The organism is Streptomyces sp. NPDC050161, assembly GCF_044460025.1.
In the GTDB taxonomy this organism is placed as follows: Bacteria; Actinomycetota; Actinomycetes; order Streptomycetales; family Streptomycetaceae; genus Streptomyces.
Genome location: NZ_JBITJM010000001.1, coordinates 397,707 through 452,795, shown reverse-complemented (window position 1 = coordinate 452,795; position 55,089 = coordinate 397,707). Strand labels below are relative to the sequence as shown.

General features: G+C 71.5%; 56 protein-coding genes (1 of these 56 cut by a window edge). 20 read left to right on the top strand and 36 right to left on the bottom strand.

Features of this window, described 5'->3' with window-relative positions:
• Nucleotides 1–33: 33 nt before the first annotated feature.
• The gene (locus ACIBK8_RS02035) at nt 34–825 is read left to right on the top strand and encodes a response regulator transcription factor (protein WP_399039550.1); all 792 of its coding nucleotides are present in this window, start codon (nt 34–36) and stop codon (nt 823–825) included.
• Nucleotides 822–2,219, top strand: coding sequence for a sensor histidine kinase (locus ACIBK8_RS02030; RefSeq protein ID WP_399039549.1), 1,398 nt, complete (start codon nt 822–824; stop codon nt 2,217–2,219). Before ACIBK8_RS02035 ends, ACIBK8_RS02030 begins: the two co-directional genes overlap by 4 nt.
• A gap of 25 nt (nt 2,220–2,244) precedes the next feature.
• Here ACIBK8_RS02030 and ACIBK8_RS02025 read toward each other — a convergent pair whose 3' ends face one another.
• The 4 genes from ACIBK8_RS02025 to ACIBK8_RS02010 form a co-directional block, all read right to left on the bottom strand.
• A complete protein-coding gene (locus tag ACIBK8_RS02025; RefSeq protein WP_399039548.1) occupies nt 2,245–3,336 on the bottom strand; it encodes an alpha/beta fold hydrolase in 1,092 nt (363 codons plus the stop codon).
• Between the two features lie 143 nt (nt 3,337–3,479).
• Nucleotides 3,480–3,854 (bottom strand): hypothetical protein, encoded by a 375-nt coding sequence (locus ACIBK8_RS02020; RefSeq protein ID WP_399039547.1) that lies wholly within the window; start codon nt 3,852–3,854, stop codon nt 3,480–3,482.
• Between the two features lie 46 nt (nt 3,855–3,900).
• Nucleotides 3,901–5,073: a hypothetical protein gene (locus tag ACIBK8_RS02015; protein WP_399039546.1), complete on the bottom strand. Its 1,173-nt coding sequence runs from the start codon at nt 5,071–5,073 to the stop codon at nt 3,901–3,903.
• Between the two features lie 78 nt (nt 5,074–5,151).
• Nucleotides 5,152–5,490 carry a hypothetical protein gene (locus tag ACIBK8_RS02010; protein WP_399039545.1) on the bottom strand — a complete coding sequence of 113 codons (339 nt, stop codon included), beginning with the start codon at nt 5,488–5,490 and terminating at the stop codon, nt 5,152–5,154.
• Between the two features lie 257 nt (nt 5,491–5,747).
• Between ACIBK8_RS02010 and ACIBK8_RS02005 the strand changes: the two genes are divergently transcribed.
• Nucleotides 5,748–6,287: a hypothetical protein gene (locus ACIBK8_RS02005; protein WP_399039544.1), complete on the top strand. Its 540-nt coding sequence runs from the start codon at nt 5,748–5,750 to the stop codon at nt 6,285–6,287.
• 96 nt (nt 6,288–6,383) lie between these two features.
• On the opposite strand, the gene ACIBK8_RS02000 is transcribed toward ACIBK8_RS02005, so the two are convergent.
• From ACIBK8_RS02000 to ACIBK8_RS01980, 5 genes are all read right to left on the bottom strand, one after another.
• On the bottom strand, nt 6,384–8,084 hold the full coding sequence (locus ACIBK8_RS02000; protein WP_399039543.1) for a methylmalonyl-CoA mutase: 1,701 nt from the start codon (nt 8,082–8,084) through the stop codon (nt 6,384–6,386).
• 165 nt (nt 8,085–8,249) lie between these two features.
• Nucleotides 8,250–8,582, bottom strand: a complete 333-nt coding sequence (locus ACIBK8_RS01995) for a DUF3817 domain-containing protein (RefSeq protein WP_393682405.1) — start codon at nt 8,580–8,582, stop codon at nt 8,250–8,252.
• 67 nt (nt 8,583–8,649) lie between these two features.
• Entirely contained in the window at nt 8,650–9,159 is a 510-nt protein-coding gene (locus ACIBK8_RS01990) for a MarR family winged helix-turn-helix transcriptional regulator (RefSeq protein WP_399039542.1), read from the bottom strand.
• A gap of 102 nt (nt 9,160–9,261) precedes the next feature.
• Nucleotides 9,262–9,582, bottom strand: a complete 321-nt coding sequence (locus ACIBK8_RS01985; RefSeq protein WP_399039541.1) for an MTH1187 family thiamine-binding protein — start codon at nt 9,580–9,582, stop codon at nt 9,262–9,264.
• A complete protein-coding gene (locus ACIBK8_RS01980) occupies nt 9,579–9,923 on the bottom strand; it encodes a DUF3817 domain-containing protein (RefSeq protein WP_227050474.1) in 345 nt (114 codons plus the stop codon). Before ACIBK8_RS01980 ends, ACIBK8_RS01985 begins: the two co-directional genes overlap by 4 nt.
• Before the next feature lie 183 nt (nt 9,924–10,106).
• Here ACIBK8_RS01980 and ACIBK8_RS01975 point away from each other — a divergent pair, with 183 nt between their 5' ends.
• From ACIBK8_RS01975 to ACIBK8_RS01960, 4 genes are all read left to right on the top strand, one after another.
• Nucleotides 10,107–10,745 (top strand): AIM24 family protein, encoded by a 639-nt coding sequence (locus ACIBK8_RS01975; RefSeq protein ID WP_399039540.1) that lies wholly within the window; start codon nt 10,107–10,109, stop codon nt 10,743–10,745.
• Complete coding sequence (locus ACIBK8_RS01970; RefSeq protein ID WP_399039539.1) at nt 10,745–11,395, top strand: AIM24 family protein; 651 nt, start codon at nt 10,745–10,747, stop codon at nt 11,393–11,395. The genes ACIBK8_RS01975 and ACIBK8_RS01970 overlap by 1 nt, the downstream gene beginning before the upstream one ends.
• Nucleotides 11,392–12,165 carry an AIM24 family protein gene (locus tag ACIBK8_RS01965; protein ID WP_399039538.1) on the top strand — a complete coding sequence of 258 codons (774 nt, stop codon included), beginning with the start codon at nt 11,392–11,394 and terminating at the stop codon, nt 12,163–12,165. Before ACIBK8_RS01970 ends, ACIBK8_RS01965 begins: the two co-directional genes overlap by 4 nt.
• A gap of 164 nt (nt 12,166–12,329) precedes the next feature.
• Nucleotides 12,330–12,806: a MarR family winged helix-turn-helix transcriptional regulator gene (locus ACIBK8_RS01960; protein WP_399039537.1), complete on the top strand. Its 477-nt coding sequence runs from the start codon at nt 12,330–12,332 to the stop codon at nt 12,804–12,806.
• Nucleotides 12,807–12,846: 40 nt separating this feature from the next.
• Here the strand turns inward: ACIBK8_RS01960 and ACIBK8_RS01955 are convergent, their stop codons facing one another.
• Together ACIBK8_RS01955 and ACIBK8_RS01950 are read right to left on the bottom strand one after the other, a co-directional pair.
• Nucleotides 12,847–14,274, bottom strand: a complete 1,428-nt coding sequence (locus ACIBK8_RS01955; RefSeq protein WP_399039536.1) for an ATP-binding protein — start codon at nt 14,272–14,274, stop codon at nt 12,847–12,849.
• Nucleotides 14,267–14,980: a response regulator transcription factor gene (locus ACIBK8_RS01950; protein WP_399039535.1), complete on the bottom strand. Its 714-nt coding sequence runs from the start codon at nt 14,978–14,980 to the stop codon at nt 14,267–14,269. The genes ACIBK8_RS01955 and ACIBK8_RS01950 overlap by 8 nt, the downstream gene beginning before the upstream one ends.
• Before the next feature lie 111 nt (nt 14,981–15,091).
• Here ACIBK8_RS01950 and ACIBK8_RS01945 point away from each other — a divergent pair, with 111 nt between their 5' ends.
• Nucleotides 15,092–15,820, top strand: a complete 729-nt coding sequence (locus tag ACIBK8_RS01945) for a PepSY domain-containing protein (RefSeq protein WP_399039534.1) — start codon at nt 15,092–15,094, stop codon at nt 15,818–15,820.
• Nucleotides 15,821–15,997: 177 nt separating this feature from the next.
• Here ACIBK8_RS01945 and meaB read toward each other — a convergent pair whose 3' ends face one another.
• A complete protein-coding gene (gene meaB / locus ACIBK8_RS01940) occupies nt 15,998–16,954 on the bottom strand; it encodes a methylmalonyl Co-A mutase-associated GTPase MeaB (RefSeq protein ID WP_399039533.1) in 957 nt (318 codons plus the stop codon).
• Nucleotides 16,955–17,015: 61 nt separating this feature from the next.
• A complete protein-coding gene (locus tag ACIBK8_RS01935; protein WP_399039787.1) occupies nt 17,016–18,191 on the bottom strand; it encodes an acetyl-CoA C-acetyltransferase in 1,176 nt (391 codons plus the stop codon).
• A gap of 173 nt (nt 18,192–18,364) precedes the next feature.
• On the opposite strand from ACIBK8_RS01935, the gene mce reads away from it, so the two are divergent.
• The 7 genes from mce to ACIBK8_RS01900 all read left to right on the top strand — a co-directional run bounded on the left by mce (nt 18,365) and on the right by ACIBK8_RS01900 (nt 28,939).
• Nucleotides 18,365–18,805, top strand: a complete 441-nt coding sequence (gene mce, locus ACIBK8_RS01930) for a methylmalonyl-CoA epimerase (RefSeq protein ID WP_399039532.1) — start codon at nt 18,365–18,367, stop codon at nt 18,803–18,805.
• A gap of 239 nt (nt 18,806–19,044) precedes the next feature.
• On the top strand, nt 19,045–23,304 hold the full coding sequence (gene scy / locus ACIBK8_RS01925; protein ID WP_399039531.1) for a polarized growth protein Scy: 4,260 nt from the start codon (nt 19,045–19,047) through the stop codon (nt 23,302–23,304).
• Nucleotides 23,305–23,418: 114 nt separating this feature from the next.
• Entirely contained in the window at nt 23,419–24,357 is a 939-nt protein-coding gene (locus ACIBK8_RS01920; protein ID WP_393682420.1) for a cellulose-binding protein, read from the top strand.
• A gap of 103 nt (nt 24,358–24,460) precedes the next feature.
• Entirely contained in the window at nt 24,461–25,468 is a 1,008-nt protein-coding gene (locus tag ACIBK8_RS01915; RefSeq protein WP_399039530.1) for an ABC transporter ATP-binding protein, read from the top strand.
• Nucleotides 25,469–25,470: 2 nt separating this feature from the next.
• Nucleotides 25,471–26,241, top strand: coding sequence for an ABC transporter permease (locus tag ACIBK8_RS01910; protein WP_399039529.1), 771 nt, complete (start codon nt 25,471–25,473; stop codon nt 26,239–26,241).
• A gap of 140 nt (nt 26,242–26,381) precedes the next feature.
• Nucleotides 26,382–27,653, top strand: coding sequence for an ATP-binding cassette domain-containing protein (locus ACIBK8_RS01905; protein WP_399039528.1), 1,272 nt, complete (start codon nt 26,382–26,384; stop codon nt 27,651–27,653).
• The gene (locus tag ACIBK8_RS01900) at nt 27,650–28,939 is read left to right on the top strand and encodes an ABC transporter permease (protein ID WP_399039527.1); all 1,290 of its coding nucleotides are present in this window, start codon (nt 27,650–27,652) and stop codon (nt 28,937–28,939) included. Before ACIBK8_RS01905 ends, ACIBK8_RS01900 begins: the two co-directional genes overlap by 4 nt.
• 3 nt (nt 28,940–28,942) lie before the next feature.
• On the opposite strand, the gene ACIBK8_RS01895 is transcribed toward ACIBK8_RS01900, so the two are convergent.
• Entirely contained in the window at nt 28,943–29,275 is a 333-nt protein-coding gene (locus ACIBK8_RS01895; RefSeq protein ID WP_393682428.1) for an ATP/GTP-binding protein, read from the bottom strand.
• A gap of 190 nt (nt 29,276–29,465) precedes the next feature.
• Here ACIBK8_RS01895 and ACIBK8_RS01890 point away from each other — a divergent pair, with 190 nt between their 5' ends.
• Nucleotides 29,466–30,515: an LLM class flavin-dependent oxidoreductase gene (locus tag ACIBK8_RS01890; RefSeq protein ID WP_399039526.1), complete on the top strand. Its 1,050-nt coding sequence runs from the start codon at nt 29,466–29,468 to the stop codon at nt 30,513–30,515.
• Nucleotides 30,516–30,682: 167 nt separating this feature from the next.
• Here ACIBK8_RS01890 and ACIBK8_RS01885 read toward each other — a convergent pair whose 3' ends face one another.
• A complete protein-coding gene (locus ACIBK8_RS01885; protein ID WP_030080104.1) occupies nt 30,683–31,075 on the bottom strand; it encodes an SCO5389 family protein in 393 nt (130 codons plus the stop codon).
• 247 nt (nt 31,076–31,322) lie between these two features.
• Between ACIBK8_RS01885 and nucS the strand changes: the two genes are divergently transcribed.
• Nucleotides 31,323–31,985, top strand: coding sequence for an endonuclease NucS (gene nucS / locus ACIBK8_RS01880; RefSeq protein WP_399039525.1), 663 nt, complete (start codon nt 31,323–31,325; stop codon nt 31,983–31,985).
• 97 nt (nt 31,986–32,082) lie between these two features.
• On the opposite strand, the gene ACIBK8_RS01875 is transcribed toward nucS, so the two are convergent.
• From ACIBK8_RS01875 to ACIBK8_RS01860, 4 genes are all read right to left on the bottom strand, one after another.
• Nucleotides 32,083–34,638 carry an ATP-binding protein gene (locus ACIBK8_RS01875; protein WP_399039524.1) on the bottom strand — a complete coding sequence of 852 codons (2,556 nt, stop codon included), beginning with the start codon at nt 34,636–34,638 and terminating at the stop codon, nt 32,083–32,085.
• 335 nt (nt 34,639–34,973) lie between these two features.
• On the bottom strand, nt 34,974–35,297 hold the full coding sequence (locus tag ACIBK8_RS01870) for an STAS domain-containing protein (RefSeq protein WP_393682435.1): 324 nt from the start codon (nt 35,295–35,297) through the stop codon (nt 34,974–34,976).
• 147 nt (nt 35,298–35,444) lie between these two features.
• Nucleotides 35,445–36,293: a 3-hydroxyacyl-CoA dehydrogenase family protein gene (locus ACIBK8_RS01865; protein ID WP_399039523.1), complete on the bottom strand. Its 849-nt coding sequence runs from the start codon at nt 36,291–36,293 to the stop codon at nt 35,445–35,447.
• 147 nt (nt 36,294–36,440) lie between these two features.
• Nucleotides 36,441–36,686: a hypothetical protein gene (locus ACIBK8_RS01860; protein ID WP_399039522.1), complete on the bottom strand. Its 246-nt coding sequence runs from the start codon at nt 36,684–36,686 to the stop codon at nt 36,441–36,443.
• Between ACIBK8_RS01860 and ACIBK8_RS01855 the strand changes: the two genes are divergently transcribed.
• Nucleotides 36,667–37,239, top strand: coding sequence for a cob(I)yrinic acid a,c-diamide adenosyltransferase (locus ACIBK8_RS01855; protein ID WP_399039521.1), 573 nt, complete (start codon nt 36,667–36,669; stop codon nt 37,237–37,239). The genes ACIBK8_RS01860 and ACIBK8_RS01855 overlap by 20 nt on opposite strands.
• Nucleotides 37,240–37,306: 67 nt before the next feature.
• On the opposite strand, the gene ACIBK8_RS01850 is transcribed toward ACIBK8_RS01855, so the two are convergent.
• The gene (locus ACIBK8_RS01850; protein WP_399039520.1) at nt 37,307–37,903 is read right to left on the bottom strand and encodes a hypothetical protein; all 597 of its coding nucleotides are present in this window, start codon (nt 37,901–37,903) and stop codon (nt 37,307–37,309) included.
• A gap of 163 nt (nt 37,904–38,066) precedes the next feature.
• Here ACIBK8_RS01850 and ACIBK8_RS01845 point away from each other — a divergent pair, with 163 nt between their 5' ends.
• Together ACIBK8_RS01845 and ACIBK8_RS01840 are read left to right on the top strand one after the other, a co-directional pair.
• Complete coding sequence (locus tag ACIBK8_RS01845; RefSeq protein ID WP_399039519.1) at nt 38,067–39,302, top strand: sensor histidine kinase; 1,236 nt, start codon at nt 38,067–38,069, stop codon at nt 39,300–39,302.
• Nucleotides 39,299–39,991 carry a response regulator gene (locus tag ACIBK8_RS01840; RefSeq protein ID WP_399039518.1) on the top strand — a complete coding sequence of 231 codons (693 nt, stop codon included), beginning with the start codon at nt 39,299–39,301 and terminating at the stop codon, nt 39,989–39,991. The genes ACIBK8_RS01845 and ACIBK8_RS01840 overlap by 4 nt, the downstream gene beginning before the upstream one ends.
• Nucleotides 39,992–40,038: 47 nt before the next feature.
• Here the strand turns inward: ACIBK8_RS01840 and ACIBK8_RS01835 are convergent, their stop codons facing one another.
• The 16 genes from ACIBK8_RS01835 to prfA all read right to left on the bottom strand — a co-directional run.
• Complete coding sequence (locus tag ACIBK8_RS01835; protein ID WP_393682449.1) at nt 40,039–40,488, bottom strand: DUF2550 domain-containing protein; 450 nt, start codon at nt 40,486–40,488, stop codon at nt 40,039–40,041.
• Nucleotides 40,489–40,606: 118 nt separating this feature from the next.
• Nucleotides 40,607–40,990 (bottom strand): F0F1 ATP synthase subunit epsilon, encoded by a 384-nt coding sequence (locus ACIBK8_RS01830; RefSeq protein ID WP_393682451.1) that lies wholly within the window; start codon nt 40,988–40,990, stop codon nt 40,607–40,609.
• A 107-nt stretch (nt 40,991–41,097) separates the two neighbouring features.
• Nucleotides 41,098–42,552, bottom strand: coding sequence for a F0F1 ATP synthase subunit beta (atpD, locus tag ACIBK8_RS01825; protein WP_399039517.1), 1,455 nt, complete (start codon nt 42,550–42,552; stop codon nt 41,098–41,100).
• Nucleotides 42,553–42,557: 5 nt separating this feature from the next.
• On the bottom strand, nt 42,558–43,478 hold the full coding sequence (locus ACIBK8_RS01820; protein WP_399039516.1) for a F0F1 ATP synthase subunit gamma: 921 nt from the start codon (nt 43,476–43,478) through the stop codon (nt 42,558–42,560).
• Nucleotides 43,479–43,498: 20 nt separating this feature from the next.
• On the bottom strand, nt 43,499–45,091 hold the full coding sequence (gene atpA / locus ACIBK8_RS01815; RefSeq protein ID WP_399039515.1) for a F0F1 ATP synthase subunit alpha: 1,593 nt from the start codon (nt 45,089–45,091) through the stop codon (nt 43,499–43,501).
• Between the two features lie 213 nt (nt 45,092–45,304).
• Nucleotides 45,305–46,120, bottom strand: a complete 816-nt coding sequence (locus ACIBK8_RS01810) for a F0F1 ATP synthase subunit delta (protein WP_399039513.1) — start codon at nt 46,118–46,120, stop codon at nt 45,305–45,307.
• The gene (locus ACIBK8_RS01805) at nt 46,117–46,680 is read right to left on the bottom strand and encodes a F0F1 ATP synthase subunit B (RefSeq protein ID WP_227049433.1); all 564 of its coding nucleotides are present in this window, start codon (nt 46,678–46,680) and stop codon (nt 46,117–46,119) included. The genes ACIBK8_RS01810 and ACIBK8_RS01805 overlap by 4 nt, the downstream gene beginning before the upstream one ends.
• 41 nt (nt 46,681–46,721) lie before the next feature.
• Nucleotides 46,722–46,988, bottom strand: a complete 267-nt coding sequence (gene atpE, locus ACIBK8_RS01800) for an ATP synthase F0 subunit C (RefSeq protein ID WP_393682459.1) — start codon at nt 46,986–46,988, stop codon at nt 46,722–46,724.
• Between the two features lie 77 nt (nt 46,989–47,065).
• Nucleotides 47,066–47,863: a F0F1 ATP synthase subunit A gene (atpB, locus tag ACIBK8_RS01795; protein WP_393683018.1), complete on the bottom strand. Its 798-nt coding sequence runs from the start codon at nt 47,861–47,863 to the stop codon at nt 47,066–47,068.
• A gap of 279 nt (nt 47,864–48,142) precedes the next feature.
• Nucleotides 48,143–48,580, bottom strand: a complete 438-nt coding sequence (locus ACIBK8_RS01790; protein ID WP_399039512.1) for a hypothetical protein — start codon at nt 48,578–48,580, stop codon at nt 48,143–48,145.
• Between the two features lie 289 nt (nt 48,581–48,869).
• Complete coding sequence (locus ACIBK8_RS01785; RefSeq protein WP_399039511.1) at nt 48,870–50,234, bottom strand: MraY family glycosyltransferase; 1,365 nt, start codon at nt 50,232–50,234, stop codon at nt 48,870–48,872.
• Between the two features lie 97 nt (nt 50,235–50,331).
• The gene (gene glyA / locus ACIBK8_RS01780) at nt 50,332–51,741 is read right to left on the bottom strand and encodes a serine hydroxymethyltransferase (RefSeq protein WP_399039510.1); all 1,410 of its coding nucleotides are present in this window, start codon (nt 51,739–51,741) and stop codon (nt 50,332–50,334) included.
• A 95-nt stretch (nt 51,742–51,836) separates the two neighbouring features.
• Nucleotides 51,837–52,571, bottom strand: coding sequence for a protein-tyrosine-phosphatase (locus tag ACIBK8_RS01775; RefSeq protein ID WP_393682466.1), 735 nt, complete (start codon nt 52,569–52,571; stop codon nt 51,837–51,839).
• The gene (locus ACIBK8_RS01770) at nt 52,571–53,218 is read right to left on the bottom strand and encodes an L-threonylcarbamoyladenylate synthase (RefSeq protein ID WP_393682468.1); all 648 of its coding nucleotides are present in this window, start codon (nt 53,216–53,218) and stop codon (nt 52,571–52,573) included. The genes ACIBK8_RS01775 and ACIBK8_RS01770 overlap by 1 nt, the downstream gene beginning before the upstream one ends.
• A 50-nt stretch (nt 53,219–53,268) precedes the next feature.
• Entirely contained in the window at nt 53,269–54,150 is an 882-nt protein-coding gene (gene prmC / locus ACIBK8_RS01765; protein ID WP_399039509.1) for a peptide chain release factor N(5)-glutamine methyltransferase, read from the bottom strand.
• Nucleotides 54,151–54,180: 30 nt separating this feature from the next.
• Nucleotides 54,181–55,089: the 3' portion of a peptide chain release factor 1 gene (gene prfA / locus ACIBK8_RS01760; RefSeq protein WP_399039508.1), read on the bottom strand. Its footprint extends 171 nt past the window's final position; the window shows 909 of its 1,080 coding nt (coding positions 172–1,080); its start codon lies beyond the right edge, outside the window; the stop codon is at nt 54,181–54,183.

Here is a 55,089-nt window from a genome sequence, read left to right as displayed (position 1 = left end):
GCTTCTAAGAGCACGGTTTGGCAGCCTGGTCCCATGCCGTCAACGCCGTCCCCGCAGCCCGCGCCGCACCGCGCCGCCCGCCCGCAACCCGCCGCGGAACCCGCCGCCGCGCCGTCCGGGGCCGCCGGTCTTGGCGCGGCCGGCGGGCCGCGCATCCTCGTCGTCGACGACCAGCCGGAGGTACGCGCCGCCGTCGAGGACGGTCTCGCCGTCGAGGGGTACACGGTGCGCGGCGCGTCCGACGGCCTCGCGGCGCTCTCCGAGGTGGCCGCCTGGCAGCCGGACGCGCTGGTCCTGGACGTGATGATGCCGGTCCTTGACGGCCTCGCGGTCTGCCGCAGACTGCGCGCGCTGGACGACCGGACGCCGATCCTGGTGCTGACCGCGCTGGACTCGGTCAGCGAGCGGGTGGACGGCCTGGACGCCGGCGCGGACGACTACCTCGTCAAGCCCTTCGCGCTGGACGAACTGGTCGCCCGGGTACGGGCGTTGCTGCGCCGGGCCGCCGCCGGGAGCGCCGACGACACGGCCCTGTCCTTCGCCGACCTGGTCGTCGACCCGGTCACCCGCACCGGACACCGCGCGGGCCGCCCCCTGGAGTTCAGCCGCACCGAATGGGCGCTGCTGGAGCTGCTGTTGCTGCACCCGGGGCAGGTGATGCCGCGCGAGGTGATCCTGGAGCGGGTGTGGGGCCGCGACTTCGGCCCCGACTCCAACTCGCTTGCCGTCTACGTCGGTTACCTGCGCCGCAAACTGGAGGCCGGCGGCGAGCCCCGGCTCGTGCACACCGTGCACGGCGTCGGCTACCGCCTGGACCGGGCGTGAGCGGCAGTCGCGGCCTCGGCGCCCGCTGGCGGCGGCGCCGTCCGCTGCGGACACGTCTCGCGCTGGCCGCATCGGCCGCCGTGGCACTGGTCGCCGTCGGCGTCTGCGCCGCCGCCTTCCTCATCATCCGCGTCCAGATGACCCGCCAGCTCGACCTGAACCTGTCGCAGACGGCCGGCCAGGTCAGCAAGGAACGGCGCAACTGGGGGCCGACGGCGAGCGACGACTCCTGCCGCTACCAGGCCGTGCCGTGCGTCCAGATCGTGCCGTCCGACCCGGCCCGCGACCCGCGCGGGCGCTACGCCCTGCCGGTCGGCGAGGCCACCCGGCAGGTCGCGGCCGGGCACCACGCCGCGTACTACAGCAAGCTCACGGTCGGCGGGCACCCGGTCCGGATGTTCACCACCCACCTGCCCGGCACGCGGGAGGCGCTTCAGGTCGCGCTGCGCTCGGACACCGTGGAGCGGGGCGTGCGGCAGGCCGCGTGGGCGCTGTCCGTGGTCGGCGCCGCCGGTGTGCTGCTGGCCGCCGCGCTCGGCTACTGGGTCTCCCGCACCGGGCTCGCGCCGGTCGCCCGGCTGACGGCGACCGCCGAACGGATCGCGGCCACCCGCGACGCCGGGCACCGCATCGAACTGCCCACCGGACCGGCCGGACGCGAGGACGAGGTGACCCGGCTCGCCGCCAGCTTCAACGTCATGCTGGGCGAGCTGGAGCAGTCCGTCGCCGCACAGCGCCGGCTGGTCGCGGACGCCTCGCACGAGCTGCGCACCCCGCTCACCGCGCTCCGCACCAACGCCGAACTCCTGGCCCGCGCGGGCCGGTTGACCGAGGCGCAGCGCGAGCGGGCGTCCGCGGCCCTGGGCCGGCAGCTGCGCGAGGTCACCACCCTCGTCAACGACCTGATCGAGCTGGCACGCGACGAGGAGCCGCAGCCGCTGGTGGAGCAGGTGCGGCCGGCGGCGCTGCTGGCGCACGCGGTCGGCGTGGCCCGCGAACACTGGCCGGAGATCACTTTCGAGCTGCACACCGACCCGGCGGCCGACGACCTCACCGTTCCCGGCGTGCCGGCCCGCCTGGCGCGGCTGCTGTCCAACCTCCTGGACAACGCGGCGAAGTTCTCCCCGCCCGGCGGCCCGGTGGCGGCCGGTCTCGCCGTCGTACCCGGCGGCGTGGAGCTGACCGTCCGCGACCACGGCCCCGGCATCGCCGCCGCCGACCTCCCGCACGTCTTCGACCGCTTCTACCGCGCCGACGCGGCCCGCGCCCTGCCGGGGTCGGGCCTCGGCCTGGCCATGGCCCGGCAGATCGCCCGCGCACACGGCGCCGTCCTCACCGCGGAGGCGGCACCGGGCGGCGGCGCCTGCTTCCGCCTACGCATCCCGGTCCCGTAGGGCAGACGCGCCCCGTCATTCTCCGCTACTCCCGCCAGGCACAACTCCCCAGCGTGGCCCGCCCGTCGGCGACCATCCGGTCGGCCGCGGCGGCCGGGACCATGCCGCTGTGGCCACGGCGGCAGACCACCGTACGGTCTCCGTACCCGGCGAGGTCGACCAGGATCTGGTCCCAGTGCCGGTACTGCACGTCGTGCCCGGAATCGGCGTAGCTGCGGACCTTCGGCGTGCCCGGCAGGTGCGCCTTCCAGGTCGCGAGGGTGCTGGGCGGCACGGTGGTGTCCTTCTTGCCGCTGTAGAGGTACACCGGCGCGGTCAGCCGTGCCAGGTCGGGGCCCGGCCGCCCGCAGTAGAGCTTCTGCTCGTGCACCTGCGGCGCCGGATCGGCCTTCTGGCCACGCTGGTTGTAGGTCCTGGCGCCCTCTTCGTACGCGGTGTCGGCGAAGCCGGGGATCTGCTTCGTCGGGCTGTCGTCCGGGAAGGCCCACCACTTGCGCGGGTCGGCGATCCGGCCTTCGACCTCCTTGGCGAGCGCGTCGTCGCTCAGCCCGCAGTAGTCCGGCTTCGCGCCGTACGGCGGCAGCGCGGCGGCCAGGTGCAGCGCCCGGATCCGGCCCGGCGCCCGCGCCGCCAGCTCCGCCGCGTACGGGCCGCCGCCGGAGATGGCGACCACGGTGACCCTGCCGACCCCGATGCGGTCCAGCACCTGAAGCGCGTCATCGGCGAAGTCGGCCTTGCCCAGCTTCGGGTCGTACGCCGTGTCGCCGAAGCCGTTGCGTTCGACGGATATCAGCCGCAGCCGCAGCGATTCGCGGGTGCTGCGGAAGAAGTCGGTCATGTGGGCGGCCCGCGCGCTGGTGCCGGTCCCGCCGATGAACAGCACCGGCCGGCCGTCCCGCGGCCCCTCGTCGACGTAGTGGGCGGTACGCCCCGAATCCAGCCGCGCGGCCCTGACCTCGGGCCCGAGCGAGTCGAACTCGTCCTGAACGCGGGGCCGCTGGGCCTGTGCGGCGTGCGGGACGGACGACGGCGCCGCACCGGCGACGGACCCGCCGAGCAGCACCGCCGCAAGGGCGGCTGCGGACGTTGCGAGCGCGGTACGGGCTGATCTCTTCACAGGTACTCCCGAACATTCGAGGCGGCAGGACTGCGTCCGCCTACCCCGAACTCCCGGGAAAACGCCTGGTGGAGGGTGGAGTGCGGGTCAGGGGTGGCGGGTTGGGGCCGCCGTCCGCCCTCTTGACGGGCCGCCGCCGCGGGTCACCGGCCGGTTGCGGCGGGGCCACGGCGCGACGTCCCGTCCGCGTCCTGCTCAACCTGCGCCGCCCTCTCCTCGATCTCCGCACGCACCGCCTGGCGATCCTGCGGGGACATGGACCGCCAGCTCTCCCGCATCCCCGCGACGCCGTCGGTGAGCGCGCGATACCCCGACGGGTCGTCCAGGACATCCTTCAGTTCGAGCCGCCCGCCGAGCATCTTGCGGGCGAGGTCCTGGAGGGCGGGCGGGGCGGAGGGGTTGTTGCGCACGGCCCGCAGGGACCGGGTGAGGTGCGCGTTCTGCTCATCGGAGAGATCCTTCTCCTCGATGGGGTAGTCGCGGTCGCCGGGGCCGGTGACGTCGTTCCTGGTGTTCATGGGGTGGGGTTCCTCTCAGCAGCGGCAGGGCGGCTCGGCGCCGGCGTCAGCCGAAGGCGTTACGGACACGCGCCGCCTCGTCGTTGTCGTCCGCGGTGGCGGCCTCGTTGTCGGGGATGCCGTCCGCGAGCCGGTTCCGCGTGCCGCTCGCCGGTGTCGCGGGCGACGAGCCCGAACCGTCGGCGCCGCCTTCGGATGCGGACGACGCCTGCGTCCCGCCGTCGGACGAGGTGGAGCCGGAATCAGGGGAGTTGGAGCCGGAGCCCCCGCCGGACGAGCCACCGTCAGCCGTACCGTCACCCTCCCCCTCGGCCGGCGCCGCCCTGTCCTTGTGCCGGATGTCGTAGACGTTCTTGACGCCCTCGGCCCACTCCTGCTCCCCCTTCGCGAACTGCTTGCCGCCCGCGGCGAAGTCACCCTCCATGATCCTGCCGACGCCCTCGGCCGCGTGGAAGGCGCCGGTGCCGACCTTGTCGACGTCCTTGACCTTGTCGCCGGCACCCGTGACGTCCCAGCTGCCTTCCTTCTCGTCGAACGCCACCAGGGGCTTCGCCCCCGCTTTCAGCACCTCGTCGGGCCGGAACTCTTTCGCCCCGAAGTAGCTCTGGATGCCCTGCGAAGCGACGTTCTGCCCGGCGCCCTTGAGCATGTCCTTGCCGATGTCCTTGCCCAGGTCCTTCAGGAGTTCCGAGGCGGACTTGACCACCTTCTTCTCCAGGGCTTCCCTGACGGCCTGGATGATCTTCGTCTTTGCCTCGCTGATGATCCGGCGGACGACCACCCTGGTGGTCGCCGTGGCAGCAGCCGCCCCGGCCTCGGAGGCCCCCAGCGTGACCGGAGCGGCGGCCTGGGCCATCGCGAGCTCGACCAGCAGCGCGAAAAGCTGGACGATCACCGCGATCTTCATGACCATCACGATCGTGGCCGCCACCTGGAGCACCATGGCGAGCACCTCGGCCGCATCCGCGGCGTCGTCGAGATGGCCGTCGCTGAGTTTCTTCCACTTGTCGCCGAACGCCTCGATCGCCTCACCGGAGTTGGCGCCCTGCACGGCGTTCGCGGCGGTGGCCCCCTGCTGCTGGTACTGGCGGACGGCGGCGGCGAAGCTGCTCCACGCCTCGGCCGCGTCCCGCATCTTGTCCTCGTCGACATTGGGCCACTGGAAGCCCAGCAGATCCAGGACCCAGTCGACCTCGACAGGAAGCATGATGGTGGCCACGGTGAGTCACTCCCCGGGAAGCGCTGTTCGTTGATGTGGTGGCGAGGCGCGGAACGGACGATCCGGCCCGATACGACGTCAGTTCGCGAACTTCGGGCGATCCGCCGCATATGTGGCGAGGTGGTCGTGCTGTTCCTGCTCGGTGGAGTCGTACTGCGCGCCCATCGCCGTGAGCTTGTCGCCGATCGCGGAAATCTCCTCACCGAGGTGCGGCATCGACTTGGCGATTCCGTCACTCACCGGCTTGTAGAAGTCGTTGAATATTTTGACGAATTCGTCGCTGCCCCACTCTTCGGCCTCTTTGAGTGCAGCTTCCAACTTCTTCGCGGCCTCACCGAAACCGGAACCGATGCCCTTGAATGCACCACCCTGCGCCTTGAGGACGGCCGGGTCCACGTCGTAGCCGGAGCCCGCCATGAGCCCTCCTTTGATCTGCGTGACTACGGACCGGATAAATCCGATGGCATACGGTATCGGATGCCCGCAGCCACCAGACAACAGAACGTGAAGGTCAACTTCACGTCTGGCGCACCGAGTTCTCACGCAAGAGCGCTGCCGGTCAACGGCCCCTTGGCCTCCACGAGCGAAGAGAGACGGAAATACCCGCCATGTCATATTCCGCACGCCTGGCAGACGTAAAGCGAACGTGGGGGCGCTGCATCCCCTGGCTCAGCATGGTGCTCATTTTGGTGCTCAGTGGCGGATTTGCCTATATGGGGCTGCTCCAGACAGGCACCATCGGCCGCCATGGAACGTTCACGGTCGCGGAGTGCCATCTCGACTTCACTCATCACTACGGCTCCGGCAAAAGGGGCTCCAGCAGCACTTCGACGTCCGAAAAACGCAACTGCACCGGAACATTCCGCTCAGACGATGGCGAAACCATTTTCGACAATGCCGACATGGACTTCAGGAAGGAGGAGACGTACCCCAAGGGCCACACCTTCACGGTGCAGCAGAGCTCCGGCACCCTGACACCCCTCAACCCCGGCGGCGCCACGAGGACGTTCTGCTACGCCTCCGCCTGCCTCCTCGTCATCGCCGTGGTGCTGTTCTGGACCCGCACGCGCCTCGACAAGAACGGCATGAGCCTCAAGGACACCTGGCGTTCGACGAAGGGCACGGCGACCCGCGCGAGCGTGGTCACCCTCGCGACGGTGGCCGTCATCGGCGCGGCACTCAGCCCCGTGCTCACTGCCGCGTTGATCGGCTGAGCCGACGAGCCGGCCCACGGTGGACAACACACCAGCGGCGGCGCCCTCAACCAAGGCGCCGCCACCAACCCCCCACCCCCTACCGAACGTTCACCCTCAGAACCCCGCCGGCTCCGTGTAAACCCCCCACTCGTCCCGCAGCACCCCGCAGATCTCGCCGAGTGTCGCCTCGGCCCGTACGGCCTCCAGCATCGGCTCGATCATGTTGCTGCCGTCCCGGGCGGCGGCGAGCATCGCCTGGAGGGCGGACCGCACCCGGGTGTCGTCCCGGGCCGCCTTGCGGTCGGTGAGGGCCTGTACCTGGTCCCGTTCGACTTCGTGGCTGACCCGCAGGATCTCCAGGTCGCCGGTGACCGAGCCGTGGTGGCAGTTGACGCCGACGACCCGCTTGTCGCCCTTCTCCAGGGACTGCTGGTATCGGAAGGCGGATTCGGCGATCTCGCCGGTGAACCAGCCGTCCTCGATGCCGCGCAGGATGCCGGAGGTGATCGGGCCGATCGGGTGCCGGCCGTCGGTCACCGCCCGCGCCCCGCGCTCCTTGATCTGCTCGAAGATCTTCTCGGCGTCCGCCTCGATCCGGTCGGTCAGCGCCTCGATGAACCACGAACCGCCCAGCGGGTCGGCGACGTTGGCGACCCCGGTCTCCTCCATCAGCACCTGCTGGGTGCGCAGCGCGATCTCGGCGGCCTGCTCGCTGGGGAGCGCCAGGGTCTCGTCGAGGGCGTTGGTGTGCAGGGAGTTGGTGCCGCCGAGTACGGCCGCGAGCGCCTCCACCGCCGTGCGGACGACGTTGTTGTACGGCTGCTGGGCGGTCAGCGAGACACCCGCGGTCTGGGTGTGGAACCGCAGCCACTGCGCCTTCTCGCTGCTCGCGCCGTACACGTCGCGCATCCAGCGGGCCCAGATCCGGCGCGCCGCACGGAACTTGGCGATCTCTTCGAAGAAGTCGAGGTGCGCGTCGAAGAAGAAGGAGAGGCCGGGCGCGAAGGTGTTGACGTCCAGGCCGCGGGAGAGCCCCAGCTCGACGTAGCCGAAGCCGTCGGCGAGGGTGTACGCCAGCTCCTGCGCGGCCGTCGCCCCGGCCTCGCGGATGTGGTAGCCGGAGACCGAGAGCGGCTTGTACGCGGGGATGCCCTGCGCGCAGTGCTCCATGAGGTCGCCGATCAGCCGCAGATGGGGTTCGGGCTGGAACAGCCACTCCTTCTGGGCGATGTACTCCTTGAAGATGTCCGTCTGGAGGGTGCCGTTGAGTACACCCGGGTCGACGCCCTGCCGCTCGGCGGCGACCAGGTACATGCAGAAGACGGGCACGGCGGGGCCGCTGATCGTCATCGACGTCGTGACGTCGCCCAGCGGGATGTCCCGGAACAGCACCTCCATGTCGGCGGCCGAGTCGATGGCGACGCCGCAGTGGCCGACCTCGCCGAGCGAGCGCGGGTCGTCGGAGTCCCGCCCCATCAGCGTCGGCATGTCGAACGCGACGGAGAGGCCGCCGCCGCCCGCCTCCAGGATCATTTTGTAGCGCTCGTTGGTCTGCTCGGCGTTGCCGAAGCCGGCGAACTGGCGGATGGTCCAGGTCCTGCCGCGGTAGCCGGTCGGGTACAGACCGCGGGTGAAGGGGTACTCGCCCGGCCACCCGATCCGCTCGAAGCCGTCGACGGTGTCCCCGGGGCGCGGCCCGTAGACCGGCTCCACCGGATCGCCCGAGAGCGTGCTGAAGTCCGCGTCGCGCGTGCGGGCGGAGTCGTACCGGGCCTGCCAGCGACGGCGGCCTTCTTCGATCGCGTCGGCGTCCATACCCACGAATTTACTAGGACGTCCTAGTAATTGTCGATGGCTGGAGGTGACGCCGTGAGGGGATGTCGCCGCCCTCGACCACCAGGAGGGCCGCAGAACCGCCCCTGAACAGCACGAACGCGCCCGCCCCCGGGAGGGGAAGGGCGCGTGGCGGGGGTGGCTGCGTCAGACCTTGACCGGCTGCGGGGCGGCGTCGGCGAGCAGCGGCTCGACCTCGCGGACGACCTTGCGCTCGACGAAGAACGCGGCGGTCGGGATGGTGCCGGCGATCAGCACCCACAGCAGCTTGCCGAACTTCCACTTCGCCTTGGAGCCCAGGTCGAAGGCGAAAACGAGGTAGATGATGTAGAGCACGCCGTGGATCTGGGAGACGACGAGGGTCAGATCCTTGCCCGTGTCGAAGCCGTACTTGGCCACCATGCAGGCGCACAGGATGAGGAGCATGACGGCGGTGACGTAGGCCATCACCCGGTAGCGGGACACGACGCTTCGCTTCATGCCCCCGAGCGTAACCGCATGTTCCGGGGCGATCTTCGCCGCCCCCGCCGTGTGGCCGACGACGGGCTCAGCCCTCGTCGAAGTCCCCGGCGGCCACCCGCAGCGGCCGGAGCATCGCGAAGATCTCCCCGCACTCCTCGGCGTCGTACGCGCCCAGCCCGAAGTCCATCGCCATCAGGTCGCGGGTGGCCGCGTCGCACACCTCGCGCCCCTTTTCGGTGATGGACGCGAGGGTGCCACGGCCGTCGTTCGGGTTCGGCCGCTTGGCCACCAGGCCGGACCGCACCAGCCGGTCGACGGTGTTCGTCACCGAGGTCGGGTGCACCATCAGCCGCTCGCCGATCTTCGACATCGGCAGCTCGCCGGCCTTCGAGAAGGTGAGCAGCACCAGCGCCTCGTAGCGCGCGAACGTCAGCCCGTACGGCTTGACCACCGCGTCCACTTCGGACAGCAGGATCTGGTGGGCCCGCATGACCGAGGTGATCGCGGCCATCGACGGCACTGCGCCCCAGCGCTGCTGCCACAACTCGTCGGCGCGGGCGATGGGATCAAAGGCAAGACTGAGCGGCTTCGACACGCAGCCGACCCTACCCGGCGGTCATATGGCGGTCAGCCACGTCTCGGAATCCGGGCAGGGACGGCATCGCGCCCGGCGCGCGGACGGCGCCGGGCCCTGTGGTCAGGTCGTGGATCCGTCCGCGGACTCCCCCGCGGCGAGATACCGCTCCACGGTCTCCACCTTGGACGTCAGACCGTCGGTCACCCCGGGCCTGATGTCGGCCTTCAGGACGAGCGAGACCCGCCCGGCGCGCGCCTCGACGGCGGCCACCGCGCGCTTGACGACGTCCATCACCTCGTCCCACTCGCCCTCGATGGAGGTGAACATGGCGTCGGTGCGGTGCGGCAGGCCGGATGCGCGGACGACCCGCACGGCGTCGGCCACGTATTCCCCGACGTCCTCGCCGACACCCAGCGGACTCACCGAAAAGGCGACGATCATGCGTTGACCGTGCCTTCCCTGCGGGCGCGGGCGGCGATGACCGAGCTCTCGGCCTCCCGCTTGAGCTTGCGCTCGGCGAAGAAACCGCCGGTGGGCAGCACGGAGAGGATGAAGTAGAGGGCGGCGGTCTTCAGGTTCCACTTGGTGCGGTTCCAGGCGTCGAGCCAGAAGACGACGTACAGGACGAACAGCACGCCGTGCACCATGCCCATGACCATGACACCGTCGAAGCTGGTGGTGCGCTTGAGCACCGAGCAGCACAGCAGGAGCAGGAAGGAAATCGCCTCGGGGGCGGAGACCAGGCGGAGCCGGTGCAGGGCGGCTGCGGTCTTGATGTCCACGGGAACCTCGTTCGGGTGGCAGGGGGGAGTCAGCACAGCTTGTGCAAGAGTTCACAAGCTGTAGTCCATTGTTACAGCCGCCTCCGCGATCACCGCGTCGGGGGCGGGTCGGGGTGCGGTCCGGGACGGATCAGGGGCGGTGGGCCTCCCGCGGCGGGCCCTTCGCCGACTACGGTCACAGGCGTGGCTCAGTTTCGGCTCCAGGGGAGCAAGGTGCTCGCCGTCGATATGACGGGCGATGCCGTCAAGGCGAAGAACGGCGCGATGGTCGCGTACGACGGTCAGATGTCGTTCAAGAAGATGACGGGCGGCGGTGACGGGCTGCGGGGCATGGTCACCCGGCGCCTGACCGGCGAACAGATGGCCGTGATGGAGGTGAAGGGACAGGGCACCTGCTATTTCGCGGACCGCGCGAGCGAGATCAACCTCGTGCAGCTGCACGGCGAGAAGCTGTTCGTCGAGGCGAGCAACCTGCTGTGCACGGACGCCGCGCTGCGCACCGGGACGACGTTCACCGGCCTGCGCGGCGCCTCGCAGGGCAACGGCCTGTTCACCACCACCGTCGAGGGCACCGGCCAGGCCGCGCTCACCTCCCACGGGCCCGCGGTGGTGCTGCGGGTCACCAAGGAGTACCCGCTCCAGGTCGACCCCGGCGCGTACATCGCGCACACCGGCAATCTCAAGCAGCACTTCCAGTCCGGGGTGAACTTCCGCACGTTCATGGGCGAGGGCTCGGGCGAGGCGTTCCAGATCCGTTTCGAGGGCGAGGGCCTGGTGTACGTACAGCCCAGCGAGCGCAACACCGTCGGCGGTGAGCTCTGATGCCGTTCACGGTGCTCAACTCCCGCATGGTGGAGGCCAGGATCGGGCCGGGCGAGCGGCTGTTCAGCCAGCGCGGCGCGATGCTCGCCTACCGCGGCGAGGTCTCCTTCACCCCCAACATCCAGGGCGGCCAGGGCGGCATCGGCTCCATGATCGGCCGCCGGATCGCCAACGAGGCGACGCCCCTGATGACCGTGGAGGGCAGCGGCTCGGTGATGTTCGGCCACGGCGGGCATCACGTCCAGGTCATCGACCTGGCGGGCGAGACCCTGTACGTCGAGGCCGACCGGCTGCTGGCCTTCGACGGCACCCTCCAGCAGGGCACGATGTTCATGGGCTCGCAGGGCGGGGTGATGGGCATGGTCCGCGGCCAGGTCACCGGCCAGGGCCTGTTCACCACCACCCTCAAGGGCCACGGCTCGGCCGCGGTGATGGCCCACGGCGGCGTCATCGAGCTGCCGATCACCCCGCAGCGCCCGGTCCACGTCGACCCGCAGGCGTACGTCGCCCACCGCGGCGAGGTACGCAACAAGCTGTCCACCGCCCTCGGTTGGCGCGAGATGGTCGGCCGCGGCTCCGGCGAAGCCTTCCAACTGGAGCTGTCGGGCCAGGGCACCGTGTACGTACAGGCGTCGGAGGAAAAACTGTGACCGGTCCCGTCATCCACGACGTCCACACGCTCCCGGGCAACGACAACGTCAACCCGTACTCCTTCAGCGTGGATCTGCAGGGCCAGTGGTTCCTGCAGAAGGGGAAGATGATCGCCTACTACGGGCGGATCGAGTTCCACGGCATCGGGCACGGTCGCCTGGACCGGCTCATCTCCACGAGTTTCCATTCGCCGTTGCACGCAGCGGACTGGGTGGTGGCCGAGGGCCAGGGCAAGATGCTCCTCGCCGACCGGGCCTTCGACGTGAATTCCTACGATCTCGACGAGGGCAACCTCACGATTCGCTCCGGCAATCTGCTCGCGTTTCAGCCATCTCTGTCGCTGAAGCAGTCGATCATCCCGGGCTTCCTCACCCTCATCGGCACGGGCACGTTCGTGGCCGCGTCCAACGGTCCCGTGGTCTTCGCCGAGCCACCCATCCGGGTGGATCCGCAGGCCCTGGTCGGCTGGGCGGACTGCCCCTCCCCGTGCCACCACTACGACCACCGGTACCTGCGGGGATTCCTGGGCGAGTTGCGGGCGCGCACCGGCATCGGGGGCGCCTCGGGAGAGGAGCACCAATTCGAGTTCGTGGGGGCGGGCACGGTGCTGCTCCAGTCGACGGAGCAGCTCATGCCGGAGCTGGCGACGGGTGAGGTGCCGGCGGAGCCGGGGGTTCCCGGCGGGGGAAACCCCGGCGGGCAAAGTGGCTCACATGTGCCGCAGTTGCCCGGCAACCTCGGTGGCCTCTCACGTCGCTTCGGGCTGTGAGCGGTAGTCTGCGCACGGTCGGCTCGAACGCCTGACCAACGCCGAGCCGGGATCCCTGCCGGACCGGGACCGGCATCCGCCGTGCCGTCCGAATCCTTTCCCTCTCCCCATGACAGCCCCTGCCGACTAATTCACTATTCAACTTTTACGGGTAGAATTCCTCCATGACGACCGACAGCGACACCCCCTGGCTGACCGACCAGGAGCAGCGTGCCTGGCGCACTCATCTGGACGTCAGCAGGCTGCTGATGCACCAGCTGGAACGCGATCTCCAGCCGTTCGGCCTGACCAACAACGACTACGAGATCCTGGTCAACCTCTCCGAGGCCGAGGACCGACGGCTGCGGATGAGCGACCTCGCGACCAGCACCCTGCAGTCCAAGAGCCGTCTCTCGCACCAGATCACGCGCATGGAGAACGCCGGTCTCGTCCGCCGCGAAAGCTGCGAGTCCGACCGCCGAGGGCTCTACGCCGTACTGACCGACGAGGGCTGGGACACCATGCGCCGGGTCGCCCCGCACCACGTCGAGTCGGTGCGCAAGCACTTCATCGACCTCTTCACGCCGGAGGATCTCGCCGCGCTCCGCGCCTCGCTCACACCGGTCGCCGAGCATCTGCGGGAGCACCGCGGCAGCCTCTGACCGTCCGCCGCGGCCCGCCCGCCGGGCCGCGGCACCGTGCTCAGCGGGCCACCGGCAGCCGCAGCTCGAAGACCGAGCCCTCGCGCACGGCCAGCGAACCGCCGTGCCGCACCGCCACGTCCCGGGCGATGGCCAGGCCGAGTCCGGCGCCGCCGTCGTCCCGCGCCCGCGCGTCGTCGAGCCGTACGAACCGCTCGAAGATCCGCTCGCGTTCGGCCTCCGGCACGCCGGGCCCGTCGTCGTCGACCCGCAGCGTCACCCACTCCCCCTCGCGGACCACCTCCGCCCGCACCGAGGCGGCGGCGTGCCGCTGCGCGTTGTCCAGCAGGTTGCCGAGCACCCGCCCCAACTGGCCGCGCGAGCCGGACACTTCCGCGCCGTCCAGCCGCCCGACCCGCACCGGGATCCGGTCGTTCACCCGCTGCGAGGTGTCCTCCCGCACCAGCGCGGCCAGGTCCACCCGGGATCCGGTCGGCTTCTCGCCCGCGTCGAGCCGCGCGAGCAGCAGCAGGTCGGCCGCCAGGTGCTGGAGCCGCACGGTGTCCTCGACCGCGCCCGGTACGTCCAGCAACTCCGGGTGCGCGACACCCACTTCGAGCTGTGTACGGAGGCTGGCGATCGGGCTGCGCAGCTCGTGGGAGGCGTCGGCGACGAACCGCCGCTGGCGATCCACCGACGCCTCCAGCGCCGCCAGCGTCTCGTTGGTGGTCCGCGCCAGCCGCCCGATCTCGTCCTGCGCCGCGGGCACCGGCACCCGCCTGCTGAGGTCCGTACTGGCGGTGATCGCGGCCATCTCGCCGCGGATCCCCTCGACCGGCCGCAGCGCCCGCCGGGTGACCAGCCAGGTCACCCCCGCCACGACCAGGAGCAGCAGGGGCAGCCCGATGAGCATCGCGCTGCGCACCGTGCCCACGGCGTCCTGTTCGGGGGTGAGCGCCGAACCGGCCCGCACGGTGACCTTGCGGCCCCCGGTGTCCTTGGCCTCCACCGAGGCGAAGCGGTAGCCCTCGGTCCGGTCGCCCACGGTCGCCGTGCCGTCCCGGAAGTCCACGTCGTCGTCGACCTCGCCCGGCTTCGGCCCGTCGGCGTCCTCGTCGTCGTCCGCGTCGTCCTCGTCCCCTGACGCGTGTGCCGCCGCGCCGCCCGCACCGTGGCCCGGCTTCGCGATCCGTTTCCCGTCGACCGCCCGCACGTCGTCGCCGACCGCGAGTACCCGGCCGTCCTCGTCGGTCACCACCACCGGGTGCTCGTCCCCGTCCGGCAGATCGAGATCGCCGTCCACGGACCCGGTGGCGATCCGCTCCGCGACGCCGCGCGCCGCGACCTCGGCCTCCAGGCCCGCCTGGTCGTGCAGATTGCCGCGCAGCACCAGCAGCAGCGCCACTCCGGCCGCGACCAGCGCCAGCGCCACCACCAGCGTCGCGCCGGCCGTCGCCTTGGCGCGTACGGATCCCAGCCGGCTACGCACCGGTCACCAGCCGGTATCCCGCGCCGCGCACCGTGACGATGTACCCGGCGCCGAGCTTGCGGCGCAGCGCGCTCACGTACACCTCGATGATGTTCAGGTCGCCCTCGTAGGCGAAGTCCCAGACGTGCTCCAGGATTTCCGGCTTGGAGACCACCTCGCCCGCCCGCAGCGCGAGCTGTTCGAGTACGGCGAACTCCTTGGCCGTCAGGGACACTTCGGCGCCGTCCAGCGTCACCTTGTGCGATCCCTGGTCGATGCTGAGCGCGCCGACCCGCAGCACCGGAGGCGCGCTCTGCCCGCGCCGCCGCAGCAGCGCCTTGACCCGGGCGACCAGCACCACGTACGAGAAGGGCTTGGTCAGGTAGTCGTCGGCGCCGGTGTCGAGGCCCTCGGCCTCGTCGTACTCGCCGTCCTTGGCGGTCAGCATCAGGACCGGCACGTCGTTGCCCGCGGCCCGCAGCGCCGCGCACACGCGGTAGCCGTTCAGGCCCGGCAGCATGATGTCCAGGACGATCAGGTCGTGGCCGCCCTCGCTCGCGCGCTGGAGCCCTTCGAGGCCGTCGTGGACGACGTCCACCGCGTATCCCTCGGCCATCAGCCCCTTGGCCAGCGACAGCGCGAGCCGCTTCTCGTCCTCCACGATCAGCAGGCGGGAGGGGCGGCGCGCGGCGCCCGCGGGGCGGTAGGAGGTGACCGGTGGCAGCATGCGCCCCAGCTTGCCACCCCGTTCCTGAAGCGTTCTTCAGGGACCTTCAGCTTGGCTTCAGCTTCGTTCAGCCACTGTGTGGTCACTGCCGAACACAGGGGAGAACACACCATGAAGCGCCACATCCTCATCGCCACCGCCGCCGCTGCCGCCCTCATCGCCGGAGGCACCGCGACCGCCGTCGCCGTCAACGGTTCCGAAGGACCTGGCAGCCCGCAGTCCGGGGCGCAGACCTCGGCGCAGCTCGCGGCGACGGCCGGCGGCACGGGGGCCGTCGGCTCGCAGACCCGGGCCGCCGACGGCCGCTCCAGCATCCCGATGCAGGACCACGACGAGGACGGCCAGGAGGACGTCCGCGAGGCCGCCGCCGCCAAGGTGAGCGCCCCGCAGGCGGCAGCCGCCGCGCTGAAGGCCGTCCCCGGCACGGTGACCGGCCTCGACCTGGACGCCGACCGTCCCGGCCTGGTCTGGGACGTGGACCTGCTCGGCAACGACGGCAAGTGGCACGAGCTGACCCTCGACGCGGGCAACGCCCGGGTGCTGGGCCGGCACATCGACCACGAGGACGACGACGACCACGGCCAGGGCGAGGTCAGGCGCCAGCTGAAGGGCGCGACGACGGACGCGGCCGGTGCCGCCCGTGCCGCCGCCGAGGACCACGGCACCGTGACGTCCGTGGACCTGGACGACGACCACCGCGCGAAGGCCGTCTGGGAGGTCGAGACCGTCACCAAGGACGGCAAGGAGCACAAGCTCCTGATCGACCCGCAGTCCGGCGCGCTGACCGTCGCGCCCGCGCACGACGCGGACGACGACGACAACGACGGCCAGGACGACTGACCCGACTCCCGGCCGGCCGTCACCGAACGGACTCCGGCCGGCCCGGCCGCTTCGGGCCCCGAACCTGAAGCGGCCGGAACGCGAGAGGCGAACCCCGGGTGTGGGCCCCGGGGTTCGCCTCGTCGGTCGTGGGCGGACCGGGCGGTGGCCGTCCGCCGTCGCGGATCAGCCCGCGGATCAGCCCGTGGTCAGCCCCTCGACCAGTTCGTCCGCCGCCCGGTAGGGGTCCGTCTCGCCGGCCACGATCCGCTCCGCCAGCGCCTCCAGACGCCGGTCGCCGCTCAGGTCCCCGATCCGCTCGCGCAGCGCCGTGACGGCGATCGTCTCGACCTCGTGCGCCGCCCGGGACCGCCGCCGCTGCGCCAGGACCCCGTGCTCCTCGCTCCACGCCCGGTGCTTCTCCAGCGCCTCGACGACCTCGTCGACCCCCTCGGCCCGGGACGCGACGGTCTTCACGATCGGCGGGCGCCAGTCGCCGGCCGCCCGCGAGGCGCCGAGCCCCAGCATGTGGTTCAGCTCCCTGGCGGTGGCGTCGGCGCCGTCCCGGTCCGCCTTGTTGACGACGTAGACGTCGCCGATCTCCAGGATTCCGGCCTTCGCCGCCTGGATGCCGTCGCCCATGCCCGGGGCCAGCAGGACCACGCTGGTGTCGGCCTGCGAGGCGATCTCGACCTCGGACTGGCCGACGCCGACCGTCTCGACCAGCACCACGTCGCAGCCGGCCGCGTCCAGCACCCGGATCGCCTGGGGCGCGGCCCAGGCGAGGCCGCCCAGGTGGCCGCGGGTGGCCATCGAGCGGATGTAGACGCCGGGGTCGGACGCGTGCTCGCTCATCCGGATCCGGTCGCCGAGCAGCGCGCCGCCGGAGAACGGCGAGGACGGGTCGACGGCCAGCACCCCGACCCGTTTGCCGGCCTTGCGGTAGGCGGTCACCAGGGCCGATGTGGTGGTGGACTTCCCGACACCGGGTGAGCCCGTCAGCCCGACGACGTAGGCGCCGCCGGTGAGCGGTGCCAGCGCCGCCATCACTTCACGGAGCTGCGGCGACGCCCCCTCGACGAGGGAGATCAGCCGGGCCACCGCCCTCGGCCGGCCCTGCCGTGCCTGCTCCACCAGCTGCGGGACGTCCACCATCGCTGCTCGGCTCCTTCAGCTCGCTCGTTCGCGCTCGTCTATCCGGCCCGCCCGGTGCCGCTCACTTGCCCGGGACGCGGATGATCAGGGCGTCGCCCTGGCCGCCGCCGCCGCACAGCGCCGCCGCGCCGGTGCCGCCGCCGCGGCGCTTCAGCTCCAGCGCGAGGTGCAGCACGATGCGGGCGCCCGACATGCCGATCGGGTGGCCGAGAGCGATGGCACCACCGTTCACATTCACCTTTTCGAGGGAAACTCCGAGGTCCTTCACCGACTGCACGGCGACCGCGGCGAACGCCTCGTTGATCTCGATCAGGTCAAGATCGTCGACGGTCAGGCCGTCCTTGCCGAGCGCGTGCCTGATCGCGTTGGACGGCTGGGACTGGAGGGAGTTGTCCGGGCCCGCGACGTTGCCGTGCGCGCCGATCTCGGCGATCCACTCCAGGCCGAGCGCCTCGGCCTTGGCCTTGCTCATCACGACGACGGCGGCGGCACCGTCGGAGATCTGCGACGAGGTGCCGGCGGTGATCGTGCCGTCCTTGGCGAAGGCCGGGCGCAGCTTGCCGAGCGACTCGGTGGTGGTCTCGCCGCGGATCCCTTCGTCCTGGCTGAAAACCACCGGTTCGCCCTTGCGCTGCGGGATCTCGACCGGGGTGATCTCGGCCTCGAAGAGCCCGTTCTTCTGGGCAGCCGCGGCCCGCTGGTGGGAGCGCGCGGCGATCTCGTCCTGCTCGGGGCGCGCGATGCCCAGGCGCGTGTTGTGCTTTTCGGTCGACTCCCCCATCGCGACGCCTTCGTACGCGTCGGTCAGGCCGTCGTGGGCCATCGCGTCGAGCATCTGCACCGCGCCGTACTTGTAGCCCTCGCGGGACTTCGGCAGCAGATGCGGGGCGTTGGTCATCGACTCCTGGCCGCCGGCCACCACGACGTCGAACTCGCCGGCGCGGATCAGCTGGTCGGCCAGGGCGATGGCGTCCAGACCGGAGAGGCAGACCTTGTTGACGGTCAGCGCGGGGACGCTCATGGGGATGCCGGCCTTGACGGCCGCCTGGCGGGCCGGGATCTGCCCGGCGCCTGCCTGGAGGACCTGCCCCATGATCACGTAGTCCACCTGGTCGCCGCCGATGCCCGCGCGGTCCAGCGCCGCCTTGATGGCCACCCCGCCGAGGTCGGCGCCGGAGAAGGAACGCAGGGAGCCGAGCAGCCGGCCCATGGGGGTGCGCGCACCCGCCACGATCACTGAGGTGGTGCCGTTCGTGCCGTTCGATGCAGACATGCGGTGCGGCCTTCCTTTGCAGGGAAGTTAACGAGGGTTCCCGTCAATGTACTGAGGGGTACGCGCCGGGTCACCGGCAAGTGGGTGTGATCGCGCGCACGTTGCGTAACCGGCCGTGCGGGCGGTGCACTGGAGGCATGCTGACGCGAATCGACCACATCGGGATCGCCTGTTTCGACCTGGACAGGACCGTCGAGTTCTACCGTGCCACCTACGGCTTCGAGGTGTTCCATTCCGAGGTCAACGAAGAGCAGGGTGTCCGGGAAGCGATGCTCAAGATCAACGAAACGTCGGACGGCGGCGCCTCCTACCTCCAGCTGCTCGAACCCATCCGCGAGGACTCCGCGGTCGGCAAGTGGCTCGCCAAGAACGGCGAGGGTGTGCACCACATCGCGTTCGGCACCGCGGACGTGGACGCCGACGCCGCGGACATCCGCGACAAGGGCGTCCGGGTGCTGTACGACGAGCCGCGGAAGGGCTCGATGGGCTCCCGGATCACCTTCCTGCACCCCAAGGACTGCCACGGCGTGCTGACCGAACTGGTCACCGCCGCGTCTTCCTCCGCGACGGACCACTGACCTTCACCTTCCTCGGCCGGTAGAGTGCTGCTTCGGCCGGGGTAAGAGGTGCTCGCATCGCGTGCGGGAGCCTTCTGGGGATGGGGCTCGGTCCATACTCCGCCGATGATCTGACACCATTTCTTCGGAAGGGTCAGCTCCGGGGGGCGTAGGTCCGTACGACGTGACGTGTACGGGACGATCGCCTGTACGTCCGGGGACGGCCGCCACCATGACCAGGGGACGGATGGGACCGCGCAGTGCGGGGCAACGAGCGCCACGAACGTGAGTGGGCTGAGGCCGACCACCTCTCGCAGTTCGAAGCCGAGATGGAACGGCTGAAGACCGAGCGGGACAAGGCCGTCCAGCACGCCGACGATCTCGGGTACCAGGTCGAGGTGCTGCGCGCCAAGCTCCACGAGGCGCGCCGCAACCTCGCGGCCCGCCCTGCCTACGACAACGTCAGTCACCAGGCCGAGCAACTGCTGCGCAACGCACAGATCCAGGCCGACCAGCTGCGCGCCGACTCCGAGCGCGAGCTGCGCGAGGCCCGCGCGCAGACCCAGCGGCTGCTCCAGGAGCAGGCCGAGCAGCAGGCCCGTCTGGAGGCCGAGCTGCACGCCGAGGCGGTGTCCCGCCGGCAGCGGCTCGACGAGGAACTCAACGAGCGCCGGCAGACCGTCGAGTCGCACGTCAACGAAAACGTCGCGTGGGCCGAGCAGTTGCGGGCCCGCACCGAGGCCCAGTCCCGCCGGCTGATGGACGAGTCGCGGGCCGAGGCCGAGCAGGCGCTGGCGGCGGCGCGCGCCGAGGCGCACCGGCTCGCCGAGCGGGCCCGTGAACGCCTGGGCACCGAGGCCGAAGAGGCCCGCGCCGAGGCGGAGAACCTCCTGCGCCGGGCGCGCGCGGACGCCGAGCGGCTGCTGAACGCCGCGTCCTCCCAGGCCCAGGAGGCCACCGACCAGGCGGAGCAGCTGCGTTCGACCGTCGGCAGCGAGTCGGAAGAGGCCCGCAAGCAGGCCGCCGAGCTGACGCGTACCGCCGAGGCGCGCATCCAGGAGGCCGACACCGCGCTGCGCGAGGCGCGCGCCGAGGCCGAGAAGCTGGTGGAGGACGCGCAGCAGAGCGCCACCAAGCGGCTGTCCGCCACCGAGTCCGAGAACGAGCAGCGCACCCGCACCGCCAAGGCGGAGATCGCCCGGCTGGTCGCCGAGGCCACCAAGGAGGCCGAGGCGCTCAAGGCCGAGGCCGAGCAACTGCGGGCGGACGCGGGCACGGAAGCCGAGCGGCTGGTCACCGAGGCGCGGGAGGCCGCGCGTTCCCAGGCGGCCGAGGACTCGGCGGCGCAGCTGGCGAAGGCCGCTCGGACCGCAGAGGAGGTGCTGACCAAGGCGTCCGACGACGCCAAGGCCACCACCAAGGCCGCGGCCGAAGAGGCCGAACGGCTGCGCAGCGAGGCCGAGTCGGAGGCCGACCGGCTGCGCGAGCAGGCCCATGACACCGCCGAGCAACTCAAGGGCGCGGCGAAGGACGACACCAAGGAGTACCGCGCCAAGACCGCCGAACTCCAGGAGGAGGCACGGCGGCTGCGCGGCGAGGCGGAGCAACTGCGCGCCGAGGCCGTCGCCGAGGGCGAGCGGATCCGCAGCGAGGCGCGGCGCGAGGCCGTCCAGCAGATCGAGGAGGCGGCAGGTTCCGCCGAGGAGCTGCTGACCAAGGCGAAGTCGGACGCCGACGAGACCCGCGCCGGGGCCGGCGCGGAGAGCGAGCGGGTACGCACCGAGGCCATCGAGCGGGCCACCGCCCTGCGCAAGCAGGCCGAGGAGGCGCTGGAGAAGGCCCGCGCGGAGGCCGAGGAGCTGCTCACCGAGGGCGCCCAGGCCGCCGAGCTGGTCACCACCGAGGCGGAGGAGTCCGCGGCGCGGCTGCGCGCCGAGGCCGAGCAGGCCGCCGATGAGCGCCGGGAAGAGGCGCAGGCCGAGCTGGACCGGCTGCGGACCGACGCCGAGGAGAAGGTCGCCGCAGCCGAGGAGTCGCTGCGCGAGGCGCGCACGGAGGCGGAGCGGCTGCGCCGCGAGACGCAGGAGGAGGCCGCCCGGCTCAAGGCGGAGGCCGCCGAGCGGCGCCGGAACCTCCAGCAGCAGGCCGAGGACGAGGCCGAGCGGCTGCGCGCGGAGGCCGCGTCGGACGCGTCGGCGGCCCGTACCGAGGGCGAGTCCGTCGCGGAACGGCTGCGCGCCGAGGCCACGGCGGAGGCGGAGCGGCTGAAGACGGAGGCGCAGGAGAGCGCCGACCGGGTCAGGGCGGAGGCCGCAGCCGCGGCCGAGCGGGCCGGGAGCGAGGCGGCGCAGGCGCTGTCCGCCGCCCAGGAGGAGGCCGCGCGGCGCCGCAAGGAGGCCGAGCAGCAGCTGGGCGAGGCCCGCGAGGAGGCGCACCAGGAGCGCACCGCGGCCCGCGAGCAGAGCGAGGAGCTGCTGGCGTCGGCCCGTACCCGGGTCAGCGAGGCGCAGGCCGAGGCGGAGCGGCTGGTCGAGGAGGCGGACCGGCGGGCCGCCGAGCTGGTGGCCACCGCGGAGACCACGGCCCAGCAGGTGCGGGACGCGGTCGCCGGGCTCCACGAGCAGGCCGACGAGGAGATCGCCGGGCTGCGGTCGGCGGCCGAGCACGCGGCGGAGCGGACGAGGACCGAGGCGCAGGAAGAGGCCGACCGGGTCCGTACGGACGCGTACGAGGAGCGCGAGCGCGCTTCGGAGGACGCGGCACGGGTGCGGCGGGACGCGCAGGAGGCGTCGGACGCCGCCAAGGCCCTCGCGGAGCGGACCGTCGCGGAGGCCATCGAGGAGGCCGAGCGGCTGCGCGCGGAGGCCACGGACGCGCTCGACGAGGCGCGCCGGGACGCACACACCGCGCGGACCGAAGCGGCCGAGCAGGCGGACCGGCTGATCGCCGAGGCGACCGCGCAGGCCGAGAAGCTGGTCGCGGACGCCACCGCCAAGGCCCAGCAGCTGCGGACCGACGCGTCGGACGCGCTGGCGGCCGGCGAGCAGGACGCGGCGCGGGCACGGGCGGAGGCACGGGACGACGCCAACCGGATGCGGTCGGACGCGGCCGGGCAGGCCGACCGGCTGATCGCCGAGGCCCGTACGGAAGCCGAACGGATCGTCACCGAGGCGACCGAGCTGACGTCTTCGGCGCAGGACGACGCCGACCGTACGGTCAAGGAGGCCCAGGAGGCCGCCGAGCAGCTGCGGACGGCGGGCAAGGAGCAGGCGCAGGCGCGCCTGGCCGAGGCCACCACCGAGGCCGAGCGGCTGCGGGCCGAGGCGGCCCAGGCACTGGAGAGCGCGCGGGCGGACGCCGAGTCGACCGGCGACGAGGCACGCAAGGCGGCCAACAAGACCCGGTCGGACGCCGCCGAGCAGGCCGACCAGCTGGTGTCCGAGGCCACCACCGAGGCCGAACGGCTGCGCACCGAGGCGGCGGAGACCGGCGCTGAGGCGGAGCGGGACGCCGACCGTACCCGCGCCGACGCACGCGAGCAGGCCGACCGGATGATCGCCACGGCGACGGCCGAGGCGGACCGGCTGCGGGCCGAAGCGGCCGAGACGGTCACCGCGGCCCAGGAGCACGCCAACCGCACCCGCAGCGAATCGGCCAAGGTCGAGAAGGACGCCGAGGCGGCGGCCGAGCGGCTGCGCGCGGAGACCGAGCAGGAGGCCGAGCGGCTGCTGGACGAGGCCCGCAAGGACGCGGCCAAGCGCCGTGGCGACGCGGCGGAGCAGGCCGACCAGCTGGTCGCGAAGGCCCAGGAGGAGGCGCTGCGGGCCGCCGCTGCGGCCGAGGAGCAGGCCGACACGATGGTCGGGGCGGCCCGTACGGAGGCCGACCGGATCGTCACGGAAGCGACGGCGGACGGCAACTCCCGGGTGGAGAAGGCCCGTACGGACGCGGACACCCTGCTCAGCGAGGCGCGCGGGGACGCCACGGCGATCCGGGAGCGCGCCGAGGAGCTGCGGGTGCGGATCGAGTCCGAGGTCGAGGAGCTGCACGAGCGGGCCCGCCGCGAGTCCGCGGAGACGATGAAGAACGCCGGCGAACGCGTCGACAAGCTCATCGCGCAGGCCACCACCCAGCAGGTGGAGGCCGAGGAGAAGGCCGAGCAGCTGGTGTCGGACGCGAACAGCGAGGCGAGCAAGGTCCGGATCTCGGCGGTGAAGAAGGCCGAGGGCCTGATCAAGGAGGCCGAGAACAAGAAGGCCGAGGCGGTGCGCGACGCGGAGCGGATGCGCACCGAGGCCGAGGCGGAGGCCGCCCGGATCGTGGCGGACGGCCAGCACGAGCTGGAGGTCCTGGTACGCCGCCGCGCGGACATCAACACCGAAATCTCCCGCGTCCAGGATGTCTTGGAAGCGCTGGAGTCGTTCGAGGCGCCAGGTGCAGCGGACGGCAAGACCGCGGGATCCAAGACCGCCGCGGGAGCGGGTGCAACTCGTTCGAGTGGCAAGCAGTCTGAGGGGTAGCCACTCAAATGAGGGGTCATTCTCCACTTCAAACGGTCATTGACTCGATGACACGCCGTTTGGGCCCCTAGGATTCTCCTTATCACCTCACCGGTCTCTTTCGACAGGAACCCCATGAGCGACACTTCCTCCCCCTTCGGCTTCGAGCTCGTGCGGCGTGGGTACGACCGCGGTCAGGTGGATGACCGCATTACGAAGCTCGTCGCGGACCGCGACGGCGCGCTGTCCCGTATCACCTCGCTGGAAAAGCGGATCGAGGAGCTGCACCTCGAAACGCAGAACGCCCAGGCCCAGGTCAATGACGCCGAGCCGTCCTACGCGGGCCTCGGTGCGCGCGTGGAGAAGATCCTCCGTCTCGCCGAGGAGGAGGCCAAGGACCTGCGCGAGGAGGCCAGGCGGGCCGCCGAGCAGCACCGCGAGCTGGCCGAGTCGGCCGCCCAGCAGGTCCGTAACGACGCCGAGCAGTTCGCTGCCGAGCGGAAGGCGAAGGCCGAGGACGAGGGCGCCCGGATCGTCGAGAAGGCCAAGGGCGAGGCGTCCACGCTGCGTGCCGATGCGCAGAAGGACGCGCAGTCCAAGCGTGAGGAGGCGGACTCCCTCTTCGAGGAGACCCGCGCCAAGGCCGCGCAGGCGGCGGCCGACTTCGAGACCAACCTCGCCAAGCGCCGCGAGCAGTCCGAGCGTGACCTGGCCTCGCGTCAGGCCAAGGCCGAGAAGCGGCTCGCGGAGATCGAGCACCGCGCCGAGCAGCTCCGCCTGGAGGCCGAGAAGCTGCGGACGGACGCCGAGCGCCGGGCCCGCCAGACCGTGGAGACCGCGCAGCGCCAGGCCGAGGACATCGTGGCCGACGCGAACGCCAAGGCCGACCGGATCCGCAGCGAATCGGAGCGCGAGCTGGCGGCGCTGACCAACCGCCGCGACTCGATCAACGCGCAGCTCACCAACGTCCGCGAGATGCTGGCGACGCTCACCGGTGCGGCCGTGGCCGCCGCCGGCGCCCCGGGCGACGAGGAGTCCGCCACCCGCGGCGTCCCCGCCCAGCAGACCCGCTGACGGTCCGTCCGTCCCCCACGCGCCCCCGCGCCGCCTCTCCGGTGGCCGGGGGCGCAGGCGTGTCCGGTGGCGGGCGGCATCGGGCGCCCTTAGCGTGCAAGACATGATCGAGCTGGCGGGGCTGACCAAGCACTACGGCGACAAGGTGGCGGTGGATCACCTGACGTTCGCGGTGCGGCCCGGGATCGTCACGGGCTTCCTCGGGCCCAACGGCGCGGGAAAGTCCACCACCATGCGGATGATGCTCGACCTGGACAACCCGACGGCAGGCTCGGTCCGCATCGACGGCAGGCACTACCGCCAGTTGAAGGACCCGCTGCGGTACATCGGCGCGCTGCTGGAGGCCAAGGCGATGCACGGCGGGCGCAGCGCCTTCAACCACCTGCTGTGCCTGGCGCAGAGCAACGGCATCCCGCGCCACCGGGTCGGCGAGGTGCTGGACACCGTCGGGCTGACGACGGTGGCCAAGAAACGCTCGAAGGGCTTCTCGCTCGGCATGGGCCAGCGGCTGGGCATCGCCGCCGCGCTGCTGGGCGACCCGCAGGTGCTGCTCTTCGACGAGCCGGTCAACGGCCTCGACCCCGAGGGCATCCGCTGGATCCGCACCACGATGAAGAACCTCGCGGCGCAGGGCCGCACCGTCTTCGTCTCCTCGCACCTGATGAGCGAAATGGCGGTGACCGCCGACCACTTGGTCGTCATCGGCCAGGGCCGGCTGCTCGCCGACACGTCGATGGCGCAGTTCATCCGGGAGAACTCACGGTCCTACGTGCGACTGCGGTCGCCGGATCAGGAGCGGCTGCTCGACGTGCTGCACGCGGAGCGGATCACCGCGGTGCAGGCCGGCGGCGGCACGCTGGAGGTCGACGGCGAGCCGGCCGAGCGGCTGGGTGAACTGGCCGCCGCCCATCAGCTCGTGCTGCACGAACTGAGCCCCCAACAGGCTTCTCTGGAAGAGGCGTTCATGCAGCTCACCGCGGAATCGGTGGAGTACCACGCACATGACGGCGAGCCGCCTGCCGGGTCGGTGGGCGGCCCGGCGGGTGCTCCGGCCGCGGCTCCGGATCCGGTCGGCGGCTGGGGTGCCGGCTGGCGGAAGAAGGGGGGCTGACGATGGCGGTCGTCGGGCAGGTGCTGCGCTCGGAGTGGACCAAGATCCGGTCGGTGCGGTCCACGGTGTGGACGCTGGGTGTCGCCGTGGTGGTCACCATCGGCATCGGCGTGCTGATCTGCGCCCTCGCCAAGAGCGACTTCGACGCGATGCCGGTGCGCGACCGGATCGCCTTCGACGCCACCAACATCAGCTTCGCCGGCATGGGCCTCGGCCAGCTCGCGATGATCGTGTTCGGGGTGCTGGTCGTCTCCAACGAGTACAGCACCGGCATGATCCGCAGTTCGCTGGCCGCCGTACCGCAGCGTGCCACCTTCCTGTTCTGCAAGCTCGCGGTGGCCACCGCGCTGGTCTTCCTCGTCGGGCTGGTCACGAGCTTCCTCGCGTTCTTCGCCGGGCAGGCGATGCTGGGCGGCCACGCGGCGCGGATCGACGATCCCGGGGTGCTGCGCGCGGTGATCGGCGGCGGGCTCTACATGACGCTGATCGCGCTGTTCTCGATGGCCGTCGCCACGATGCTGCGCTCCCCGATGCTCTCGCTCGGCATCCTGATGCCGTTCTTCTTCCTGATCTCCAACATCCTCGGGAACGTCTCGGCGACGCGGAAGGCCGGCCACTACCTGCCCGACCAGGCGGGCCGGCGAATCATGCAGGTGGTCCCGACGGGCGACGAGGTCCCGTACGGGCCGTGGGGCGGTCTCGGCATCATGGCGGCCTGGACGGTGGCCGCGCTGATCTGCGGATTCGTCCTGCTGAAGCGGCGCGACGCGTGAGGGCGGCGCGGGCGGGACACCACCGGGTGACGCCCGCCTCTTCCCTGTTTTGGCGGGAACCGTCAAGGGACCGATAGCCTCCTAACCCGCACGGGGGTACGAGGGCGCCTCTGCCCCGACGATCTCGCGAGGGGCGGAGAATGATCGAGGCAGTCGGCCTGACGAAGCGCTACGGCGCCAAGACGGCCGTGCACAACCTGTCGTTCCAGGTACGGCCGGGCACCGTGACCGGCTTCCTGGGGCCGAACGGCTCCGGCAAGTCGACCACGATGCGCATGATTCTGGGCCTGGACGCCCCCACATCGGGACGGGCCACCATCGGTGGCCGCCCCTTCCGTGAACTCCCCAACGCTCCCCGCCAGGTGGGCGCGTTGCTCGACGCCAAGGCCGTGCACGGCGGACGCAGCGCACGCCAGCACCTGCTGTCGCTCGCGCAGCTGTCCGGCATCCCGGCCCGCAGGGTCGACGAAGTGCTCGGCGTGGTGGGCCTCCAGGACGTCGCGGGGCGCCGTTCCAAGGGCTTCTCGCTCGGCATGGGCCAGCGGCTCGGCATCGCCGCCGCGCTGCTCGGCGACCCGCAGGTGCTGCTCTTCGACGAGCCGGTCAACGGCCTCGACCCCGAGGGCATCCTGTGGGTGCGCAACCTCATGAAGCAGCTGGCGTCCGAGGGCCGTACCGTCTTCGTCTCCTCGCACCTGATGAGCGAAATGGCGCTGACCGCCGAGCACTTGATAGTGATCGGCCGCGGCCAGCTGATGGCGGACATGGCGGTCAAGGACTTCATCTCCGCCAACTCCGCCGATTTCGCCCGGGTCCGCACCCCCGACACCACGCCCGAACTGCGCGAGAAGCTGACCGCGACGCTCGGCGAGGCGGGCGGCCAGGTCACCCCTGAGCCGGACGGCGCGCTGCGGGTGACCGGCCTGCCGCTCCCCCGGATCAGCGACCTCGCGCACGAGGCGGACGTCCGCCTGTGGGAGCTGTCGCCGCACCAGGCGTCCCTGGAAGAGGCGTACATGCGGCTCACCCAGGGCGCCGTGGACTACCGCTCGACGGCCGACCCGCGGGCCGGCCTCCAGCAGCAGCCCGCCGGGTACGCGCCCCAGGGCGGCGCACCGCAGGGCTACCCGCCCGTCCAGGGACAGCAGGGCATGCCCGGTGGCCCCGTCCAGGGACAGCAGGGCATGCCCGGCGGCCCCGTCCAGGGACAGCCCCACCCGTACGCCCAGCCGGGGCCCTACGCCCCGCAGGCACCGGGGGCGGCCCCCGGCCAGGGGTACCCGCCGCCCGTCCAGGGACAGCCCTACGGGGCGCCCCACCCCTACGGGGCCCCGCAGCCGCAGCCCGCGGCGCCGATGCCGCCCGCCGCCCCCGCCGACCCGACCGTGCCCCACAACGAGGACGCCCGATGACCAGCCCTCAGCAGCCGCAGCCGCAGGCACAGCCTGAGCGCGGACCGAACGACCAGCCCGCGGCGCAGGGACAGACGCCGCCCGCGCCCCCGATGCCGCCCGCCGCACCGGCGCAGCAGCCGGCGCCCGAGCAGCCGGCGCCCGCCCGTGAGGCCGGGACGATGGTGCTCCAGGCCCAGCAGCAGCCGCAGCCGCAGCAGCAGCCCGCGAAGGAGGCGGGCACGATGATGCTCCAGGCGCAGGCACCCCAGCAGGCTCGGGGCGAGGGCCCGGCGCCGCAGCCACTCGCGGCCGGCGGCAGCCTGGCGAAGGACCCGGGCACGATGATGCTCCAGGCCCAGGCCCCCCAGCAGCAGCCCCCGGTACCCCCGCAGGGCCACCCCCAGCAGGGCCACGCGCCCCAGGGGAACCCGCAGGGGAACCCCCAGGGGAACCCGCCCGGCGGCCCCCAGGGCGCACCGCAGAACGGCGGCGCCAACTGGCAGGGCGGTCACCCCGGTTACGTCTCGCCGATCCCGGTGCGGAGCACCCACATCGGGCACGCGCTGGCCTCCGAGTGGACGAAGATCCGCTCGGTGCGTTCGACGATCTGGACGCTGAGCGCGATGGTCGTGCTGATCGTCGGCATCGGCCTGCTGACGGCCCTGGCCCTGGGCTCGCAGCGGGAGGTCGACCCGAAGCTCGGATTCTCCTTCTTCGGCGTCCTGTTGGGCACCCTGTGCGTCATCCCGCTCGGCGTGCTGGTGATCTCGTCCGAGTACGGCACGGGCATGATCCGCACGACCATGACCGCCTGCCCCAGCCGGGCCCGGGTGCTCGCGGCCAAGGCGATCGTCTTCTTCGTGCTGGCCTTCGTGATCACGACGCTCGCCACCGCCGTCGTCTCGGTGCTCACCGCCGGGATGGTGAACGGCCCCGACCCGACGGCCGACGCGTGGCTCCGCGCCACCGTGGGCGCCGGCCTCTACGTCTCGGTGCTCGGCCTGCTGGCGCTGGCCGTCGGCTCGCTGCTGCGGCACTCGGCGGGCGCGATCAGCGCCATGCTCGGACTGGTGCTGCTGCCGATGCTGCTCGCGGTCTTCATGCTCGGCTCGGAGAGCCTGAAGTCGGTGAGCCAGGCGCTGATCGAGTACTCCGTGCCCAACTCGCTGGCGACGCTGTACGGCAACCCGTTCCTCGGCGCCGACACCGGCCCGCAGGGCTGGACCCCGCTGTGGGTGCTCGCCGGGGTGACCGCGCTCGTGCTGGGCGGAGCGTTCGCCGCCCAGTCGCAGCGCGACGTGTAGCGCTCAGTACCTGGGCGCGTTACGGGACCGCTGGAGCCGCGCGCTCCGGCGGTCCCGTGCGTTCCAGCACGCCTTGTGCCAGTGCCTACGGTCGTCGACGTCGCCGCCCTGCGGCCAGGCCACGATGTGCCCGACGCCGGGCGGGATCTCCTGGTCACAGCCGGGGCAGCGGTAGTGCTTGGCGGCCCCGGAGCCGCCGACCTGCCGCACGACCCAGTCCTCGCCGCGCCACTCCTCGGTCTTCTCCCAGCCGAAGCCGGACGTTCCGTAGCCGCCCGTGCCGGAGTGTTCGGCGGGCTTCGCACCGCCGCGCTGGCGGTTTCGACGCGGAGACACAAGGCACCTCGGGAGATCTGCGGGGTCACGGGCTGTCACCAGCGTAGCGGCGCCACCGCCCCCGGTGGCGGCCCGGCCCTTTCCTGCGATGATCGGGAAACTCCGCTGTACGGACCGTGCCTTTGGCACGTGTCAGGCGTTAGTGCCGGTAAGGGGGGAAGCCGCGTCGGCTGCGAGGAGGCAGAGAGCGATGCGCGTTGGGGCTTTCATCCTGGCCGCTCAATTCCCCGGCCAGGGACAGGGGGAAGCACTGTATCGGGCGGTCCGTTCCGCGGAGATCGCGGAGACGGCCGGGCTCGATGACGTCTGGCTTGCGGAGCATCACTTCGTTCCGTACGGCGTCTGTCCTTCGGCGGTGACGCTCGCCGCCCTGCTGCTGGGGCGCACCCGCCGGATCGGGATCGGGACGGCGGTCAGCGTGCTGCCGACCCAGCATCCGGTGGCGCTCGGCGAGCAGGCGGCGCTGCTGCATCTCACGTCCGGCGGGCGGTTCACGCTCGGCGTCGGCCGCGGTGGCCCGTGGGTGGACCTGGAGGTCTTCGGCTCCGGTCTCGCCGCGTACGAGCACGGCTTCCCCGAGGCGCTGGATCTGCTGCTGCGCTGGCTGCGGGAGCCGCGGGTCGGCGCGCGGGGCGAGCGGTACGCCTTCCGCGAGGTGGCGGTCGTCCCGAGCCCGGCGGAATCCCTGGTGCCGCTCGACGATCCCGCGTCGGGGCCTCCGGGACCTGGCGTGGTGGTGGCGTGTACGTCCCCCGCGTCGGTCCGGCTGGCGGCCGAGCGCGGGCTGCCGATGCTGCTGGGCATGCACTGCGGGGACGAGGAGAAGGCGGACATGATCGCGCTGTGGCGGTCCGCGGCCGTCGAAGCCGGGCGGGACGGCGACGAAGTGGCCGCCGCCGGGCACGTATCGGCGGGTGTGGTGCAGATCGCCGACGACCGCACGGCCGCGGTGGAGTCGCTGACGAAGGCGATGCCCGGCTGGCTGCGGCAGGGGCTCGGCGCGCATGTGACGGTCGACGGGCGCTACCGGACGATGCGCGATCCCCTCGCGTACACGGAGCAGCTCTGCGGGCTGCATCCCGTCGGGCCGCCGCGGCTGTGCGCCGACCGGCTCGCGGCGACGGCTGAGCGTACGGGCATCACGAAGTACGCGCTGCTCGTCGAGGGATCGGGCGATCTGGCCGCGACCGAGGAGAACGTCCGCCGGCTGGGCACGGAGGTACTGCCGCAGCTCGGGTGACCCGGCCGGCCCGGCAGGGCGGCGTGCGGCGGTGCTTCCGTGGTGCGGTCATGCGCTGTTCGTCGAAGGGCCTGCCGGGTGACCGGGGGTGCTGCCGCCGGCGCACCGGCACCGGACGGTGCCGTGATGAGCGCAGGACATGACGCGCGCAGCGGCAGCAACTCCGGTCAGCAGTCGCGGAGTTCGGGCGACTGGTTCAGCAACTGACCGCGGATGGAGGTGAAACGGGCCAGGCGGTCGTCCACCACCGGGTCGAGCGGGAAAACCGCGACGCGATGGCAGTTCTGAAAGGCGAGACGCACACCGAAGTGGCGCTCCAACGATCCGCGTATCGCGTCACTCGCCAGTGCGCGCAGCAGCTGGCCGCGCGCCTGCTCGTCCGGCGGCGGCGTCTGATTGTCGGCGAACTCTCCGCCGTCCACCTTCAGCTGGGCCACCAGAGAGCTGATCATCCCCCATGCATAGGGCAGGGAGGTCCGGACGCAGTCGACAAACGCGGCTTCGTCGACCTCGCCTCGCTCGGCCTGTTCGAGGAGGGCCGGTGAGACGTCGAGCGACATGAGGTTCTCCTCTCGCGACCCCGCCGGGACGGGGCCTCAGGAATGGGACAGGGGTCATCGCGACGGAGCGTGTTCGCTTCACGACCCCCTGCATCAACGGTATGCCGCACAAGGGCCCCGCACCAGGAGATTGCACATACAACCGGCCAAGGGCAGGCGCCGGGGGTGCGGGGGTTTCCCCCGTAAACGCACGGCGGTCCCGGGCCGAATCGCGTCGGCGGCCCTCGGTCGAGTAGCGTGACGCCCCATGCGTCTCGTCATCGCCCGCTGCTCCGTGGACTACGCGGGCCGGCTCACCGCCCACCTGCCCTCCGCCCCCCGCCTCATCCTGGTGAAGGCCGACGGCTCCGTTTCCGTCCACGCGGACGACCGCGCCTACAAACCCCTCAACTGGATGTCCCCGCCGTGCTCCCTCAAGGAGGGCGACGGCGACGTGTGGACGGTGGAGAACAAGGGCGGCGAGAAACTCATCATCACCCTGGAGGAGGTCATCCACGACTCCTCGCACGAGCTGGGGGTCGACCCCGGCCTCATCAAGGACGGTGTGGAGGCGCACCTCCAGGAGCTGCTCGCCGACCGGATCGAGACCCTGGGTACGGGCTATTCGCTGATTCGGCGTGAATACCCCACCGCCATCGGCCCGGTGGACATCCTGTGCCGGGATGCGGATGGCCAGACCGTCGCTGTCGAGATCAAGCGGCGGGGCGAGATCGACGGCGTCGAGCAGCTCACCCGCTACCTCGAACTCCTCAACCGCGACCCGCACTTGGCGCCGGTGAAGGGCGTCTTCGCGGCGCAGGAGATCAAGCCGCAGGCCCGGGTCCTGGCCACCGACCGCGGGATCGGCTGCGTGGTGCTCGACTACGACGGCCTGCGCGGCATCGAGGACGACAAGCTGCGCCTGTTCTGAGCGCGGCGCACGCGCACGACGCGACGGCCCGGTACGTGACCTGCCGCCCCGAGGGGCGGCGTCCGTACCGGGCCGTCGTGCGCTGTGCCGGGGGCGGTCAGCCGACCGGGACGTCCTCGTCGTACGTGGCGGGGGCGCCGTCCTCGGGAGCCGCGTCCGAAGGAGCGGTGTCGGACGGGGCGGTCTGCGCCGGGGTGGTGTAGCCGGTCGAGCTGGTGCTCATCGGGCCCGACGCGCTCTGCGACGGGCTCTGGGTGGTCGGCTTGCCGGTGGGCTCCCCGGTCGGCGTCGGAGTCGTCGGCTCGTCCGTCGGGTCGCCCGTGGGGGTGGGGTCGGTCGGCTTGCCGGTCGGCTTGTGCGTGGGGTCGGTGGGCCCGTCCGTGGGTTCGGTGGGCCTGCCGGTCGGGCCGGTCGTCGGGTCCGTCGGCGCCGTACTCGGGTCCGTGGGCGAGGCGCTGGTGGCGGGGGCGCTGGCGGACGGGGACGGGCTGGCTTCGGTGCTGGGCGCGCCGGACGGGGAGGCCGCCTCGACGGGAGGCAGACCGGGCCCGGTGCCCGTGACGTCGGCCGGTGGCTCCTGGCCCTGGTCGTCGGGCGCGGTGCTCTGCTCGGTGCTGACCTGGCCGCCGTGGCGGCCCTCGCCGCCCGAGGTGAAGCCGAGGGTGACGACGGTGCCGAGTACCGCGGCCAGCAGGACACCCGCGCCGATGGCGACGAGGTTGCGCCGGGCCCGTCCGAGAACCGGCCGCTCACCGGCGGCACCCTTGTGCCGGGCGGACCCGGCGGGTGCGGCCGGCGCACCGGAACCGGCGGCCGGGCCGCGGACGACGATGGTCGGCGCGGTGGTGCCGGCCGCCGGTGTCGCAGGGCCCTGGCCGTCATCGGCGGACAGCGGCGCGGCGGGCACGACGACCCGCTCGCCCGGCACCGGCGGCGTGGGGGTGACCGGGGGGAAGGCGCGGGTGCGGTCGGCGACGAGCGCCAGCGCCCGGCGTCCGGCGACCGCGCCACTGCGGTCGGAGAGCACCCCGCGCAGCCCGATGGCGGCCTCCAGCTCGGCGCGCGCCCGGTCGAGACTGTCGGTGCACAGGGCCAGCACGCCCAGCTCGTGGTGGAAGTACGCCTCTTCGGCGACCTCACCGGCCAGCCGTGCGGCCTCCTGCCCGTGCCGCAGGCTGCGCTCCCAGGCGCTCCAGTGCAGCGCGGCGGCGAACGCGGGTGCGGCGGTACGGGCGAGCAGCACGGCGGCGCTGGGGTGGCCGCTCTCGCGGCTGCCGGTCAGCACACCCATCGCGGCGAGTACGGCGTCGGACTCGGCGGCGGCCCGCTCGGGGGTGACCGAGGGGTGGCCCGCCCACCAGGCGTAGTGCTGGGCCGCGGTGTGCGCGCGGGCAGCCGCGTCCTCGCCGTATCCGGCGGCCTCCAGCTGCTCCTGGACGGTCGCGGCGAGGCGGTAGTGGGTGCCGGCCGGGGTGATCAGGCCGCAGCCCAGCAGATCGCCGAGTGCGGCGTCGGCGTGGGTGTCCTGGGTGAGGGCCGGCAGGTGGGCCTGGTGCGGCAGTTCCCCGCCGAGCGCGACGGCGAAGCGGAGGGTCTCCTGGGCCGCCCGTCCGAGGTGGCCTGCCAGCAGCGGCGCGGGCGCGGCGGCCTCGGCGAGGGTCGGCAGCGGGATCTCGGCTGGCTCCGCCGCGTCGTCGCCGGCTGCCGGTTCGGCGAACAGGCCGTAGCCGTCGTCGAGGGCGCCGGGCGCGCTGCGCTGCCGGTCGCGTCTGCGCAGCAGTGCCGCCGCCTGGACGAAGCGCAGCGGCAGCCCTTCGGACTCGAACCAGAGGTCACCGGCCCAGGCGCTCTCCTCGTCGGTGAGCGGGCGCTGCACGGCGCGCTCCAGCAGCCGCAGGCAGGCGGCACGGCCGATGCCGCCGAGGAAGACCTCTTCGACGTGCGAGTCGGTGCTGGGGGCGGCGACGTCCGGCGTCGCGGAGAAGAGGAAGGCGCACTCGGGGGTGGCGTCGAGGAGTTCGTCGAGTGCCCGGCCGCCGAATTCGAGGTCGTCGACGACGACGATCGCGCCGATGCCGCCCAGCAGCCGCAGCAGCTCGGCGCGGTCGGGGCGGTGCCTGGGCGCGCGGTGGACGGCGGCGAACAGCGCGTACAGGAGGTCGTTGGGGGTGCGGTGGTAGCCGGAGAGGCGGACGACGCCGTCGGGCGCGATGTCGGCGCAGGCGTGCGCGACGGCGGCGAGCAGCCGGGTGCGGCCCGCGCCCGAGGGGCCGGTGAGCCGTACGGAGCGCCCGCGGGAGAGCAGGCGCACCAGGCGTTCGGTCTCCTCGCCGCGTTCTTCGAGTGCGGCGGTGTGGCCCGCGTAGACGGGCGCTCCCGGCGGGACCGGGGGCGTGGCGGCCCGGACGACGTCGGCGCGCTCCTCGGGACCGAGCTTCCCGGGGGCGGCCGGCAGCTCGCCGGGCGGACAGGGTTCTATCTCGCTGCCGTCAAGGGGGTTGACGGTGACGAGGTAGCTGCCGGAGATGAGCCGCACGACGCGGACCGGTTCGTCGGGGCCGGTCTGCTTGCCGCCGAAGGCCGGCACGGGCGGCTCAGCGGTGTGTGCCCGCTCGCCGTTCTCCTCAGGTCCCCGCTGGGTGTTCGGGTCCATGCTCACAACCCCCAGATGCCCTTCTTGTCGCTCCGGCTGCGCCGCGTGGGTCCGTCCGGGAGGGCGGGCGCGGGTACCGTCCGTCGCCCGGCCGGGGCGTGCCCCGCGTGGCTGCGGTCAGTGCCGCCGCGGCTGCCGGCGGACGGCGCGATGAACCCTAGCCGCGGGGGTGGTGCCGTCGCACCGCCGGGGCCCTGACTTGTCCGGAAAGGACCACTCCGGCGCGGATGGCGCGATTGGTGACGTACGGGGTGTTGCGCACCGCATCGCTCCCCGGCACCGCGCCCCGGCCGTCCGCACCTGACACCCCCGCCCCGCCGGGTGGATGCCGTGCCTCACACGCGAGGAAGCGATTCCGCTGCGAGCCCGCCCTCGATGGCGAGGATGCGGTGCAGGCGAGTGGCGACCAGCAGCCGCTGCATCTGGGGCGGGACGCCGCGCAGCACCAGCCGCCGGCCCACCCGGCCCGCGCGGCGGTGCGCCCCCATGATCACGCCGAGCCCGGTGGCGTCCCAGGAATCCAGCTCGGTCAGATCCAGCACGAGATCGCCGCGACCGGAGTCGACGGCGGTGTGCAGGGCCGTACGGGCGTCCGCCGCGCTGCGGACATCGAGGCGGCCCCCGACGACCAGCTCGGCGTGGTCGCCCCTGATATGCATATGTACTCCCCGGAATGGTGGTTCTCGTACGGTGAGGTCTACCGAACTGACGGCCTCTCACGCGGCGAAGTTTCCGCCTGTGAGCGAACCGATACCGAATTCACCCCACGGAGTGACGAATCGGGCCCGCCCGCCCCTGACGCGGTATCAGTGCGCGTAGAAGCCCTGCCCGCTCTTGCGGCCGATGTCGCCCGCGTCGACCATCCGCCGCATGATCTCCGGCGGCGCGAACTTCTCGTCCTGGGACTCGGTGTAGATGTTGCCGGTGGCGTGCAGCAGGATGTCGACGCCGGTGAGGTCGGCGGTGGCCAGCGGCCCCATGGCGTGACCGAAGCCCAACTTGCAGGCCACGTCGATGTCCTCGGCGCTCGCCACACCCGATTCGTAGAGCTTGGCGGCCTCGACGACCAGCGCCGAGATCAGCCGGGTGGTGACGAAGCCGGCCACGTCGCGGTTGACGACGATGCAGGTCTTGCCGACGGATTCGGCGAACTCCCGCGCGGTGGCGAGGGTTTCGTCGCTCGTCTTGTAGCCGCGCACCAGCTCGCACAGCTGCATCATCGGCACCGGCGAGAAGAAGTGCGTGCCGACCACACGCTCCGGGCGGGACGTGGCCGCGGCGATCTTGGTGATCGGGATGGCGGAGGTGTTGGAGGCCAGCACCGCATCGTCCTTGGCGATCTTGTCGAGGGCCTGGAAGATCTCCCGCTTGACCTCGATCTTCTCGAAGACCGCCTCGACGACGACATCCGCGTCGGCCACCGCGTCCAGGTCGGTCGTGGTGGTGATCCTGGCCAGCGCCTGCTCGGCGGCGGCGGCTTCCAGCTTGCCCTTGGAGACGAACTTCTCGTACGAGGCCGCGATGCCGTCCTTGCCGCGGGCCAGCGCCTCGTCCGTCACGTCCCGGAGGACGACATCCCATCCCGCCTGGGCGGAGACCTGCGCGATGCCGGACCCCATGAGTCCGGCCCCGATGACGGCGAGCTTCCTTGCCACTGCTGTCCCCTAACACGCTGTGCATTTGAGAGCCTGTGAAGGTGACGTTAGCGTCCGTGAGCGATCGTTTGGTAGGTAAGAGAGGCGCGTCACGTCTCACATGACGGACATCACATTGACCGGAGCCGTTCACCGCCCGGAAGACCGTCAGCCGCCCGCCCGTACGGCGTAGTTGAGGACCCGCTCACCGAGCAGTTCCTCCATGTCGTCGAGGATCTCCGCCACCTCGTGGACACGGTGCGCGCCGCCTTCGTCGGTGCGTACGCCTCGCCGGGCCTGCTGCGCGGCGTGCTGGTCGCGGTCGGCTTCGCTGTGTTGTCGGTGGTTCTGTGCGCCCGGGTCTTCCGCGGATCCGCCGCGTAGGCTCGCCCGTATGGTGAATCTGACGCGCATCTACACCCGCACCGGTGACAAGGGCACCACCGCCCTGGGCGACATGAGCCGCACCGCCAAGACCGACAGCCGGATCTCGGCCTACGCGGACGCCAACGAGGCCAATGCCGCGATCGGCGTGGCGCTGGCGCTCGGTTCGCTGCCCGACGAGGTGGCGACGGTGCTGCTGCGGGTGCAGAACGACCTGTTCGACGTCGGCGCCGACCTGTCCACGCCGGTCGTCGAGAGCCCCAAGTACCCGCCGCTGCGCGTCGAGCAGGGCTACATCGACAAGCTGGAGGCGGACTGCGACCGCTTCCTGGAGCAGCTGGAGAAGCTGCGCAGCTTCATCCTCCCCGGCGGCACCGCGGGCGCGGCCCTGCTCCACCAGGCGTGCACGGTCGTCCGCCGCGCCGAGCGGTCGACGTGGGCGGCCTTCGACGAACACGGCGACACCATGAACCCGCTCACCGCCACCTACCTCAACCGCCTCTCCGACCTCCTGTTCATCCTGGCCCGCATGGCCAACAAGGAGGTCGGGGACGTGCTGTGGGTGCCGGGCGGCGAACGGTAGCCACCGCCCGCCGCCCGGCCCGGGGCGCCGCCTAGGGCGACGCCGCGGAGATCCGTCAGAAGCGCCCTTAACGCAGCGACTTCTGCGGCCGGGCGGCCTCGTCCCCGGCGGCCGCTCCCCCGTCCTTGCCCGCCGGGTCCTTCTTCTGCCAGATCAGGTACGTCAGCGCGATCACGCCGTGGATGGCGGCGAGGCGCGCCACGTTGGCCTGCCAGTCGTGCAGGGACGCGGTGTCGCCGCCGTCGCCGACGTACCACGCGGCGAGCTGGAGCAGACCGGCGGCGACCGCGGCCATCAGGACCGTACGCAGCCACAGTTTGCCCTCGTGGACGGCGCGCGCCAGGCCGTAGCGCGGCGGTTTGGGGGGCGGCGGGGCGCCGCCGAAGCGGTGCGCGACGTGCCCGTCGACCCAGGCGATCGTGTAGTGGCCGTAGGCGACGGTGTAGCCGATGTAGACGGCGGCCAGGCCGTGTTTCCAGTCCGCGCTCGCACCGTTCTTCAGGTCGATCGCGGTGACGATCAGCAGGGTCAGCTCCAGCAGCGGCTCCATGAGGAGCACGGCGGCGCCGGTGCGGGGCATCCGCGCCAGGTAGCGCAGCGCCAGACCGCCGGCCAGCAGAACCCAGAAGCCGACCTCGCAGGCGATGATCAGCGTGACGACCATGACGGCCTCCTCTTCACTCGGACACTCCCAGCCTGTCGTGTCCGCAGGCCCCGTTCGTCGTCGCCGATGACGATCCCGGCTGCATCTTTCGATGTAGTGGACGCGCCGAGGGAAGCGCCGTCGTGTGGAGGCGGGGTGCCGCGGCGCCGTGTTGGATGGAGGGGTGAGAGCCCGCCTGCCCGCCGTACCCGCGAGGCCGCACCGCGATGATGTCCTCATCGCGGCAGCCGGGCTGCTCGGCGGCCTGCTGCTGTGGGTGCTGGGGCTGCACGGCAGACCGCCGGTGCCCGGCCTGCCGGCGTGGCTGACGCTGGTCGCGCTGGCCGCCATCAGCGGCGCCGAACTGCTGCGCCGTACCGCCCCGCTGGCCGGCCTCGCCGTCGCCGTCGCCGCGCTCGCCCTGGACACCTGCACCGGGACGCTCATCGCCACCGTCGTGATGTTCACGGACCTGGTCTACGCCGCGGTGCTCTACGGAGGCCCCCGGACGGCCCGGCGGATCCCGCAGTGCGCCGTGCTGGTGACGGTCGTGACCACGGTGGTGCTGCTCGCCGTGCGGCGCGACCCGGAGATGCTGATGTTCGGCATCGTCATCGGCGTCATCACCGCCACCCCCGCCTGGACCGGCCTGATCATCCGCAACCACCGCGACGCGGCCCAGGCCGCCAGGCTGCGCGCCGAGCAGACCGCGCTGCTCGCCGAGATGGACCGGACCCAGGCGGTGGCGGGCGAACGCGCGCGGATGGCCCGCGAGCTGCACGACATGGTCGCCAACCACCTGTCGGCCATCGCCATCCACGCCACCGCGGCGCAGACCATCGACGACCCGGGCGCGACCCGTCAGGCGCTCGGCGTCATCCGCGAGAACAGCGTCCAGGGTCTGGCCGAAATGCGCCGTCTCATCGGATTGCTGCGGGACACCGGCACCGCGGACGGCGCGGACGAACCGGCCGCCGTCCCCACCCTCGACGGGCTGGAAGCGCTGCTCGGCCAGGCCAGGACGAACGGCGCGGGCAGCGGCCTCACCTTCACCCTGGACGACGCCCGGCACACCGACGGCACCGGCCCGCGGACCGCGCTGCCCGCACCGGTGGAGCTGGCCGCCTACCGCATCGTCCAGGAGTCCCTGACCAACGCGCTCAAGCACGCCGCGCCCGGCGAGGTCGCCGTCCGCATCGAACAGCCCCAGGACGGCCCGCTCGGCATCGCCGTGATCAGCCCGTTCGGCGACCGCTCCGGCCCCCGGGCACCCGGCTCCGGCGCCGGTCTGGTCGGCATGCGGGAGCGCACCACACTGCTGGGCGGCACCTTCGAAGCCGGCCCGGCGCCAGGGCCTGACGGCACCGTATGGCAGGTACGGGCCCTGCTCCCGGCCACCGAGGAGGAAACACCGTCATGACAGGCGCGCCCACGCAGCCGATCCGGGTACTCGTCGCCGAGGACCAGTCCGCCGTCCGCGCCGGTCTGGTGCTCATCCTGCGCTCGGCCCCCGACATCGAGGTCGTCGGCGAGGCGGCGGACGGCGAGGAAGCCGTACGGCTGGCCCGCGAGCTGCGCCCCGCGCTCGTCCTCATGGACCTCCAGATGCCGCGGCTCGACGGGGTATCGGCCACCCGCCAGGTCGTCACCGATGGCCTCGCCGACGTGCTGGTGCTGACCACCTTCGACCTGGACGCGTACCTCTTCGGCGCGCTGCGGGCGGGCGCCGCCGGCTTCCTGCTCAAGGACAGCGACGCGACCGCGCTGCTGACCGCGGTCCGCACGGTGGCGTCGGGCGAGGGCCTGATCTCCCCCGCGGTGACCCGCAGGCTGCTCGCGGAGTTCGCCGCGCACTCGGCCCCGGCACGTCACGAGCGGCCCGGCGAGGCACCGGATCCGGCCGTCCTGGACGTGCTGACGCCGCGCGAGCGCGAGGTCCTGGCCGCGCTGGGCCGCGGTCTGTCGAACGCCGATGTGGCGGTACGTCTTGAGATGGCGGAGGCGACGGTGAAGACGCACGTCAGCAGGCTGCTGGCCAAGCTGGGGCTGCGCAGCAGACTCCAAGCCGCGGTCCTGGCACAGGAGTTGGGAATCGACGCCCGGCCGTGATCCGAGGGCCAGACGCCGCGACGCCGCGGAGATCCGTCAGAAACGCCCTACGCCACGTTCACCCTCTGGCCGGGCGGCGCCGCCTCCAGCCAGGCCAGGAAGCCGGTGAGTGCGTCCTCGCTCATCGCCAGCTCCAGGCGGACGCCGCGGTGGCGGCAGGCGAGCACGATCGAGTCGGAGAGCAGCGCCAGCTCTTCCTCGCCCTGCGGGGTCCTGCGCTCCAGGACCTCGATGGCGGAGCGCTCCAGAATGCGGCGGGGCCTGGGCGCGTAGGAGAAGACCCGGAACCACTCGATCCGGTCACCGTTGTAGCGCGCGACGCCGTAGATCCAGCCCTTGCCGCTGGGCTCGCGCTCGTCGTCGGAGACATTCCAGCGCAGGCTGCAGTCGAACGTGCCGCCGGACCGCTGGATGAGCCGCCGCCGCAGCCCGAAGACGAACAGTCCCAGCAGCACCAGCACCACGACCGCGCCGCTCACAAGCAGAGCGAGGACCATCTCGACCGACCTCCTCGCCTCGTATTCCGGAAACGCACCTGCATTGCCTCAGCCGCGGGCCGCTCCGGAGGTCTCCGGGCAGCCCGCGGCTGAGGATCGATCTCGTCGGTGCCGGGGCTCAGTGAACGCCCGTCACCGAGCGCAGCCGGACATCGGCGCGGCGTTCGGCAGCCGCGTCGGCCTCCGACTTCGCCCGCTCCAGTGCCCGCTCCGCGCGCTGGACATCGATCTCGTCCGACAGTTCCGCGATCTCCGCGAGCAGAGACAGCTTGTTGTCGGCGAAAGAGATGAAACCGCCGTGCACAGCGGCGACGACGGTACCGTCCCCGCTCTCGCCGGTCGTACGAATCGTCACCGGGCCGGACTGCAGCACGCCGAGCAGCGGCTGGTGTCCGGGCATGACGCCGATGTCGCCCGACGAGGTGCGCGCGACAACCAGGCTGGCCTCGCCGGACCAGACCTGTCGGTCCGCTGCGACCAACTCGACGTGCAGCTCAGCCACGATGGCTCCTCGGGTCTCCACCTGCCGGGCTCGGCAGATGTTGGGTCAAATACTAGTGGTCGTACGGACCGGGGGCGGCCAGGGCCGCCCCCGGGGCCGGGCCGGGGTCAGGAGACGCCCAGCTCCTTGGCGTTCCTCTCCAGGTCCTCGATGCCGCCGCACATGAAGAAGGCCTGCTCGGGGAAGTGGTCGTACTCGCCGTCCGCGATCGCGTTGAAGGCGTGGATCGACTCGTCGAGCGAGACGTCCGAGCCGTCGACACCGGTGAACTGCTTCGCCACGTGGGTGTTCTGCGACAGGAAGCGCTCGATCCGACGGGCGCGGTAGACGGTGAGCTTGTCTTCCTCGCCCAGCTCGTCGATGCCCAGAATCGCGATGATGTCCTGGAGGTCCTTGAACTTCTGCAGGATCGTCTTGACGCGCGAGGCGCAGTCGTAGTGCTCCTGCGAGATGTAGCGGGGGTCCAGGATGCGGGACGTCGAGTCCAGCGGGTCGACCGCCGGGTAGATGCCCTTCTCCGAGATCGGGCGCGACAGCACGGTCGTCGCGTCCAGGTGGGCGAAGGTGGTCGCCGGCGCCGGGTCGGTCAGGTCGTCCGCGGGGACGTAGATCGCCTGCATCGAGGTGATCGAGTGACCACGGGTCGAGGTGATGCGCTCCTGGAGGAGGCCCATCTCGTCCGCCAGGTTCGGCTGGTAACCCACCGCGGACGGCATGCGGCCGAGCAGCGTGGAGACCTCGGAACCCGCCTGGGTGTAGCGGAAGATGTTGTCGATGAAGAACAACACGTCCTGCTTCTGCACATCGCGGAAGTACTCCGCCATGGTCAGACCGGCGAGCGCGACGCGCAGACGGGTGCCCGGGGGCTCGTCCATCTGACCGAAGACCAGGGCGGTCTTGTCGATGACGCCGGACTCCGTCATTTCCTCGATGAGGTCGTTGCCCTCACGGGTGCGCTCGCCGACACCGGCGAACACCGACACACCGTCGTGGTTGTTGGCCACGCGGTAGATCATTTCCTGGATGAGGACGGTCTTGCCGACACCCGCACCACCGAACAGACCGATCTTGCCGCCCTTGACGTACGGGGTCAGCAGGTCGATGACCTTGACGCCGGTCTCGAACATCTCGGTCTTCGACTCGAGCTGGTCGAAGCTCGGGGCCTTGCGGTGGATCGGCCAGCGCTCGGTGATCTCCGACTCGGCCTCGGGCTTGTTCAGGATCTCACCGAGGGTGTTGAACACCTTGCCCTTGGTGATGTCACCGACCGGGACGGAGATCCCGGCGCCGGTGTCGGTCACCGGGGCCTGGCGGACCAGGCCGTCGGTGGGCTGCATCGAGATCGCACGGATGACGCCGTCACCCAGGTGCTGCGCGACCTCAAGGGTCAGCTTCTTGGTCTTGCCCTGCTCCGCCGGGTCGTCGACGTCGACGTGCAGCGCGTTGTAGATCTCCGGCATCGCGTCGACGGGGAACTCCACGTCGACAACCGGGCCGATGACCCGCGCGACGCGGCCTGCGGCCACGCCCGACGCGGCGGTCGGCTCAACAGTGGTGGTCATAGTTGTCAGTCACTCCCCGCGGTCGCGTCGGCCAGGGCGCTGGCGCCACCGACGATCTCGCTGATTTCCTGGGTGATTTCGGCCTGGCGGGCCGCGTTGGCAAGCCGCGAGAGCGACTTGATGAGCTCTTCGGCGTTGTCGGTGGCCGACTTCATCGCACGCCGGGTGGCGGCGTGCTTCGAGGCGGCGGCCTGCAGCAGCGCGTTGTAGATCCGCGACTCGACGTACCGCGGCAGCAGGGCGTCGAGGACGTCCTCGGCCGACGGCTCGAACTCGAAGAGCGGCAGGATCTCGCCGTCCTTCCCCTCGGCGGCGGCCTCGGCCGTCTCCTTGAGGCTGAGCGGCAGCAGCCGGTCGTCGAGCGCCGTCTGCGTCATCATCGAGATGAACTCGGTGAAGACGATGTGGAGTTCGTCCACGCCGCCCTCGGCCGTGTCCTTCTGGACGGCGGCGATCAGCGGCGCGGCGACGGCCTTGGCGTCGGCGTACGTCGGGCTGTCGGTGAAGCCGGTCCACGACTCCTGCACCGTCCGCTCGCGGAAGGCGTAGTACGACACACCCTTGCGTCCGACGATGTAGGCGTCGACCTCCTTGCCCTCGGCCCGGAGTCGCTCGGTGAGCTGCTCCGCGGCCTTGATGACGTTGGAGGAGTAGCCGCCGGCCAGACCGCGGTCGCTCGTGATGAGCAGCAGCGCGGCACGGGTCGGCCGCTCCGCCTCGGTCGTGAGCGGGTGCTGCGTGTTCGAGCCGGTGGCAACCGCTGTCACCGCGCGGGTCAGTTCACTCGCGTACGGCGTCGATGCCGCCACCTGGCGCTGCGCCTTGACGACGCGCGAGGCGGCGATCATCTCCATCGCCTTGGTGATCTTCTTGGTCGCGGTGACGGAGCGGATGCGACGCTTGTAGACCCGGAGCGTGGCTCCCATGGATCAGGTCCCTTCCGTCGTCACTTGGCGGTGCTGACCGGAGCGTCCTCACCGAGAAGCTTGCCGTCCGAGGTCTCGAACTGCTGCTTGAAGGCGGCGACGGAATCGGTGAGCGCCTGGATGGTGTCGTCGGACATCTTGCCGCCCTCGACGATGCTGGTCAGCAGCTCCTTCTTCTCCCGGCCCAGGTAGTCGAGAAGCTCCCGCTCGAAGCGGCGGATGTCCTCGACCGGCACGTCGTCCATCTTGCCGGTGGTGCCGGCCCAGATGGAGACGACCTGGTCCTCGACCGGGTACGGGGCGTACTGGCCCTGCTTGAGCAGCTCGGTCATGCGCTTGCCGCGCTCCAGCTGGGCCTTGGAGGCCGCGTCCAGGTCGGAACCGAAGGCGGCGAACGCCTCCAGCTCGCGGTACTGGGCGAGGTCCACGCGCAGACGTCCGGAGACCTGCTTCATGGCCTTGTGCTGGGCCGAGCCACCGACACGGGAGACCGAGATACCGACGTTCAGCGCCGGGCGCTGGCCCGCGTTGAAGAGGTCGGACTCCAGGAAGCACTGGCCGTCGGTGATGGAGATGACGTTGGTCGGGATGAACGCCGACACGTCGTTCGCCTTGGTCTCGACGATCGGCAGGCCGGTCATCGAACCGCCACCCAGCTCGTCGGAGAGCTTCGCGCAGCGCTCCAGCAGACGCGAGTGCAGGTAGAAGACGTCGCCCGGGTACGCCTCACGGCCCGGCGGGCGGCGCAGCAGCAGGGACACGGCGCGGTAGGCGTCGGCCTGCTTCGAGAGGTCGTCGAAGATGATCAGGACGTGCTTGCCGGAGTACATCCAGTGCTGGCCGATGGCCGAACCGGTGTAGGGCGCCAGGTACTTGAAGCCCGCCGGGTCGGACGCCGGGGCGGCGACGATGGTGGTGTACTCCAGGGCGCCGGCCTCCTCCAGCGCACCGCGCACGGACGCGATGGTGGAGCCCTTCTGGCCGATGGCGACGTAGATGCAGCGGACCTGCTTCTTCGGGTCGCCCGAGCGCCAGTTGTCGCGCTGGTTGATGATCGTGTCGACGGCCAGGGCGGTCTTGCCGGTCTGGCGGTCGCCGATGACCAGCTGACGCTGGCCGCGGCCGATCGGCACCATCGAGTCGACGGCCTTGTAGCCGGTCTGCATCGGCTCGTGGACGGACTTACGGACCATGACGCCCGGAGCCTGCAGCTCCAGGGCGCGGCGGCCCTCGGACTCGATCTCGCCGAGGCCGTCGATCGGGTTGCCCAGCGGGTCGACGACGCGGCCGAGGTAGCCCTCGCCCACGGCGACCGAGAGCACCTCACCGGTGCGCTGCACCGGCTGGCCCTCCTCGATACCGCTGAACTCGCCGAGGACAACCGCACCGATCTCGCGCTCTTCGAGGTTCAGCGCAAGACCGAGCGTGCCGTCCTCGAACTTCAGCAGCTCGTTCGCCATCGCCGAGGGAAGGCCCTCGACCTTCGCGATGCCGTCTCCGGCCTCGCTTACCGTGCCGACCTCCTCGCGCGAGGCCGCGTCCGGCTTGTACGCCTGGACGAAGTTCTCCAGCGCGTCCCGGATCTCCTCCGGCCGGATCGTGAGCTCCGCCATCTGGGTTCCCTGCTCTCCTTGTTGGGCCCGAAGTTACTTGCGGGGGTCTGGGGGTTGTCCCCAGGGGGTTTCCGCCTACGGCCCAACTCGGGCCGCCGTCGTGCTTGTGCTGTCTTCCGGGGCGGGCCGCGGGCCGCAGCCGGACCTCGTCGGTCCGGCCGTCCGGCCCGGCGTCCTGCCGCCGGTGGTGCAGCTCTTGAGTTGGTGGCTGGGTCAGCCGGCCATCCGCCGTGCCGCCTCGTCGAGGCGGTCCGCGATGCTCCCGTTGATGACCTCTTCGCCGATCCGCACCTGGATGCCGCCGATGATCTCGGGGTCCACATCGAGGTTCAGGTGAACCTGCCGTCCGTAGACCTTGGCGAGCGAGGCACCGAGGCGCGCGCGCTGTCCTTCGCTGAGCGGCACCGCGGAGGTGACCACCGCGACCATCCGGCCCCGGCGGTGCGCCGCCAGCTTGGAGAGGGCGTCGAGCCCTGCTTCCAGGCTACGGCCTCGCGGGTTGCCGACGAGCCGGACCACGATGCGTCCGGTGACCGGGTTGGCCCGGCCGCCGAGCAGCGTGTTCAGCAGCTCCGTCTTGGCCGCCACCGAGGCACTCTGGTCGGTCAGCGCACGGCGCAGCTCGCCGGTCGAGGTGACGATCCGGCCGAACCGGAACAGCTCGTCCTCGACGTCGTCCAGCTGACCGGCCCGCTGCGCCGCCGCGAGGTCGGCGCTGTAGGACAGCTCCTCCATCGCGTCGGCGAGGTCGCGCGAGCCCGACCAGCGGGCGCGGACCATGCCGGCGACCAGCTCGGCGGCCGGGCCGCCGATCTTGCCGCCGAGCAGCCGGTCGGCCAGCTCGGCACGTGCCTCGCCGGACTGCGCCGGGTCGGTCAGGACCCGACGCAGCGAGACCTCGCGGTCGAGCAGAGCGGTGACGGCAGCCAGCTCCTCGGCGAGCTTCGCCGCGTCGACGGAGGACTTGTCCGTCAGCGCGTCGAGCTGCTCACGTGCGGAGGCAAGTGCCTCGCGGCTCGCTCCGTTCATCGGCCGGCCTCAGCCTTCGTCGCGTCCGACGCCGCCTTGGCCTCGATGTCGTCGAGGAAGCGGTCGATGGTCCGGCTCTGCCGGGCGTGGTCCTCAAGGGACTCGCCGACGAGCTTGCCGGCCAGGTCGGTGGCGAGCTTGCCCACGTCCTGACGCAGCGACTGCGCGGCCTGCTTACGGTCCGCCTCGATCTGGGCGTGACCGGCAGCGATGATCTCCTCACGCTGCCGCTGGCCCTCGGCGCGCATCTCGGCGATGAGCGTCGCGCCCTGCTCCTGCGCCTCCTGGCGCAGACGCGCGGCCTCGTGGCGGGCGTCGGCGAGCTGGGCCCGATAGTCCTCGAGCACCTGCTGAGCCTCGGCCTGGGCGGCCTCGGCCTTCTCCATGCCGCCCTCGATCGCCGCCCGGCGCTCGTCCAGAACCTTGTTGATGTTCGGGAGCAGCTTCTTGGCGAGGAAGCCGAAGACGATGAAGAAGGCGATCAGGCCGATGACCAGCTCTGGAATCGGCGGGACCAGGGGGTTCTCAGGAACCTCCGCCGCCAGGTTCAGGGCGTTCACATCAGTGCCTTCCGTCTGAATGGATAGTCGATGTGCTTCGTTTACTTGTAGACGAAGCCCATGACGATGCCGATCAGGGCGAGCGCCTCACAGAACGCGAAACCCATGATCTGGTTGGTGCGGATCAGGCCGGCGGCCTCGGGCTGACGGGCCAGCGCCTGGGTGCCGTTACCGAAGATGATGCCGACGCCGACGCCGGGGCCGATCGCGGCGAGGCCGTAACCGATCGAGGCGACGTTGCCGACCACGGTGCTCTTGGCGGTGTCGCCGGCGGCAGCGAGGTTGATCATTTCGAGAGCAGCGGACATGCCGTTACTTCCTTCTCATTTCACGGACCGGTGGGGGTTGGCCACCGGACAGCTGTTGGGCTGGGAGACGAGGGTGCTCAGTGGTGCTCGGCGAGCGCGCCCTGGACGTAGTTACAGGCCAGGAGCACGAAGACGTACGCCTGGACGGCCTGGATGAAGAGCTCGAAGGCAGTCATCACGATGGTCATCACGAAGGACGCACCGGCGTAGACGAAGCCGATGCCGTTCAGCATGTACCAGCTGGCGATGGTGAACAGCAGGATCAGCAGGTGGCCCGCGAACATGTTCGCGAAGAGCCGGACCGCGTGGGTGAACGGGCGGATGATCAGGTGCTGGAGAAGTTCGAGCACCATGATCAGCGGCAGCACCCAGCCGAGCGACTTGTCGTAGCCCGAGATGTTCTTCAGTCCGCCGACGAAGCCCTGCTTCTTGAACGTGAGGAACAGCCAGGTGACGTAGACGACCAGGGCGAGAGCCACCGGGAAGGCGATCACCGACGTCACGGGGAACGCCATCAGCGGGATGATGGACCAGAGGTTCATGATCCACACGAAGAAGAACAGCGAGACCATGAAGGGGACGTACTTGTCGCCCTCCTTCTTCCCCAGCGCGTCATAGACGAGCCCGCGGCGCACGAAGTCGTACCCCGCCTCGCCGACCATCTGGAGTTTTCCGGGAACGACCTTCGCCTTGCCGAACGCGACCCAGAAGAACCCCACCACCACGATCGTGCTGAGGAATGCCAGCAGCATCGGCTTGTTGAACTCGAAGCCGCCGACTGTGAAGAGGGGTTCGAAAACGAACGAATGAAGACCCGGGGCCTCGAAGCCACACCCCGGGATGAAGAGGTGGCACTCCGTGTCGAAGGCGAGCATCGTTTCAGCACTCACCGCGGGCTCCTTCAGCGTGGCGCATGGGTACGGCAACCTCGTTGTGTCGGCGCGGCGTTGAGCCACGGAGCGGCACTGGACTGGTCTTACGGATGTGGGGGCGGCGTCTCGGCGCTGGGCCGGGTCGGATCACAGGCATCGGCTGCGAGGGCTGCCGGTTCCAGCTCGTGGAACTCGGGCGCTCAGCCGCCTGCGCCAACTGTGCCGCAGTTGGCACCGGACGATAGCAGGCCCGTGGGTGGGCTTTTATTCCGGCCCTACGTGTCACGTCGGCGACCCCGCCGTCTCCGCCTTCTTCGCTTCCGCGGAGTCGGGGTCGACGTACAGAATCTTGGCCTTCATATGACCGCGGGTCTGCGCGGCGATCCACACGAGAGTGGCGCCGAGCAAGGTGAAGGCAAATGCCTTCGTGTCAAAGAGCGTTGTGTCCTTGAACGCCATCAGGAAGACGGCCACCAGCAGGACCTGCACCGTGTACAGCAGCAGCCCCATCATCTGGAAAAGCTGCGGGTGATTTCGTGCGGTGCTCTGCAGGACGACGAGTCCTGCACCCATCACCAGCAACACGAGCGCGGTACCGATGGCCGCGCCGATCGCTCCCGTTCCACCCGCGACCACGGCGCTCACGGCAACGGCGACGGCGCCGATGGCGAGGGTGGGCACAACGGCGTGAAGGAGAAGTCGGGCGTCATTCGACTGCATGGCGGCGCTCCGGCAAGGGGTGGGGGTGTGTCGTCAAGGACGAGCGTAGACCCGGCCTGCAGGCAGAACCTGAGGCCAAAGGACCGTCGCACGAAGCCCCTTCGGCTCTATCGCCGGGTTTCGTGAACGGTATCACAAACTATTTGATGAGGTCTTTACCTCGATAGTGTGCCACCTGTCACACGTGAGCGTGAACCTGCGCGTTGGTGCACCGCACGACAGTCTTTTGCCTGCTATGGGGTCAACTTGTCCTGTATCTGAGGCCGGTTGACCGGTTCGAACCTCTGCTTCAGGAGTGACTGTCCGCTTTCCTTCGCTCCACGAAGCGTGACCGGTCGCCGATCGCGGTGGCCCCGTGCAGCCCGGCGGGAAGAGGCTCGCGCTCCCCCTCGCGCCGCTCCTGTCCCTCGTGCCCCGGCAGCCCGCCGTCCTCGCCGGCCGCCGCCACAGCGCCGTCGGGCAGCGCCGTACGCACCACCCTGCGGTAACGCGGCGGCACCATCCACTCGGCCCAGCGCGGCGCCCGCGGCGTGAACCGCGGCAGCAGGAGCAGCACCAGACCGACCGCGCTCAGCAGCACGATGCCCAGCACGATCCACATGCTCGCGTTGTTGACCGAATAGGCGACCGCGCCGAAGGCGATCAGCGCCGACCAGAAATACATGATCAGGACGGCACGGCTGTGGGAATGGCCGATTTCCAGCAGCCGGTGGTGGAGATGGCCGCGGTCGGCGGCGAACGGCGACTGGCCGTGCCAGGTACGCCGGACGATCGCCAGGATGAGGTCGGCGACCGGCACCGCGATGATGGTCAGCGGCAGCAGCAGCGGGATGTAGACCGGCACCATCGCATGGGTCGCCTCCCGCAGGCCGCCCGCCTTGAGGTTGAGCAGATCCGGGTCGACCTGGCCGGTGACCGAGACCGCGCCGGCCGCCATCACCAGACCGATCAGCATCGAACCCGAGTCGCCCATGAAGATCCGGGCCGGATGCATGTTGTGCGGCAGGAAGCCCAGGCACATGCCCATCAGCACGACGGAGAACAGCGTGGCGGGCGCCGCCGCCTCGATGCCGTAACCGAACCACATGCGGTACGCGTACATGAAGAAGGCCGCGGCGGCGATGCACACCATGCCGGATGCCAGACCGTCGAGCCCGTCGACGAAGTTGACCGCGTTGATGGTGATCACGACGAGCGCGACGGTCAGCAGCGTGCCCTGCATCGGGGTCAGCGAGACGGTGCCGACGCCGGGGATCGGGATCCACAGGATCGTCAGCCCCTGAAGGACCATCACACCTGCGGCGATCATCTGGCCGCCGAGCTTGACCAGCGCGTCCACGCCCCACTTGTCGTCCAGGACGCCGAGCAGCCAGATCAGCGCGGCGCCGGAGAGCAGCGCCCGCGGCTCGTTGGAGTTGTCGAAGACGCTCTGGAGATTGGTCAGGTGCGAGGCGACCAGCAGCCCCGCGCACAGCCCGCCGAACATCGCGATGCCGCCGAGTCTCGGTGTCGGCTCGCGGTGTACGTCCCGGGCACGGATCTCCGGCATCGCCCCGGCCGCGATCGCGAACTTCCGCACCGGGCCGGTCAGCAGGTAGGTCACCGCGGCCGTGACGCACAGCGTCAGCAGGTATTCACGCACGGGCTGCCCCATAGATATAGCTGGCCATCACAGCCACACACCCTATGCGTGTCAGGACCCCGCCCGTGAACGCGTCCGGGACCTGGCAGCCCGCGGGCCTCCCCCGGCGTCAGTCCCGATCGGGATAAGGGGGATGCCGGCGGACCAAAGCGACGGTGCGCGCACGGGCCGTACCGTCCTCGCGCAGCGCGGCGCCGATCAGCTCGCCGATCTCCGCCATCTCGGCCTCGCCCATCCCCTGGGTCGTCACCGCCGCGGTGCCGAGGCGGATGCCGGTACGGCGGGCGGGCACCGCGTCCGGCGTCGCGGAGGTGGGCAGGGCGCAGATGTCCAGCACGATCCCGGCGGCGGCGAGCCGGCCGCGGGCGGTGCGTGCGTCGATGCCGAGCGGCGCGGTGTCGGCGCAGATCAGGTGGGTGTCGGTGCCGCCGGTGGCGATCCGCAGCCCCTGGGCGGCCAGCGCGTCGGCCAGCGCGCGGGCGTGGGCGACCACCTGGTGCGTGTACGCCCGGAAGGCCGGGGTGGCGGCCTCGCCGAAGGCGACGGCCTTGGCCGCGACGGAGTTCATCTGGGCGCCGCCCTGGCTGAACGGGAACACCGCCCGGTCGATCCGCTCGGCCAGCCGCGCCCCGCACAGGATCAGCCCGCCGCGCGGCCCGCGGAGCACCTTGTGGGTGGTGCCGCACACCACGTCGGCGTACGGGACGGGGCTGGGCGCCGCTCCCCCGGCGATCAGCCCGAGCGGGTGGGCGACGTCGGCGATCAAGTAGGCGCCGGTCTCGTCGGCGATGTCGCGGAAGGCGGCGTAGTCGATGGCTCGTGGGTAGGAGATCGAGCCGCAGACCAGGGCCTTGGGCCGGCGGGCGCGGGCCAGGTCGCGGATGGCGTCGTAGTCCAGCAGGCCGGTTTCCTCGTCGACGCCGTAGCCGGCGAAGTCGAACCAGCGGCCGGAGAAGTTGGCGGGCGATCCGTGGGTGAGGTGGCCGCCGTGCGGCAGCGACATGGCCAGGACGGTGTCTCCAGGGCGCAGCAGGGCGGCGTAGGCGGCCAGTACCGCCGAAGACCCGGAGTGGGCCTGGACGTTGGCGTGTTCGGCGCCGAACAGGGCCTTGGCGCGCTCCACGGCGATCCGCTCGGCGAGGTCGACGATCTCGCAGCCGCCGTGGTGCCGGGCGCCCGGGTAGCCCTCGGCGTATTTGTTGGCGAGGGGTGAGCCGAGGGCGGCGAGCACGGCGGGCGAGGTGAAGTTCTCGGCGGCGATCAGCTGGAGGCCGTCGGCCTGCCGGGCGCTCTCGCCGAGCAGCACCCCGGCGATCTCGGGGTCGGCGGCGAGCAGCGCGCCGAAGTCGGGCCCGCCTGCCGGTACGGCGTCCCCGTCGCGCGCGGCGTCCCGTACCCGGTCGGCGAGGGACGCGGCGGTGGCCTCGTCGTCTCCGGGCGGGCCGGCGGCCTCGGGACCTCCGGCGGGAACGCGGCCGGCCGGGTGCCGGCTGCGGGCTGACGCGGTGGTGGCGGACATCGCTGCTCCGGGCCTCGTGCGGGACGTAGTCCCAATGTAGGCGCGACGGGGCGAACGGGCGCGGCGACCGGGTCCGGCCGCCCCGCGGGCAGGCGTCAGGCGCGGGCCGGGACTCCGGTGAGGGCGGTGACGACCGGGTCGAGTGCCTGGTTGATCTCGTCGCCGATGGAGCGGAAGAAGGTGATGGGCGCGCCGTAGGGGTCGTGGACCTCGTCGGACTCCGGAGTGGGCGCCAGCAGCCAGCCGCGCAGCGCGGCGGCGGCACCGACCAGGGCGCGGGCGCGCTCGACCAGGCCGCCGTCCGGCAGCCGCGGGTCGGGCTCGGGCAGCGTGGCCGGGTCTATGGCGCGTACCAGCCGGTTGAACTCCTTGAGCGTGAAGGTGCGAAGACCCGCGGAGTGGCCCATGGAGATGACCTGGGCGCGGTGGTCGCGGGTGGCGGTCAGCACCAGGTCGGCGCGGATGACGTGCTCGTCGAGCAGTTCGCGGCCGGTGAAGCCCGCCGGGTCGGCGCCGTAGTCGGCGAGTACCGTCGCGGCGTGCGTCTCCATCGGGGCGCCTTCGTGGCCCCAGGTGCCGGCGCTCTCCACCAGCAGCCCGCCGCTGCCCTCATCGCCCAGGCGCAGGTCCAGGGCATGGCGGTGCAGCCGCTCGGTGATCGGCGAGCGGCAGACGTTGCCGGTGCTGACGTGCAGGATCCGGAAGCGGCCCGGCACGCCGTTCACCGGCGCGAAGGCGGTGTGAGGGGCAGGGGCGGAAAAACCGGAAGGGGCGGCCGGCGGGAAGGTCGCATCGCCGTGCCCCGCTATGCCACGCCCCAGGGGCGCCATCAATTGGCCACCTCGAGCTCGGGCACGACCTTGCGCAGCTCCTCCGCGCTGAGCGCGCCCTCGCGCAGCAGCACCGGGGTCTTTCCGGTGACGTCGACGATCGAGGACGGCACGGCGGCGGGTGTGGGGCCGCCGTCGAGGTAGACGGAGACGGAGTCGCCGAGCATTTCCTGGGCCGCGTCGCAGTCCTGCGGGGACGGGTGTCCCGTGAGGTTGGCGCTGGAGACGGCCATCGGGCCGAATTCGGTGAGCAGCTCGATCGCGACGGGGTGCAGCGGCATCCGGACCGCGACGGTGCCACGGGTCTCGCCGAGGTCCCAGGTCAGCGACGGCTGGTGGGTGGCGACCAGGGTCAGCGCGCCGGGCCAGAAGGCGTCGACCAGCTCCCACGCCTGCTCGGAGAAGTCGGTGACCAGGCCGTGCAGGGTGTTCGGGGATCCGACGAGTACCGGGGACGGCATGCCGCGCCCGCGGCCCTTGGCCTCCAGCAGGTCGCCGACGGCCTCGGCGCTGAACGCGTCGGCGCCGATGCCGTAGACGGTGTCGGTCGGCAGCACGACCAGCTCGCCGCGGCGGACGGCCGACGCCGCTTCGCGCAGACCGGTCGCGCGGTCGGTCGCGTCGCTGCAGTCGTATCGCCGTGCCATTTAACGGTCCTCCTCGTGCGGAACGGATACATCGGGCCTCGGGGCGGCCGTCATGGCGTCGCCCGGCGCGCGGTGGCGAAACGGGGCCTGTTGTTGAGGTCGGGATGGTCGGCCGCGTCGGCCCAGCCCCGCTCCTCGGTGAAGATCCACGGCACCTGGCCGCCCTGGGTGTCGGCGTGCTCGATGACGACGAGGCCGCCGGGCCGCAGCAGCCGGTGTGCGGTGCGCTCGATGCCCCGGATGGTGTCCAGGCCGTCCTCGCCGGAGAACAGCGCGAGTTCGGGGTCGTGGTCGCGGGCCTCGGGGGCGACGTACTCCCACTCGGTCAGCGGGATGTACGGCGGGTTGGAGACGACCAGGTCGACCTGTCCGTCCAGTTCGGGGAGCGCGGTCAGCGCGTCGCCCTGGTGGAGGTGGACGCGGGAGCCGTCGACGTTCTGCCGCGCGTACTTCAGTGCCTGGTCGGACAGCTCGACCGCGTGCACCTTGGAGCGCGGCACTTCCTGGGCCAGGGCGAGGGCGATGGCCCCCGAGCCGGTGCACAGGTCGACGATGAGCGGTTCGACGACGTCCATCGCGCGGACCGCGTCTATGGCCCAGCCGACGACGGACTCGGTCTCCGGGCGGGGCACGAACACCCCGGGCCCGACGTGGAGTTCGAGGTACCGGAAGAAGGCGCGGCCGGTGATGTGCTGGAGCGGTTCACGCGCCTCGCGGCGGGCGACGGCCTCCCAGTAGCGGGCGTCGAAGTCCGCGTCGGGGACCGTGTGCAGCTGGCCGCGCTTGACGCCGTGCACGTGCGCGGCCAGCTCCTCGGCGTCGAAGCGCGGTGAGGGTACGCCGGCGTCGGCCAGCCGCTGGGTGGCCTGGGCCACCTCGGCGAGCAGCAAGGTGCGGGGGTTTCGGGGTCGTCCCCCAGGGGACTGCTGCACGGGGGTCCTCCAGCCGGTGCGTACGGGGTCTTACTGGGCGGCGGCGAGCTTGGCCGCCGAGTCGGCGTCCACGCATGCCTGGATGACCGGGTCGAGCTCGCCGTCGAGCACCTGGTCCAAGTTGTACGCCTTGAAGCCCACGCGGTGGTCCGAGATGCGGTTTTCCGGGAAGTTGTACGTCCGGATGCGCTCGGAGCGGTCGACGGTGCGGACCTGGCTGCGACGGGCGTCCGACGCTTCCTTCTCGGCTTCTTCCTGGGCGGCGGCCAGCAGCCGCGAGCGCAGGATGCGCAGGGCCTGCTCCTTGTTCTGGAGCTGGCTCTTCTCGTTCTGGCAGGAGACGACGATGCCGGTGGGCAGGTGGGTGATGCGCACCGCGGAGTCGGTGGTGTTGACGGACTGGCCGCCGGGGCCCGACGAGCGGTACACGTCGATCCGCAGGTCGTTGGGGCCGATCTCGACCTCGACCTCCTCGGCCTCCGGGGTGACCAGCACGCCCGCCGCCGAGGTGTGGATGCGGCCCTGCGACTCGGTGGCCGGCACCCGCTGCACGCGGTGCACGCCGCCCTCGTACTTGAGCCGTGCCCAGACGCCCTGGCCAGGTTCGGTGGCCCCGCCGCCGCCCTTGGTCTTCACGGCGACCTGGACGTCCTTGTAGCCGCCGAGATCGGACTCGTTGGCCTCCAGGATCTCGGTCTTCCAGCCGGCCCGCTCGGCGTAGCGCAGGTACATCCGCAGCAGGTCGCCGGCGAACAGCGCGGATTCCTCGCCGCCCTCGCCGGCCTTGACCTCAAGGATGACGTCCTTGTCGTCGCTGGGGTCGCGGGGCACCAGCAGCAGTCGCAGCTTCTCGGTGAGTTCCTCGCGCCTGGCGTCGAGTTCCTTGACCTCGTCGGCGAAGTCCGGGTCGTCCGCGGCGAATTCGCGCGCGGTCTCCAT

Excerpts from the sequence above, each read along its gene's own strand:
- ACIBK8_RS02035 (WP_399039550.1), top strand. The coding sequence starts at position 34 with ATGCCGTCAACGCCGTCCCCGCAGCCCGCGCCGCACCGCGCCGCCCGC.
- ACIBK8_RS02020 (WP_399039547.1), bottom strand. The coding sequence starts at position 3,854 with ATGAACACCAGGAACGACGTCACCGGCCCCGGCGACCGCGACTACCCC.
- ACIBK8_RS02010 (WP_399039545.1), bottom strand. The coding sequence starts at position 5,490 with ATGGCGGGCTCCGGCTACGACGTGGACCCGGCCGTCCTCAAGGCGCAG.
- ACIBK8_RS02005 (WP_399039544.1), top strand. The coding sequence starts at position 5,748 with ATGGTGCTCATTTTGGTGCTCAGTGGCGGATTTGCCTATATGGGGCTG.
- ACIBK8_RS02000 (WP_399039543.1), bottom strand. The coding sequence starts at position 8,084 with ATGGACGCCGACGCGATCGAAGAAGGCCGCCGTCGCTGGCAGGCCCGG.
- ACIBK8_RS01995 (WP_393682405.1), bottom strand. The coding sequence starts at position 8,582 with ATGAAGCGAAGCGTCGTGTCCCGCTACCGGGTGATGGCCTACGTCACC.
- ACIBK8_RS01985 (WP_399039541.1), bottom strand. The coding sequence starts at position 9,582 with ATGATCGTCGCCTTTTCGGTGAGTCCGCTGGGTGTCGGCGAGGACGTC.
- ACIBK8_RS01970 (WP_399039539.1), top strand. The coding sequence starts at position 10,745 with ATGCCGTTCACGGTGCTCAACTCCCGCATGGTGGAGGCCAGGATCGGG.
- ACIBK8_RS01960 (WP_399039537.1), top strand. The coding sequence starts at position 12,330 with ATGACGACCGACAGCGACACCCCCTGGCTGACCGACCAGGAGCAGCGT.
- ACIBK8_RS01950 (WP_399039535.1), bottom strand. The coding sequence starts at position 14,980 with ATGCTGCCACCGGTCACCTCCTACCGCCCCGCGGGCGCCGCGCGCCGC.
- ACIBK8_RS01945 (WP_399039534.1), top strand. The coding sequence starts at position 15,092 with ATGAAGCGCCACATCCTCATCGCCACCGCCGCCGCTGCCGCCCTCATC.
- meaB (WP_399039533.1), bottom strand. The coding sequence starts at position 16,954 with ATGGTGGACGTCCCGCAGCTGGTGGAGCAGGCACGGCAGGGCCGGCCG.
- mce (WP_399039532.1), top strand. The coding sequence starts at position 18,365 with ATGCTGACGCGAATCGACCACATCGGGATCGCCTGTTTCGACCTGGAC.
- ACIBK8_RS01920 (WP_393682420.1), top strand. The coding sequence starts at position 23,419 with ATGAGCGACACTTCCTCCCCCTTCGGCTTCGAGCTCGTGCGGCGTGGG.
- ACIBK8_RS01915 (WP_399039530.1), top strand. The coding sequence starts at position 24,461 with ATGATCGAGCTGGCGGGGCTGACCAAGCACTACGGCGACAAGGTGGCG.
- ACIBK8_RS01910 (WP_399039529.1), top strand. The coding sequence starts at position 25,471 with ATGGCGGTCGTCGGGCAGGTGCTGCGCTCGGAGTGGACCAAGATCCGG.
- ACIBK8_RS01905 (WP_399039528.1), top strand. The coding sequence starts at position 26,382 with ATGATCGAGGCAGTCGGCCTGACGAAGCGCTACGGCGCCAAGACGGCC.
- ACIBK8_RS01900 (WP_399039527.1), top strand. The coding sequence starts at position 27,650 with ATGACCAGCCCTCAGCAGCCGCAGCCGCAGGCACAGCCTGAGCGCGGA.
- ACIBK8_RS01890 (WP_399039526.1), top strand. The coding sequence starts at position 29,466 with ATGCGCGTTGGGGCTTTCATCCTGGCCGCTCAATTCCCCGGCCAGGGA.
- ACIBK8_RS01885 (WP_030080104.1), bottom strand. The coding sequence starts at position 31,075 with ATGTCGCTCGACGTCTCACCGGCCCTCCTCGAACAGGCCGAGCGAGGC.
- nucS (WP_399039525.1), top strand. The coding sequence starts at position 31,323 with ATGCGTCTCGTCATCGCCCGCTGCTCCGTGGACTACGCGGGCCGGCTC.
- ACIBK8_RS01875 (WP_399039524.1), bottom strand. The coding sequence starts at position 34,638 with ATGGACCCGAACACCCAGCGGGGACCTGAGGAGAACGGCGAGCGGGCA.
- ACIBK8_RS01870 (WP_393682435.1), bottom strand. The coding sequence starts at position 35,297 with ATGCATATCAGGGGCGACCACGCCGAGCTGGTCGTCGGGGGCCGCCTC.
- ACIBK8_RS01855 (WP_399039521.1), top strand. The coding sequence starts at position 36,667 with ATGGTGAATCTGACGCGCATCTACACCCGCACCGGTGACAAGGGCACC.
- ACIBK8_RS01860 (WP_399039522.1), bottom strand. The coding sequence starts at position 36,686 with ATGCGCGTCAGATTCACCATACGGGCGAGCCTACGCGGCGGATCCGCG.
- ACIBK8_RS01850 (WP_399039520.1), bottom strand. The coding sequence starts at position 37,903 with ATGGTCGTCACGCTGATCATCGCCTGCGAGGTCGGCTTCTGGGTTCTG.
- ACIBK8_RS01840 (WP_399039518.1), top strand. The coding sequence starts at position 39,299 with ATGACAGGCGCGCCCACGCAGCCGATCCGGGTACTCGTCGCCGAGGAC.
- ACIBK8_RS01835 (WP_393682449.1), bottom strand. The coding sequence starts at position 40,488 with ATGGTCCTCGCTCTGCTTGTGAGCGGCGCGGTCGTGGTGCTGGTGCTG.
- atpD (WP_399039517.1), bottom strand. The coding sequence starts at position 42,552 with ATGACCACCACTGTTGAGCCGACCGCCGCGTCGGGCGTGGCCGCAGGC.
- ACIBK8_RS01820 (WP_399039516.1), bottom strand. The coding sequence starts at position 43,478 with ATGGGAGCCACGCTCCGGGTCTACAAGCGTCGCATCCGCTCCGTCACC.
- atpA (WP_399039515.1), bottom strand. The coding sequence starts at position 45,091 with ATGGCGGAGCTCACGATCCGGCCGGAGGAGATCCGGGACGCGCTGGAG.
- ACIBK8_RS01810 (WP_399039513.1), bottom strand. The coding sequence starts at position 46,120 with ATGAACGGAGCGAGCCGCGAGGCACTTGCCTCCGCACGTGAGCAGCTC.
- atpE (WP_393682459.1), bottom strand. The coding sequence starts at position 46,988 with ATGTCCGCTGCTCTCGAAATGATCAACCTCGCTGCCGCCGGCGACACC.
- atpB (WP_393683018.1), bottom strand. The coding sequence starts at position 47,863 with ATGCTCGCCTTCGACACGGAGTGCCACCTCTTCATCCCGGGGTGTGGC.
- ACIBK8_RS01790 (WP_399039512.1), bottom strand. The coding sequence starts at position 48,580 with ATGCAGTCGAATGACGCCCGACTTCTCCTTCACGCCGTTGTGCCCACC.
- ACIBK8_RS01785 (WP_399039511.1), bottom strand. The coding sequence starts at position 50,234 with ATGGGGCAGCCCGTGCGTGAATACCTGCTGACGCTGTGCGTCACGGCC.
- glyA (WP_399039510.1), bottom strand. The coding sequence starts at position 51,741 with ATGTCCGCCACCACCGCGTCAGCCCGCAGCCGGCACCCGGCCGGCCGC.
- ACIBK8_RS01775 (WP_393682466.1), bottom strand. The coding sequence starts at position 52,571 with ATGGCGCCCCTGGGGCGTGGCATAGCGGGGCACGGCGATGCGACCTTC.
- ACIBK8_RS01770 (WP_393682468.1), bottom strand. The coding sequence starts at position 53,218 with ATGGCACGGCGATACGACTGCAGCGACGCGACCGACCGCGCGACCGGT.